Raw genomic sequence first — 57,671 nt, 5'->3', positions numbered from 1 at the left:
TCGCCCTACCTCCCGCCGGTGACCTTCAGCATCCAATTCGAGAGCATTCTCGCGCTCACCTTTTCGGTCAACTGGACGAGGTGGCTGGAGAAGGGCACCGGCGAACACGAATTGGTGCAGTCCGCGCTCAACGCCCTGCTGGCGGACGAGTGGCGCCCCGAATCCAGGGCCCGCCACTTCACCCTCTGACCCATGAGGCCGCAGGAGCAGATCCGAGCGACGTTCGAGCGCGTCGTGTCGGAGGGCTTGAAGGCGGAGTCGGTGGCCGGCGCCTCCGACGAGAGATCGATGCCTGGGCCGCCGCGCAGGGTGTGACCACCGTGCAGGCGGCCGTGCGGGAGACGTTGCGGATCGCCGGGGTGACCCGCGGGGCGTGAAGCATTACCGGTCCAGGCTCCGGCTGATGCGCAAGCAGGGCTCGAAGCTCGTACCGTCGTGGGGCGACTACATCCGGCTCGACGACTGAGGCGGCAGGTCCGGCTCGTTGGTGGACCGGGCGGGCTGCCGCGCAGGGCCGGTGTGGAGGGGATGCCGGCCTCGTTCGCCGTACTGCGCGAGCGCGGCCTGCTGCCGGAGACGTCCCCTACTGGCCGCCGGTCACCTTCAGCGTCCACTTCGAGCGCATTCTCGCGCTCAACGTGGACATCCGCTGGTCGCGGTGGCTGGAGAAGGCACGGGTGAGCACGGGCTCGTCCAGACCGCGTTGGACCTGCTGCTCGCGGACGGGTGGGAGCCGCAGGCCAGGCCACGGCACTTCACCCTCTAGCCGCTAAGCCGCGACCAGGCCCAGGACGTGGGCGCCGGCCGGGGTCAGGCGGGCGGGGACCCAGGTGCCCAGGGGGCCTGTCGCCGTGGGCTCGATGAAGCCGCGGTGGACCAGGGCGCGAGCGGACGGGTGGTCGCAGAAGGGCAGGTTGTCCACGCGCAGGTCTGGTTCCCTGCTGCACGTCAGCTCCACCCGGCGCTCCGCGGTCGCCCTGAGCAGGGCCACCTCGCGGCGGGACAGGTCTGGTCTGGACGGTTCTGGCATGTCGGGCACCTCCACCTCACTAAAACGGGTGTTGCTCAGCTCCCGGTTCATTAAGAGGGACGTGCGGACACCCTGGGTCGTTCCGTTAAAAGGTCAGCCGGCGGCCTTCGTGCCCCTCCGCTCGGCCGCGTCGAGGACCAGCCTCAGCCAGTCGCCGTCGGGCGCGTCGAGGGCCACCCGGCGCAGGCGCAGCCACAGGCCCACGTCGGTCCACTCCTGGAACCGGCGGTGGACGGTGGGCACCGTGACGCCGAAGGTCGCGGGCAGGTGGCGCCACGCGCAACCGCTGGTCAGGACGAAGACGATGGCCGTGAAGATCGCCCGGTCGGACACGCGGCCCCGGCCGCCGCCCTGCCTGCGGACCTTCGCGGGTGGGATGAGGGGCTCGACCGCCGCCCACAGGGACGCGGGCACCAGGCGGGCCGCCAGTTGTTCGATCACGTCCGCGTGCGCGGGCTTGGGCGGCGCCTCGGGCGCTCGGCGGACCCACGGCTCCTGGCGCTGCAGGTCGCCGCGCTGGCGGGCGCGCAGGAGCGTCGCCAGGGCGGCCTCGTCGCGCCGGGGCGCCACCGCCGGGTACGGGTGCTGCTGGACCTGGCGCGCGATCTCGGCGCCCACCGTGCGGCCGAACGCGGGTCGAACGTCGTTGGTCATCGGGTCCTCCGCCGCAGGACTGTCGTGATACCCATCACGCTATGAAGCCCGCCCCGAACGGGTAAGGACCGAGCCGCCGAACGGGGCCAGACAGCGTCGCGCGGACCCCCGGGCGTCGGTCAGCGGCTCCCCAGGCGCGACGAGCGGGTGAGCGGTCGGTTCGGTCGCGTCCCCTTCACGGGGTGAGCCGGGCCGATACCCTCGGAAGGGTGACGCCGCGCCTGCTAGCCACCAGCGACCTGCACGTGACCTACCAGCAGAACCGCGACTTCGTGGCCGAGATCCGCCCGCACTCGCCCGACGACTGGCTGATCGTCGCCGGGGACGTCGCCGAGCGGTTCGACGACGTCGAGTGGGCGCTCGGGCAGCTCCGGGCGCGATTTCACACGGTCGTGTGGTCGCCGGGCAACCACGAGCTGTGGACGACCAAGGACGACCCGGTCCAGTCGCGCGGCGAGGTGCGGTACAAGCAGCTCGTGGAGCTGTGCCGGAGCCTGGACGTGCGGACGCCCGAGGACGAGTTCGCGGTGTTCGAGGGCGGCCCGGACGGGCCGGTGGCGGTGGCGCCGCTGTTCACGCTGTACGACTACACGTTCCGGCCGCCGGGGACGACGGACAAGGAGTCCGCGCTGGCCGTGGCGCAGGAGGCCGGCGTCATCTGCACGGACGAGTACTTCCTGCACCCCGACCCGTACCCCAGCCGCGAGGCGTGGTGCGCGGCGCGCATCGAGGAGTCCGAGCGGCGGCTGGGCGCGATCGACCCGGCGCTGAAGACGGTGCTGATCAACCACTGGCCGCTGGTCCGCGACCCCACGTTCATCCTCCGCTACCCCGAGTTCGCCCTGTGGTGCGGCTCGGAGCGGACCGCCGACTGGCACGTGCGGTTCCGGGCGGCGGTCGCCGTGTACGGGCACCTGCACATCCCGCGGACCATCCGCAAGGACGGCATCCGGTTCGACGAGGTGTCGCTGGGCTACCCGCGCGAGTGGCAGCCGCGCGGCTGGACGAAGGCGCCGCTGCTGGACGTGCTGCGGGAGGACGACGCGCGTCCGGGTGCGCGAGGGGGTGCGCGGTGATCGACGACCTCATGCCCGCCGGGGTGGTGTCGGTGGACACGTTCGAGGACTTCGACGTGGCGCTGTTCCCCGAGGAACAGGAGCACGTCGCCAAGGCCGTGGACAAGCGGCGCCGGGAGTTCACCACCGGGCGGCACTGCGCGCGGCTCGCGCTGGGCCGGCTGGGCTTCCCGCCGGTGCCGCTGCCGCCCGGGGAGAAGCGCGCGCCGGTGTGGCCGGACGGGGTCGTGGGCAGCATCACGCACTGCAAGGGCTACCGGGCGGCGGCGGTCGCGCGGACGTCGGCGATCCGCACCATCGGCATCGACGCCGAGCCCAACGAGCCGAACCCGGACGGGGTCCTGGAGGCGATCGCGCTGCCCGCCGAGCTGCGCATGGTGGCGGCGCTGGGCCGGGCGGGCGACAAGGTGTGCTGGGACCGGCTGCTGTTCAGCGCGAAGGAATCGGTCTACAAGGCGTGGTTCCCGCTGGCGCGGAAGTGGCTGGGGTTCGAGGATGCGGAGGTGACCATCAACCCCGACGACGGCACGTTCACCGCCCGCATCCTCATCGAGCCGCCCGTGGTGGGCGGGGTCGCCCTGGACGGGTTCACGGGCCGCTGGATGGCGCGGGAGGGGTTTGTGGTCACCGCTATCGCGGTACCTGCCTTGACGACCTAGGAGGCGGATCATGGGCGACGAGGTGGCAAGGCACGAGTTCACCCGCGAGGACCGCACGCGGTACCGCACGAAGGTGCGCAGGTGCTTGGACGTCTTCGCCCGGATGCTCCGGGAGTCCAGGTTCGAGTTCGACCGGCCCATGACGGGGCTGGAGATCGAGCTGAACCTGGTCGACGAGGCGGGCGACCCGGCGATGCGCAACGCCGAGGCGTTGGAGGCCATCGCCGACCCGGACTTCGTGACCGAGCTGGGCCAGTGGAACCTGGAGATCAACGTCGCGCCGCGGCAGCTGACGGCGGGCGGGATCACCGAGTTCGAGGAGACCGTGCGGCGGTCGTTGAACGAGGCCGAGCACAAGGCGCGGGGCGTCGACGCGCACATGGTGATGATCGGCATCCTGCCGACGTTGCAGGCCAAGCACCTGGCCCTGGACGCGCTGTCGGGCAACCCGCGGTACGCGCTGCTCAACGAGCAGGTGCTGGCCGCGCGCGGCGAGGACATCCAGATCGCGATCAGCGGGGTCGAGAAGCTCCAGATGACGGCCGACTCGATCGTGCCGGAAGGAGCGTGCACGTCCACGCAGTTCCACCTCCAGGTGTCGCCGGACTCGTTCGCCTCGTACTGGAACGCGGCGCAGGCGATCGCCGGCGTGCAGGTGGCGGTCGGCGCGAACTCGCCGTTCTTGCTGGGCAAGGAGCTGTGGCGGGAGACCCGGATCGCGCTGTTCCAGCAGGCCACCGACACGCGGAGTGATGAGCTGAAGGAACAGGGCGTCCGGCCGCGGGTGTGGTTCGGGGAGCGGTGGATCACGTCGATCTTCGACCTGTTCGAGGAGAACGTCCGGTACTTCCCGGCGCTGCTGCCCATCTGCGACGAGGAGGACCCGTTGCAGGTGCTGGAGCGCGGGGACACGCCGTCCTTGGCCGAGCTGCGCTTGCACAACGGCACCATCTACCGCTGGAACCGCCCGGTCTACGACGTGGTCCGCGACCAGCCGCACCTGCGGGTGGAGAACCGGGTGCTGGCGGCGGGGCCGACCGTGGTGGACATCCTGGCGAACGGGGCGTTCTACTACGGGCTGGTGCGGATGCTCGCGGAGGAGGAACGTCCACTGTGGAGCCAGATGTCCTTCAGCGCGGCGGAGGAGAACTTCGTTTCGGGCGCGAAGATGGGGATCGACGCGCAGGTGTACTGGCCCGGGTTGGGGACGGTGCCGGTGGCGGAGCTGGTGCTGCGGCGGCTGCTGCCGTTGGCGCATGAAGGGCTGGTGAAGCTGAAGGTCGAGCAGGCTGAGCGGGACCGGTTGTTGGGTGTCATCGAGCAGCGGTGCTTGACGGGGGTGAACGGGGCGACTTGGCAGGCCCGGACGTTCCACCGGCACTACGACCACTCGGCGCTGGACCGACCCGAGGCGCTGCGTCGGATGCTGCGGACGTACCGGGACTTGATGCACAGCAACGAGCCAGTCCACACCTGGCCGGTGTCTTGACGCCCTAGGCCATCACCCACGCCCGCAACCGCCTAGCCGCCGGCCGATCGGGGACTTCGTCGAGCACTGCCACAACGTCGTCCCGACGACCACACTTGACCAGGTAGGACGCGGCCCGCAGACCTTCGGCCACCTCCTCACCATGGTGGCGAACCACGTCCAGCCACACGGTCACGGCAGATTCGAGCAGACCCGCGCCGGCCAGTTGCTCGGCCATCTCCATGCGATAGCCGGCCACAAGGTCTCGGGACAGCAACTCGCGCACGATCTCGCCCGCTCGCACGACTCCACCCGCCCTGACCCATGCTCCTACAAAATGAGAGAACCAGAACTGGTCCTCCAGGCCGTTCAAGGTCGCCAGTCGCGCGGCGTTCGTCGCTTCATCCAGTCGCCGAACCGCGATCAGCGCTTCGACGACCCTGACTTGCCGATGGTCTTGGCCGTGCCCGAACCCGCCGAGCACGGCTGCCTCGAGTTCACCCGCTTGCCCGGAGTTCTGCCTGATGAGTCCGGCCGCAAGGTCGGCCAGGAGGTCGGGATCGGTCAGGTGGTCGAGGAGGTTCTTGATCAATTGTTGTGCGAGTTCTTCGTGGTTCGTCCCACTCAACACCGCCGCCGCCGCGGCTTGGTGTTGAGGCTCGCGCGCGCGGGCTACCGCGTAGATCTCGTCCGCGGTCGACGCGTCCTCGGGGTCGAAGATCACCCGGATGGCGTCCTTGAAGTCCCACCGGTCGACAGCCGGATCGACCATTGCAGACCGTGCCAACCGGAACGCGTCCTGCACGTGCTTCGTACCTGACAAGGCCTTGGCGAGCGACACCCGGTGCTCGACGCTCAACCCGGCCTCCGCCAGCCGCAGCAACTCGGTTCCACCGTTGCAGTCGGCAATGACGCTGGTGACCCTGCGGAACTGTGCCGTATTGACGTAGGAGCCTTCCAGCAGATTTCGCGCCAACTGGACGGCAGCCTCCGGTTGGAGCGACTGCTGGAGGGTTTCCGCTGTTCGCACGACGTACCCGGCTGGCTTGGTCGCGACCGCCGCCATGATCGTGGGGACGCCCTCCTCGCCACTCACGGACAAGACGGCCGAAACAGCACGGTCGAACTCCACCTCGGTCGTGCCCTCCGCCGAGAACACCTTCGCCGCCGCCCACAACGACTCGTCACGACATCCGCACCGGCCGGCCAGTTCGGCTAGCGCACCCCAGGTGGGCACGCTCGCACCCGGCAGGTCGGCCACTCGACCCGCCCACGGACCGGCCGGAAGTGGCCGACCGTCCACCGTGGCAGGATCTGCGCGAAGACGCCGAACCAGGTCGCGGAGCAATGCGGTCGCGGCATCTGTGAACCCAGCGTCCACCATGATCGAGACGATGACCAAGGTGATCGCGTAACCCTGCCCGTTGGCCGCGACCAGCCTGGTCAGCAGCCGCTCCGCGCGCTCGACCCCGTCCGGGACGAGGTCCTTCAGCGCCGCGACGCTGCGGTTGAGCATCGCAGGGTTCACCTCGACGGCGAACTCCTCCAACCACCGGGCAGCCACTTCGGGGTCCTCCAACGCCCCCACGACGACGGCGCACTCGACGCGGATCGGCTCGGCCGGATCCGGGTGATCGCGCAGACCGCGCAGCCGGGCCAAGATCGGCGGTGTGAGCACGTACGGCGGCATGGACAACAGCACTTTGCCTGCCTCTTCGACCTCGTCCCACTTGTCGGGCAGGACGCCGTTGGACAGGATCAGAGCCACCAGCCGGTCCACGACAGCGCTGGTCAGGGCGTCGTCGACCTCTACTCCCTCGGCGAGCAGACGACCGGCCAGGAGTACCTCCGGTTTGGTGCCGGCGAGCAGTGCGGACATGACCCGGCCGAGGTCGCGGCGGTCCCTGCCCCACAGGACCAAGGTGAACAGGGCGAACGCGCGACTGCCCTCCGCCACGCCGCGCTTGATCCACTCGTCCAGGTCCGGGAAGTCCGCCGGGATCTCGCCCGCTCGCCGTCGTGCCGCCAGGAACTCGGCGAAAGAGTGATGGCGGAAGCGGATGTCGTCTTCCGTGTGTACAAAGACGCCCGTACCCGCCAGGAGTGCGCGGAGGTCATCTTGCCAGCCGTCCGGGAGATACGGGTGGTGTTCTGTTGCCCATGCGCTGGCCGCCTCGAACAGGGACGATTCCGACTCCAAGCGGTGAACGGCCAACTGTTCGATGATCTCGGTTCGGCGTTGGTGCAGCCACTCGACCAAAGCCTGGCGCTCCGGACGACCACCTGCCGACCGACGTAGTTCGGCTAGGGTGTCGCGTCTGCTGGCGCCGTCTTCCAGCAGGTATTCCATGAACCTGCCGTACAGGTCGATCCGGCTGTTGGGCAGCGGTCGGTTCGGTTCCAATGTCTTGGCGATGGCGGCGATCGTTGCCAGCAGGGGGTTGCGGACCAGTTCACGCAACCTGCCATCGCGGACCTGGCGGACGAATGCCTCGGCTGACGTCATCGCGGTGATCGGGTTCTGCGCCCGGAACCACGCCCTCGCGAACTCCTCCAACTCCACGCGCCCGAACGGTTGGATGGCGTAGATGTCCACGCCCGCCTGCTCCAGCGGCTTCAGCTCATTGCCCGGCAACGGCCGGGTGGTGATGACCAAGCGGTGGTCGGCGCTTCTGCGGACCTGGTGGGCGATCGCGTCGATGACCTGCGCCCTGGTGTCCGGTTCGATGATCTCGTCGAGGCGTCGATGAAGACCAGCCAACGGGCACCCAAAGCGCGGCGCGCCAGCAGGCTTGGCTTTGGGCGTTCGGACAGGAGTCGGCCCAGCGCGTCTTCGGCACCCGACGCCAGCAGATCAGCCCAGGCTTTGTTCTCGGCGAGTGCGCGCGCGGGGACTCGTAGGGGTAGCACCGGCTCGGCTAGCGGGGGTGGGGCGTCTGCCGCGCCTAGCCACAACTCCGAGATTTGTTGGACGTACATGTAGCCGACCGTCGACTTGCCGCTGCCGGGCTCGCCGGTGATCATCAGATGACCGTTGCGGTCCAGGGCGCCGGTGATGGTCAGTGTGCGTTCGGTCGACTCCGCACCGGCCTTGCGTTCGGACTCCGGGGAACGGTCGATCGTCTGCGGGCGCATGGTCTGTTGGACGTACACCTGGGTCAGCTCGGGCTGCTTGACGCCCAACAGCTTGTACGGCAACGACTCCGTCGCACTCCGCTGCGCCTCCAGCAGGTCCCGCAGGGCCGGGGTCAGCTCGGGACGATCGGCCCACGACGTCAACGGCGGGCTCTGGTCGCCGATGTCGCCCAGGTGGAGGTTGTCGATGTGGCCCGCCATCACCACGGGGCCCGAGACGTTCCCGCTGACCTCGTTGCGCACATCGGTCATTGCTGCTTTATACGGGCCACGTTCGAGAGGTATTCCGCAGAAGTGCGGGCCGCCTGCCCGGACCGGTGTCCGGGCAGGCGGGTACCGAGGTCAGCTGGTGGGGAAGTCGTCCGGGGTGCGCATGCGGTCGCGGACCCAGACGCCGGCCGGCTTCAGGACGGTGGTGCCGGTGAAGGAGTTGCCCGCGCAGGTGCCCTGTTTGAACACCGCGCCCGAGCGGAAGTCGTCGGAGAAGTTCCAGTTGGTCCAGCCGATCTTGTTCGCGGCCAGGAAGTCCAGGTACTTCTGGGAGTACGTGAAGTCGTTGGCGCCGTCGCCCGTGTAGGTCTGGGTGCCGAACTCCGTCACGAACAGCGGGATGCGGGTCGCCGCCCGCTGGAGGGCCGCGAAGTACTCGTCCTGGTGCGACGCCGCGTAGAAGTGGAACGTGTACATGAAGTTCGTGGCGTTGATGGGGTTGTTGATGATGTCGGCCTCGGTGCGGCCGTCGGAGATGCCCAGGGAGGCCCAACCGTGGGTGCCGACGAACACCACGCCGTCGGGGTCCTGGGCGCGGATCACCGGGATCATCTGCTCCGCGTAGGACTTGATCCCGGCCCACGACACGCCGTTGGGCTCGTTGGCGATGTCGTAGATGATGTTGGTCTTGTCCCGGTGCCGCTGGGCGATCTCGGTGAAGAACGTCTTGGCCAGGGACAGGTTCGCGTTCGGGTCACCGGGGTCGAGCTGGTGCCAGTCGACCAGGGCGTACAGGCCGCGCTTGGTGGCTTCCTCGATGTACCCGTGGACCATGTCGGTGAACTTGCGCGGGTCGGTCTCGTAGCCGCCTTCCTGCACGTACATGGAGATGCGCAGGATGTCCGCGCCCCAGTCGCCGGCGAGTGCGTCGAGGGACGCGGTCTTGATGCACTGCGAGTACCACTGGATGCCGTGGGTGCTCATGCCCCGCAGCTGGATCGGTTTGCCGTACTGGTTGCACAGCTTGACGCCGCACACGTGGAGTTGGCCGTTGACGTCGGCGGGTCGGCCGGGGGTGCCAGGGGTGCCGGTGTCGACGTCGAGCTTGTCGACGTTCGGGCCGCCGTTGGACGTGGTCGCGGTGGCGCGGACGCGGTTCGTGCCGGCCGCGAGGGTGACGGTGGTGGTTGCGGTGCGCCACGTGCTCCACGCGCCGGTGCCGGGGAACGCGAGGCTGGTCGTGGTGCCGTTGACCTGGATGTTCATCGGACGGTTGGTGCTCGTGCCGTTGGCGTACCGGAAGGTCAGGGTCGCCGGGCCGGCCGCCGCGGCGTTGACGGAGAACTCGACGTAGCTGCCGACCTCGTTGTCGTAGTTGACGAAACCGGAGCCGGTGTAGCCGGCGTGGTTGGACTCGACCAGGCCGTTGGAGATCGTCGCGGACTCGGCCTGGTGGGTCGTGGTCGCCAGGGCCGCGGGGGCGGCCAGGCCGGTCGTCGGCACGGCGAGCAGGGTCGCCGCGACCAAGGGGCTGAGCCATCGGATGGCCACAGGGTGCCTCCCACATCGGGTGAACTGCGGACGGGGACCGGCGGCGGTACAGTTAAGAAACTTTCCTATCTGTTGCGGGGATCACAGCACCCGAGGCACACCTCTGTCAACGATTCACGTGGACGAACGAGGCGGAAGGGGAGGTGGGATCAGCCGACGAAGAGGAGTGGATCAGCCGACGGAGGCGGCGCGCGGGAGGTCGCGGAGGGTGGCGGCCTTCCACTCGGCGACCAGCTCGGGCAGCAGGACGTGCCACGGCAGCGCCGCGAGGACTTCCTTGCGCGCCACCAACACCAGACGGCCCTCGGCGCCGCCGTCCAGCCACACCACCTGCAACGCGGCGGCGCGGGACTCGGCGGCGACCAGGGCCAGGGACGTCTGGCGGGACAGGTCGTGGTGGCCCACGTGACGGGCGGAGGAGGTGGCGCCGGCCAGTTCCGGGTGGCGCGCGGCCAGGGCGCGGACGGCCGCGTGCAAGCGCCACTCCCCCAGGCCGGCGCGGACCTGGACGGTCAGCGACTCGGTGCAGCCAGGCATGACCCACCTCCGCTAGTTAGGCCACCCTAACTTAGCAGGCGGGTTTCCACGGCTCGCTGGAGAATCCGTAGTGCCCGACTGGTGCGACCGAAGTCACTCAGTAGTCGTCGCCGCCGAAGAACTGCTCCTCCAACCGGTCGGCGGTGCCGGCGAGCAGCGTCAGCGGGTCGGTGAACTCGTGGATGTCCAGGTCCACCAGCGGCAACGAGTGCCGCAGCACCACGTGATCGCCCATGATCGCCGCCCCGCACGCGATGCTGGAGTTGCCCACCTCGGTGAGCAGCGCGTGCAGGTCCACCTCGCTCGCCAGGCCGATGGGCGAGGCGATCTGCACCCACTCGTGCAGCTTGTCCAGCACCTCGCGGACCAGGATGATCACCTGCGTCCGCTCGTCGTCCTCGTCGAACTGCTCGAAGTTGAACAGGATGCGGATCTCGTCCTCCTCCTCCGAGATCACGTCGTAGGTGTCGCGGATGTACGCGGCGAGGTCGCCCCAGGAAGCCATGTCCTCACCCTAGAGGCGCGACCGCCCCCCACACCGCATCCGCCACCACATCGCGCGCCTCGGCCAGGTCGAAAGCACCCATGAGGAACCGCCGGGCGCACTCGTGCGCCGGACCCATCATCACGGGGTCCAAGGCCCACAAGGGAAAGCTCCGCACCGAACCGTCCGCCACGCGTTCGGCGAACCACGTGGCCACGGGCGCGAACGTGGCGAGTTTGACCGCCGGGTCGGCGCTGAGCGGCTCGGCGTAGAGGAAACGAGCCCGGCCCGGGTTGGCGGCCACCCAGTCGAGGTAGCGCAGGGCCATGCCGCGCACCACCTCCTCCGCGGCCCCCAACTCGATCGCCGGGGTCATGGCCGCGACGCAGCGGGCGAAGCTCTCCTCGTACAGCACGGCGAACAGCCCGTCCCGGCTGCCGAAGTGGTGGTAGATGCTGCCGTTGGACACCCCGGACCGCGCGGTCAGCGCGCTGATGGTGACCGGGAGGCCTTCGTCCACCAGCGCCAGCGCCGCGTCCACCACCGCCTGCTGACGAGTCGACCGCACGCGGTCTAGAGTAGCGTTCTAGAGCATCGCTCCAGTCGCTGGGAGGTCGCCATGGCCCGTTCCATCCCCGATCTGCTGCGTGAGCGCGTGGCCCTGACGCCGGACGCGGAAGCGTTGCGCCACCGCGTGGACGGCACGTGGACCTCGCTCACCTGGAAAGAGGTCGGCGACCGGGTCCGCGCGCACGCGCTGGGCTTCCGCCAGCTCGGGGTGAAGGACGAGGCCAGGGTCGCGATCATGGCGCAGACCAGCGTCGAGTGGATCATCGCCGACCTCGCCGTGCTGGCCGCCGGCGGTGTCACCACGACGATCTACCCCAGCAGCACCGCCGAGGAGGCCGCGCACATCATCCGCGACTCGGGCAGCGTGCTGGTGGTCGCGGACCCGGACCTGGTCGCCAAGGCCGGTGGCGCCCGGGTGATCACCACCGACGACCTGCCCACCTCGGAACTCGGCGACTACGACGCGATGGTGGACGAGCTGTCCCCCGAACGCCTGGCGACCCTGATCTACACGTCCGGGACGACCGGCATCCCCAAGGGCGTCGAGCTGACCCACGACAACTGGCTCTACACCGCCGAGGCCGTGGTGGAACTGGGCGTGCTCCAGCCCGAGGACCTGCACTTCCTGTGGCTGCCGATGTCCCACGCGTTCGGCAAGGTGCTCCAGATCGCCATGATCGCGACCGGCCTGGCCACCGCCGTGGACGGGTCGGCGGACCGGATCGCGGACAACCTCAAGGAACTGCGCCCCACCATCGTGGCCGGCGCGCCGCGCATCTTCGAGAAGATCCACAGCCGGGTGGTCGCGGCGATGCGCGCCGAGGGCGGCGTGAAGGAGAAGCTGTTCAACTGGGCGCTCCGGGTCGCCGAGCACCCCGAGTGGACGCTGCGCCGCAAGATCGCCGACAAGCTGGTGTTCAGCAAGCTGCGGGAACGGGTCGGCGGGCGGATCAAGTACTTCGTGTCCGGCTCCGCGCCGTTGTCCGCCGAGGTGGGGCGGTTCTTCGGCAACGCCGGGATCACGATCCTGGAGGGCTACGGGCTGACCGAGTCGTCGGCGGCGTCGTTCATCAACCGGCCGGGCGAGCACGTGTTCGGCACGGTCGGGAAACCGTTGCCCGGCACGGAAGTCCGGATCGCCGACGACGGGGAAGTGCTCATCGGCGGGCGCGGGATCATGCGCGGCTACCACAACCTGCCCGACGAGACCGCGGCCACGCTCGACGACGGCTGGCTGCGCACCGGTGACATCGGCGAACTCGACGAAGGCGGCCGGCTGCGCATCACCGACCGCAAGAAGGAGCTGATCAAGACCTCGGCGGGCAAGTACGTGGCCCCGCAGAACGTCGAGGCCAAGCTCAAGGCCGCCAGCCCCTACATCGGGCACGTCCTGGTGCACGGCGACCAGCGCAACTACTGCGTCGCGCTGGTCACCCTCGACCCGGACACCACCCCGCAGGGCCTCGACGCCGAGGCCGAGGTGGCCGGCGCGGTGGAGGCAGCCAACGCCAAGCTCGCCCGGCACGAGACGATCAAGAAGTTCGCCGTGCTGGACAAGGACTTCACCGTCGAGGACGGCACCCTGACCGCGAGCATGAAGATGCGCCGCCGCGAGATCGAGAACCGCTACCGGTCGGTCCTCGACGGCCTGTACGAGGGCTGAGCCGCCGCGATCGCCCACACCGCGACCACCAGCACCGCCACCACCTCGACGAACACCAGCAGCCGCTCGACGTAGCCCAGCGGCAGCACGCGCCACCACGCCGTGCCGACCAGGGCGTTGACCAGGATCGCGTACACGATCGGGGTGAACGCCAACGCCGAGAGCAACCCGAACCGGAACGTCCACCGCGCGTGCCCGCCCCACACGGCGTCCTTGAGCCAGGGGCGGGCCAGCAGCATCGCCGCGATCGGCAGGCTGATGAACGCGACGAGGCTGGCGATCCGGTGGATCGTCCCGCTCGTGCTCGGCCCCTCCGCCCAGTTGTGCTTGGGGAACACCACGACCAGCGCCAGACCGACCGACCAGGCCAGGAAAGCGATTGCGCCCCCTGAAGACCACTTGGTGATCCCCCGCCGGACGAGGACGGCGACGATCGCGACCGTCCCCAGCGCGAGCAGCACCACCGCCGTGTCGAACACCCAGCGGTGCGGGCCGAGCGCGTACTCGGAGATCGTCCGGCGCAGGCCGACGGCCGTGGTGGCGAGCCGGTGCACGTCCAGCGATCCGACCATGAGCACGGTCAGCACGACGGCGAACGCACCGCCGAACGCGACGAAGCGGGCCGGGGAACGGGTTTGCGCGAGTCCATCGGTCAGCACACCGGGCAGAACGGCCCGTGACCGCCCCGTGTTCCGCCGTTCAGGAACCCGACAGCTTCGCGAGATGCGCCTCCCGGGCCCGCACGTGGTCCGCCACCAGGGCCAGCGGGGCGGTGTCTTTGCCGGACGCCTGCTCCACGCGGGCGACCGCCGCCGACTCCTCCAGATGGGCTTTGATCAGCGCTTTCGCGGTCGTGTCGAACTCCGGACCGGTGAGCGGACCCAGCCCCGCGACCTCGGGCGCGGTCACCATGCTGGGCATGTCGTGGCCGCGGTGTTCGTCCAGGTAGGGCAGGCCGTGGTCGCGGAGGATCGCGTGCAGGCGATCGAGTTCGGTGCCGTGGTTCGCGGCGATCTCGCGGGCCAGGGGCGCGAGCGGGGTCTCGCGGGCGGTCACCAGGTCGAGCAGGGGCAGGGCGGACTCGGCTTGCGGGATGGCGAGTTGGACGTAGGCCGCGTCCGTGGGGCCGAGTTGCGCGGTGGGTGCGGCGCTGGCCTTGTCGATGGAGATCACCGTCACCCCGTCGATGCTGAACGTGATGCCGCGGCTGTTCCGGTCGACCCGGAACAGGTGGAAGGCGTTCGCGTAGTCCTGCCCGATGTCCCGCGGCGCGCCGATGCCGCCGCCGGAGTACGCCGGTCCGTGGATGGTCTGGTACGCGGTGTTCGGTTCGCGGCCGAGGTGTTCCATGATGTCGATCTCGCCGCTGGCCGGGCACGCGCCGTCGTCCTGGTAGGAGGAGGCAGTGGCGGGTTGTTGTAGGACAACAGGGTTTCGCCGGTGGTGGGGGTTCCGGCGCGGACCCGGCCGCGATCGCGGCGAGGAGTCTGGTCACGGCTGTGGTCATGGCTTTGCTCACGGTCGGCCGTCCGCGCCGTCGCTGTGGGCCGTTGGTGGTGCGGTTGTTCGAGGATGCGCTTGCCGTAGGCGAGCGCCGCCACCTGGGACGGAACACTCGAGGCTGATCGTCGACCCGCCGAAGAGCACGCGCCACGCAGACGTCGAGTTGGGCCGCGAGGACCTTGGTGACCATGGACTTGCCCGCGCCGGGGTGCCCTAACAGGAGCATCGGCGCCGATGTCGAGTCGGCCGAGGTGAAGCGCGGCGAGCATCAGCTCCAGGTCCTGCGGGGCATGGGCGGCTCCGAGGAAGAGGGCTTCCCACTCTGGACCGAGGGGAAGCCGACCTCGTTGGCGCTCGAAGGTCAAGGGCGGGCGGCGGGTGGGAGGTCCGTCAAAGGGGCGGTGGGCCAGCTCCACGGGTCGTCGCCCAGTTTGACCAGTTCCTCGACCTGGAGCAGGCACCACGGGGAGATCGGGCGCACCCCGGCCAGCACCGCGTGCGAGAAGTCGCCCCACGGCACCCACTCGAACGAGTCCACCTCGTCCTCGTTCAACACCGGGTCCGCGTTGAGCCGCCCGCGGAACACCGGGCACATCTCGTTCTCCACGATCCCGTTCTCCATCACCGCCCGGTACCGGAACGTGGGCAGGACCAAGTCCAGGACAACGCCCGAGACGCCCAGTTCCTCCGACAGCCGGCGGGAGACCGCCGAAGCCGCGTCCTCGCCGGGGGAAGGGTGGCCGCAGCACGAGTTGGTCCACACGCCCGGCCACGTCTTCTTGTGCAGCGCCCGCCTGGTCAGCAGCAGCCGGCCCTCGTCGTCGAACAGGTAGCTGGAGAACGCCAAGTGCAGAGGTGTGTCCGCGTGGTGCACGTCGGCCTTGTCGGCGACTCCGATGCCCGTACCCGACTCGTCCAGAAGCACGACTTGTTCCACGCGGATCACCCTGCCACAGAGTCCCGGGTCACCGCGCGGCGGCAAGGGCCTTCGGGTTGCGGACGAGCTTGCCGGCCGCGGTTCGGGGCAGGGCGCGCAGGACGTGGGTCCGGTGCGGGAGTTTGAAGTCGGCCAGGCGGTCTCGGCACCAGACGACCAGGTCATCCTCGGACAGCTCGTCGCTCTCCGTACCCACGTACGCCTCGACCATCCCGTCGTACACCGCGATCGCCTCCACGACCAACGGGTGTGCACGCAGAGTCGCCTCGACCTCGGTCAGGTCGACCTTCGCACCCTGCACGACCACCAGCGAGTCGGCCCGCCCCAGCAGCCGCAACGCGCCCCGCTCGTCGAACTCGCCCCGGTCCCCCGTCCGCAGCCAACCGTCCACGTACCGGCCGGTGCCGTCGTCGCGCAGGTACGGCGACTCGTCCAGGGCGACCTCCACCAGGCCGTCGCGCACCCGGAGGGTGGTGTCGGTCAACGGCTTGCCGACCGACGGCCGGGTGGCACCCAGGACGTCCAAGGTCAAAGCACCGGTCTCGGTGGTGCCGAAGCACTCCCCCACCGGGAACCCGTACGCCCGCCCGAACGCCTCCGCGACCTCCGCCGGCATCATCTCGCCGCCCGCGAACGCCGCCCGCACGGTCCGCAGCGCCGGCCGGTCGGCCGCCTCGGCCAGCAGGGCGAAGTGGAACGGCAACCCGGTGATGAAGTCCACCTCGTGGACGGCCGCCGCGCGCAGGACGTCGTCGGCCGTCGGGCGGGCGGCGAACACCAGTTCCACGCCCACCGCCAGCGAGTGCAGCAGCCCGCCCATCAGGCCGAAGCTGTGCGCGGTCGCGTTGAGGAGCAGGAGTTTCTCGCCGCGCTGCGTCATGCCCTCCGCCGCGCCGAACCGCATCACCTCGCGGATGATCGACTCCGTGCCGCGGCCGATGACCTTGGGCGTGCCGGTCGACCCGGAGCTGAACTGGACCAGCCGGTGCCGGGTCAGCGCGGGCAGGCCGTCCGCCCGGCGCTCGGTGACCAGCTCGTACCGCTCGCGGAACGCCCCGGCGGCCCGCCCGGTCGCCCGGACGACGAACTGGGGCCGGCTCAGGTCGCGCAGCCCCTCGACCTCGGCGGGCTTGAGGCGGTGGTCGATCGAGATCACCCGCGCGCCCAGGCTCCACAGCGCCAGCACCACCTCCAGTTGGGTGAAGCTGGGCGGCAGCTGGACCGCGACCGTGCTGCCCTCCCCCACCCCCGACGCGGCGAACAGCCCCGCCTCGGCGGCCACGGACTCCCGCAGCCGCCCGTGCGTCACGGTGTGGTCATGGGTGAACGCCGGCACGTCGTCGCCGTGGCGGCGCAGCAGGTCGGTGACGAACTCGCGCATCGGGTCAGGTCTCCTTGCAGAACTCGCCGATGGGGATGCCCACGTGCCGCTGCTCGGTCGCGATGTAGCCGAGCAGCTCGTCGCCGCGCCGCAGCTCGGTGACGTTGCGGACCTTCCCGCCGGGGCCGAGGACCCGGACGTGCCAGTCGTCCTGCACGGTGAGGCTGACCTCGACGCCCTCCGGCGAGTGCGCGGTGATGGTCAGGATGGGGCGGGACTCCAACTTGGCCCGGCCCACGGTGACCTTGCGGGTGCGGCCCTCGGAGTCCACGGCCAGCACGGTGCTGCCGGAGCGCAGCTCGGACAGGTAGTTGGTGCGGTTGTCCGGGCCGAGGACGTAGGAGTGCAGGGCACCCGCGTTGACCCGGAACGGCCGGGTCGGCATGTACGGCAGCGGGTGGGTCTCGCTGCAGCACAGGATGAAGCCCGACGAGTACGAGCCGACCAGGATGCCCTCGTCCTCGCGGAAGTGCGAGCAGGTGTCGACGCACACCCGGTCGCCGAGGCCGTTGTGCGCGATGCCGTCGACGGTGAGCGTGGTCAGGGTCAGCGGCGGGGTCTTGGCCTCCAGCAGGCGGGCCAGGTTGAACACGTCGGCCGCGTCGCGGGGCGCGAGCAGGACGCCGTCCGAGCCGTGCTCCAGCACGTCCAGGACGATCGCGGCCTCCTCCAGGTCGGCGACCTCGGTGATCAGCTTGCCGGGCGCGCCGTCGGCGGCGGCGATGACGATCTCCAGCGGGATCTTCGTCGGGTCGGTGAACGCGACCAGGGTGTGCTCCAGCTTCACCGCCGCGTCGCAGGCGAGCTTGAGCGTCCGGTCGTCGCGGACCTGCACGAACGCGGCGGTCGCGGTCAGCCGGTCCAGCCGGTCCCGGTCGTCCACGACGACGGCGACCAGGTGGGGGCTGTCCACCGGCTCGGGCGAGACCAGCACGCGGGTCACCGTGGGCGGCAGGGTGTCCAGCAGGGCGGGGTCGTCGGAGACGATCCCGGCCAGGCGGGCGTGCAGGGTGGCGTCGACCACGGACTCGCGGTGCGCCTCGGGGACGGTTCGGAGGTCGATCCAGGCGAACTTCACGCCAGACTCCAGGGTTGCGGGCTCGATCAGGACACGGCGCCGGACATGGCCGGCACCAGGCCGGCGGGGTCTTCGGCGTGGATGACGGAGGCGAGTTCGGCGACCAGGGACATCGGCTGCGGCGAGGTGAACACCCGCCGGCCCACCGCCAGTCCCGCGCAGCCCATCGCCATCGACGCGCGCGCGTAGTCCACGAGGCTGCCGCCCGTCGCCGGGCCGGTCACAGCCGGGCCACCGGCCACCGGGCCGGTCACAGCCGGGCCGCCGGCCACCAGCACCGGGATGGGGCAGCTCTCCACGACCTCGGCCATCCGCTCCACCGGCAGGGCGAGGTTCGTCTTCACGATGTCCGCGCCCAGGTCGACGGCGATGTTGACCACGTGCGCGAGCAGGGCGGGGTCGTTGGCGTCGGCGATGCGCGGCCCCCGCGGGTACACCATCGCCACCAGCGGCACGTTCCAGGTGTCGCAGGCGTTCGCGACCACGCCGAAGTCGGCGAGCTGCCGCGGCTCGGTGTCCGACCCGATGTTCACGTGCACGCTGACCGCGTCGGCCCCCAGCCGCAGCGCCTCCTCCACCTCGCCGACGAGCACCTTCGCGTTGGCGTCGGCCATGTGCGCGGTGCCGGCGCTCAGGTGGACGATCAGCGCGCAGCCGCCGAGCAGCATCGGGTCGATGGTCCTTATCCGTCCTTTGTGGACGATGATGGCGTCGGCGCCGCCGACGACGACCGAGGAGATCAGGTCGGGCCACCGGTCGCGCGGCACCACCGGACCATCCGAGACGCTGTGGTCGAGCGGGACGAAGAGGTACCTGTCGTCACGCGGACGGGAAAGGCGTCGCAGCCGCAACGCTTTCCTCATGTCGCTCACACCTCCCCAGGATCGGCGATAGCCACGCTGAAGAGTGGTCGAACCCCGACTGTTGCGGGGAGTTGGCAGCTGGCGATAACTCGTCAGTTATGCACCTGTTGGAGCAACGCTGTGCGACGATTCCTCCACGCTGCGTTGAATTGCGCCGCCTCCGGCGTCGCGGGCGAGGCCGCCTGGGAAGTCGGCTCGTCGCGTCGCGTTTTCCGCCGATCGGACAGCGTGATCGGCGAAAACGCGACGCGACAAGCCGACGCGGCCACGCTGCGTCAACCTGTCACACTCGCACGGTCGGTGCTGGACGTGATCCGGTTGCCCTAGGCTGCGGCAGTGCACATGGAGCTGAGACACCTCCACGTTGTGCTGACCGTGGCGGAGGCGGGCAGCATCAGCCGGGCCGCCTCCTCGCTGAAGATCGCGCAAGCCGGGCTGACCGCGCAGCTGCGGCGCATCGAACGCGGCTTCGGGGGTCCGCTCTTCCTGCGGCGCAGCGACGGCGTGGAGTTGACCGAACTCGGCCGGCACGTCGTGCTGAGATCCCGTGACCTGGTGGAACGGTTCGACGACCTGATGGTGACGGCACGGCGGCTGGCCGCGCAGAACGGCGGCGCCGGCATCCGGCTGGGCGGTGTGGCGGGCGCGCCGACGCCGTTGCTGGTGGACGTGGTGCGGGACATGCTGCCCAGCCAGCCCAGGACAACCCACGTGGAACGCAGCTGCGACGCGGTGTTGGACCTGGTGCGGTCGGGCAAGCTGGACGTGGCGCTGGTGGTGGAGTTCCCCCAGAGTCCACTGCGGATTCCCGAAGAGGTCGCCTGCCGTTCGCTGGTGACCGAGCCCATGTTGGTGGGAATCGCGGCGGGGCACCGGTTGTCCGGGCGCAGCGAGATTCGGCTGTCCGAACTGGCCGATGAGGACTGGGCCGTGCCGGACGAGAACTACGGCGGCGGACGGGTGAACCTGCACCTGGCCTGCGAGGCGGCCGGGTTCACGCCGCGTTGCGTGCACTTCGGCGTCGACCCGGTGTCCGCGGCGGAACTCGTGCGGTCGGGACACACCGTCGCGTTCTTCTTCCCCACCGGGCGGGAATTGCCCGGGGTGGTGCTCAAGCCGGTCGTGGGCAGCCCGGTGCACCGCCGCGTGCTGCTGGTGTGGCAACGCGACGGTGCGGCGGCGGAGTACGTGGACGAGCTGCACGGCCGGGTGCTGCGGGCGTACCAGGAACGGGTGCGGGGGCCTCGTCCGGCCGCACTGGCCGCGGCGGCCAGTTAGGCGCAGGAACAGGAAGCCACGCCCTGGTAGGCGAACACCACCGGGCCGCCGATGACCTCACCGATGGTCGACAGTCCACTCTGGACCAATCGGGGTGGGATCAGTCTGCGTGGGATCAGTCTGCGTGGGATCAGTCTGCGTGGCGGAGGACGCTTTCCACCTCGGTGCGGAACGCGTCCACGCCGTCCTGGCCCTCGGGTGCGCCGTGGGCTTGGAGGAGGTGCAGCAGCGCGACCCCGCTGGCCGACCGGCGGGCCTGGGCGCGGAACGAGAACGCGGCCTCGTAGACGGTGACCGCCGTGGCCAGTGCGGCGGTGACGGTGGCCAGGAAGCCCCACATCGCCCGCCGACCCGGGTCGGCCACCGCGACCGCGCCGAGGGTTGCGGCGGCTGTGTAGAGCAGGACGGTGCCGGCGGTGGTCCAGCGGAGGGCGCGGGAGTAGCGGGTGCGGGCGTGCTCGAAGGCGGCGAGGCGGTCGCCGACGCGGTGGCGCAGGTAGGCGCGCAGGAACTGCTCGCGGTGGTCGGCCAGGACGGCCGGGGTCAGGACGAGCGGTTCCTTGGGCCGGGGCGCGGGGCGCGGCGCCGGTGTCGGGCCGGGCGTGGGGGCCGGCGTCGGGCCGGGCGTAGGGGCTGGCGTCGGGGCCGGCGTAGGGCCGGACGCGGGGGCGGGGGCCGGCGCGGGGCGTGGCTCGGGCGACGGCTCCGGCGCGGACGTGCGGCGGGGCTTGGGCGATGGCTTGGGCGCGGTCACCTGTTCGGAGACGTCCGAGGGTGCCTCGGGCGTCGCCGTGTCGACAGCGCCGGTCGTGGGCTCGGCGGCCGGCTCGGGCTTGGGGTCTTCGTCGGTCGTCATGCGTTGCTCACCGGTTCGTGGCGGTGGCGGGCCACCTCGGTCGCCAGCTCGCGGGCGCGCTCGTCGCGTTCCGCGTCGGTGGCGGCCGGTGGCGCGGCCAGGTGGTCGAAGTACAGCGCCCGCAACTGCTCGGCCCGGGCGCGCGCCTCGGGGTTCTCGCCGCCCCGGGCCAACACGGTCAGCACGGCGGCGCCCGCGCCCGCCACCGCGACCAGCACACCCGGCCACGGCACGTCCCGCAGCCAGACCTGCAACGCCCCGAACGACACGGTCGCGAACCCGGCCGTCAGCGCCAGCACCACCAGCAGCCGGGCACGTTCCCGCTCGCGCAGCGCCGCGGTCTCCTGCTCGTGCAGCACGGGCGCGACGACCTGGTTGGCGTCGTGGATCGCGTCCGCCAGCAACGGGTAGTCCAGCACGTACCCGGGGTCCACCACGGGCCGCTGCGCGGGCTCGCGGAACCGCAACCGGGGGAACACGCGCACCGGCTGCACGGGCGTCGAGAACTCGCGGGACCCCAGCACGCGGTGCAGCACGGCCACGATCCGGTCCGGGCCCTCGTCCAAGTGGACGACCGCGACCTGTCCGCTGCGGGTCAGCACCGCCAGGTCGTCGTCACCCAGCGCGCCGCGCGCGATGTCGTCGGCCAGCCCGCCGGTCCCGGCGAGCACCAGCAGCGGCCGGTCCCGGCCCAGGTGCTCGACCAGCGCCGCGCGCGCCGCGTCGTCGCCGCCGACCAGCACGGCCAGGGCGGGCCGCCGGCTCGCGACCGCGTCCACCGTCCGGACCAGCGCGGGCACCTCCTCGCCCCACTGCGAGCCGGGCACCAGCACGACCGCGTCGTGGTTCGCGTTGAGACGCGCCTCACCCGGCCCGGGCTCGGCGTCCTCCGCCGCGACCCGCCCGGACGGCGCGACACCGACCAACCGGGGCCAACGGCCGTCCAGGGCCTCGGCGGCCAGGCCGGTGAGGTGCGGGACACCCGCGTCGGCGCCCGCGGTGATCACGACCGCGTCCCGCTGCACGGCCGTGACCAGCACGGACCGCAGCACTGGCAGGAGCGCGGCGGCCAGGTCGGTGTCGAGGTCGCCGGAGGGACCGAGCAGCAGCACGACCGGTCGGCCGCGCGGCAGACCGAGTGCCCGCGCCCGGATGTCGGCGTCGGGGTGGGCCAGTCGGCGCACCCGCGGACCCGCTGTGGACATGCCGGGCACCCTAGCGCCGCCTCACGTGGATTTCACCCGTCAGAGGAACGAATCTTTTTCACGGGTACCCTTTCCCCGTGCAGATCGACCCCGCCGAGATGGAAATCGCCCTGCGGGTCCTCGCCCAGGTGGATGAACTGGACACCGAGCACCCGGACGCGGTGGTCATCAGGCGGGCGACCGCGGGCATCTGGAAGAGCCTTCGGAAGCGCCGCAAAGCCGCCAAGCGCGCGGCCGTCACGCTGGCCGACCGGGCCGTGATCGAGGCCACCGCCACCGGCTCGCCCACCCGCATCGACGACGAGACCCGCGGCATCCTGCTCAAGGAACCCGAGCCCGGCACGGTCGTCGGCACCCTCCAGCGCGCCCGGTCCTGCTACACGTGCAAGAACCGGTACACCGAGGTCGACGCGTTCTACCACCAGCTGTGCCCGCCGTGCGCCGCGCTCAACCGCGGCCGCCGCGACGCCCGCGCCGACCTGACCGGGAAGCGCGCATTGCTCACCGGCGGTCGGGCGAAGATCGGCATGTACATCGCTTTGCGCCTGCTGCGTGACGGCGCGCACACCACCATCACCACCCGGTTCCCGCACGACGCCGTCCGCCGGTTCGCCTCGATGGAGGACAGCGGGGACTGGCTGCACCGGCTGCGCGTGGTCGGCATCGACCTGCGCGACCCGAGCCAGGTGGTGCGGCTGGCCGACACCGTCGCCGCCGACGGCCCGCTGGACATCCTGATCAACAACGCCGCGCAGACCGTGCGTCGGTCCCGGGACGCGTACGCGCCGTTGGTGGCCGCCGAGTCCGCGCCGCTGCCGTCGGGTCCGCTGCCGGAGCTGATCTCGTTCGGGCACACGTCGTCCGCGCACCCGGTGGCGTTGACGGGTTCGCTGGCCGAGACCATGCCCGAGGTGACCGCGCTGGCGTTGACGGCGGGGTCCACGGCGATCGACGCCGGTGGCCTGGTGCCGGACGTCCACCACTCCAACAGCTGGGTGCAGCGGGTGGAGGAGGTCGACCCGGTGGAGCTGCTGGAAGTCCAGCTGTGCAACAGCACGGCCCCGTTCATCCTGATCTCGCGCCTGCGCGCCGCGATGGCCGCTTCACCCGCCCGGCGCAAGTACGTGGTGAACGTGTCGGCGATGGAAGGCCAGTTCTCCCGCGCGTACAAGGGTCCGGGCCACCCGCACACCAACATGGCGAAGGCCGCGCTGAACATGCTGACCCGGACCAGCGCCCAGGAGATGCTGGAGACTGACGGCATCCTGATGACTGCGGTGGACACCGGCTGGATCACCGACGAGCGCCCGCACCCGACGAAGTTGCGGCTGGCGGCGGAGGGATTCCACGCGCCGTTGGACTTGGTCGACGGCGCGGCCCGGGTGTACGACCCGATCGTGCGGGGTGAGCAGGGCGAAGACCTGTACGGCTGCTTCCTGAAGGACTACGCCCCCGCTCCGTGGTGACTGCGGGTGGCGCTGCGCGCGAAGCGCGGGGTTGTTGGCTTTGCGCCGAAGGCGCTCGCGGTCAGCGCGACGCGCGAAGCGCGGGGTTGTTGGCTTTGCGGCTTTGCGGCTTCTGCGCCGAAGGCGCTCGCGCGAAGCGCGGGGTTGTTGGCTTTGCGGCTTTTGCGGGGACGGCCTGGGTGGGGTGGGTGGGTGGAACGCTCACCGGCACACGGCCATGTGGGCTGCGGGGTCACCAGCGCAAAGGGGCTGTGTCACTTGAGCCTCCACCCGCCCACCCCCTCCCAGGCCACCCAGCAAAAGCCCCAAAGCCCCCGGCTCCGCCGGAAAAACCCCGGCTCCGCCGGACCGGCTCCGCCGGAAAAAGCACGGCTCCGCCGGACCGGCTTCGCCGGAAAAGCACGGCTGCGCCGGAAAAGCCCTCCGGCTGCGCCGGGAAGCCCCGCTGCGCCGGAAAAGCCCTCCGGCTGCGTCGGGAAGCCCCGCTCCGCCGGCAAGCCACCGGCTGGGCTGGACAGCGCCCGACTGCGCCGGAAGCCCCACCTCGCCGTCACCCGTCCGTGCGCAAGTGCGACGGCACGTCTCCGACTACGCACCCGCTCCGTGGTGACCACCCACCGCCGAACTCGAAGAAGTAGCAACGGGTATCGGCCAATCGGGTAGGGACCGCACGCAACCCGGCCCGGTGTGCCACTCTCCGTCGGTAGGCTGGAGCGGTCGCCGGGGCGTGGGGGTGGGCATGGGTCGCGGGCGGGCGGTGGGTGTCGCCGTCCTGTTGCGTGCCGGCGGAGGCGTGCGATGACGCGGCCGATGAACCCGTTCCCCCTGCCCGGCTGGGAGCGCACGCCGATGCGACCCCTCCGACCCTGGGAACGCACCGCACACCGCGACTACTACGTCGACGTCGACGGCGCCGAAGCCGCGTTCCAGCAGTTCCAACAGGAGATCGGCGACCTGTCCGGCGTGCTGGAGGACGGCCGCCTGGTCCTGGTGACCGGCGAATCCGGGTGCGGCAAGACCGCGCTGGTCAACCGGTGCGCCGACTGGACCGCCGTGGAACTGGCCAAACGGGGCCGGAAAGGCCTGGTCGTCGACCTCACCGGCTGCCTGCCCGAGGACGAGGAGCTGTCCATCCAGCAGCGCCTCGAACAGGTCTGCGACCAGCTCTTCGACCGGCTCGTCGACACCCGGGCACTGCGCCCCGAAGAGGTCGAGGCCACCCGCGGCGACCGGGACAACCCGCAGCGCGTCTTCCCCCGCCTGGCCCACCTGCTGCGCGACGACGTGGTCCTGCTCGTCCTCTTGCCCTCGCCCAACGAACTGCTGGACGAAGTGGTCCGGTACGCCAAGCAGTTGAGCAGCCCTCGCGTCCTGTTCTTCGCCGAATCCGCGTTCTTCCGCGCCGACGACATCGCCGAGCTGGTGCGCCGGCTGGAGGCGTGGGTCCCGCCGGTCACCCTGCAGGTCGGCAAGCTCGACTCCGGCGACCAGCTCCGGTTCGCCAAGGACCGGCTCCTGCGTCACACCGACGCCGGAACCTACCCGCAACTGAGTGATCAGGCGGTCGAATTGCTGAGCAAGATCTGCCAATCCGTCGCCATGCTCCAGCGGATCCTCCACGGAACGTACGAGCGGAAGCTCACTTCCGGACTAAGCTACACCGATACCGATCTGGTGACGGTGGACGACATCAGGGCGTACCTGAACGGACTGGGGATGCAGCCATGAGCGGCAGCGACGAACTCCCGCCCGCGCGGAAGAACCCCTTCTCGCCGATGGCGGTCGCCCTGATCATCGACGACTTCCAGGAGGACTTCGACTCGGTCGACGTCACCATCGCCACCGACGCGACCCGGCAGGCCGTCGCCCACCTCGACGCCTACCTCGACGGACCACCGGGCGCGGGCACCGTGTTCGCCGTGCTGGGCGACTACGGCACCGGCAAGACCCACCTCGCCGTGCGCCTGGTCCGGCACGCCCGCCGCGCCCTGGACGACCCGACCCGCGCCCTCTACCTGGAGGCGACCGCGGACAGCTTCATCGAGCTGTACCGCCGGTTCATGCAGCGGCTGGGCCGCGAGGGCGTGCGGGCGCAGGTCAGCGACTACTACGCGGACATCGTCGCGGACTCCTTGCAGAGCACCGGGTTGACCGCCGACACCCTGGACTGGCTGGGCAGCCGCCAGTTGGAGCCGCAGGAGGTCGTGGAGCGGCTGGGCCTGATGGAGAGCGCGCTGCTGCGCAAGGTCCAGGACACGCTGCGCCACGTCACCAACAACAAGGACTTCGGCACCGCGCTGACCCTGTTGCTGCGCCCCGGTTTCGAGCACGCGGTGTGGTCGTGGCTGCTCGGTGGCGCGCCGGACCAGGTGCTGGTGGAGCGCGGCATCACCACGCCGATCGACACCGAGGTCGCGGCGCTGGAGGCGATGGGCGTGTTCGCCCTGCTGTTCGGCGGCCGGCAGCGGCGGTTCGTGCTCGCGCTGGACGAGCTGGACAAGATCTTCTCGGCGGACAAGCAGCCGCAGGCGCAGACGATGGCCGCGTTCCAGACCCTGTTGCAGGTGTTCGCCAAGGCGGGCGCGTGCCTGGTGCTGTGCGGGCTGCCGGAGTTCAAGGCCGTCCTGCCGCCCGCGGTGCGCCAGCGCATCCCTTACACCGTCACGATGTCCGGGCTCAGCCACGCCCAGGTCCGCGAGTTCATCGTGCGCGCGCAGGAAGCCCAGACCGGCCGGACGAACCTGACCCCGTTCACCCCGGAAACCGTCCGCTACCTGCGTGACGTGGCCGGCGGCAACACCCGCAACGTGGTCCGCCTGTGCCACCGGGTGTTCCGGCTGGTGGACGACAAGGCGAGGGCGACCGGCGACCCCGACGTCACCGCCACCGACGACATGGTCCGCCAGGCTGCCCGCGAACTGTTCGGATCCCTGAGCGCCGACGACCTCGACGGCGCCGTCCGACGGCTGCTCGACGCCAACGGCTGGGAGTACTGGCACAACCACCTGCTGGGCACCGGCGAGGAGTCCAAGGCCGAGTTCTGGGTGACCTTCCCCGACCGCGACGCCGGTTGCGCGGTGCTGCTGGAGGGTTCCCTGCTGGACAACGACGACGTCACGCGCGTGATGCGCCGGGTGTCCGCGGTCCGCGAAGCCCAACCGGACGCCCAGGTCGTCGTGCTGGTCAACGGCGTCCTCACCGACGGCGTGGCCATCCAGCTGCGCGAACCGCTGGGCCGCGACCCGTTGGTGTTCTCCGAGCGCTCGTTCGCCGAGGACTTCAAGGCCCTGGTCGGCGCCACCGGCTTCCCCCCGGAGCAGGACCCGGTTTCCGCGCTGCGCCAGCGCATGGACCAGCTCTCCCGCCAGCAGGCCGGGATCTACGGCTTCATCGAACAGCTCGCCGAGCACGTGGACGGCGTGCGCACGTCCTCCGACCGCCAGTTCGGCGCGATCGGTCGCCAGCTCAACCTCCTGGTCGGCAGCTCCGCCCGAACCGCTCCGGACACCAGGCTGCCGGGCGAGGTGGAACGGCTCTTCCGCGACGCCGTGGACGCCTTGGAAGGTTTGGTGCAGGTCGACCTGATGCTGAGCGAGGCGTTCGACTTCGCCCCCGCCCGGACCCAGGAAGCCGTGCACCGGCGCCTGCGGACGCCGGAGTTCACCGACGCGGCGGCGAAGGCGATCCTGATCCAGAAAACGGTTCTCGCGTTCCGCACGGCATTGGCCGAGTGGTACCGGACGCAGGCGGACACGCCGGACCCGGAAGACCGCCTCGAACAGCTGTGCGGGATCTACGACGACATCGTGGAATTCCTGCCGTTGTTCGACCTCGACCCGCTTTTCGTCCTCCCGCCGTGGACGGCCCGGGGCGGCGGATTGGTCGCGGACGTCAACCAGACCACCCGGCGAACCCGGCTGCACGACGCCCTGCGGAATTTCAGCCCCCGCGTCCGCCGCGCGGTGGTCAAGGGACTGCACGAAAACCACTAATACTGCGGAACCCGGTTGGGCTGGAAAGGCGGGACCGGAACCGCCTTCGGCACCGCCGGCTGGACGCGGTCGTAAATGCCGTTGGTCAAGGCGTGCAACAGGTTGACCACCACGACCGCGGGCGCCACCACCGCGATCGCGCCCGGGAAACCCGGCTCCAGCAACAACGCCAGGATGATCGCCGTCAACCCGTTCTGCTGCCCCAGGGACAACCGCATCCGGTCGCCGCGCCACCGCTTCGGCAACGTCAGCACCCACGCCACCACGCCCTGCGCGAAGAACGCCGCCGCGCCCAGCACCGCCCCGACACCGGCCAGCGCCCACGAGAACTCGAACGCCAGCACCAACCCGACCGCGAAGGTCGCCGCGAACATCCCCGCCTCCGCCAGCCCGTCGACCCACTTCCCCAGGTCCGGCCGGAAGAACAACCCGATCAACGCCAGCGCCAGCAGCAGCGAGAACGTCACCGCCACGTACCCGATCGCCACGACCACCATCGCCGACAAGGCGTGCAGCACCACCCGCGACCAGCGCCCGGTCACCGCCACCCCGTGCCGCCGCACCAGCCGCCACACCAGGAAGCCGCCGCCGGCCAGCGCGAGGTTCAGGGCGAAGTTCGCGGTGAACGCCCCGAAGCCGCCGACCGCGCCGCCCCGCAGGGCGAACGACGTGATGTAGACGGTCAGCAGCACGGTGATCGGGTCGTCGAACGACGCCCACGCCGCCAGCAGCGCCTTCGCCGAATCGGACATCCGGGACTTGGCGCGCACGGCCGCGACCGACAAAGGATCGATCTGGGCAACGGCGACCGCGAACACCAAGTGCTCGGGCTGCCGGTACACCAGGAACATCACGCCGAAGATCAGCGCGACTTTCGCGAGCACACCCAGCGTGACCGCGATAACCACGGTGCGCAACTGCTTGCGGAATTCCTCGATCACGATGCCGCTGGTGCTCGCGTACAGCCCGAAACCCAGCAGTGCCGTGATGAACAGCCCGTATGCCGAGGATTCGTCGACTTCGCGGAGTTCGCCGCGCCACGCGACGAACCACCCCACGCCAAGGGCGGCTAACAGCGCGGCCGAACGCAGCGCGGGCGTCACCATTTCACCGTAGGCAACGAAAACAACCTGTTCAAGACCCGAATGGAGTGAGCGATGCGGCCAATGCGGACAGCCGGTCGTCGGCGTTGCTCACCCGCGCCTGGTCGATGGTCACGCCCGCCAGGTACTCGCCGGGACCCAGCCGGTAGTAGTAGACCGCGCCCATCTCGACGTCCAGCACGGCCCGCGCGAGCAGGCCGCCGACGACCGGCCGCAGGGCCCGGTTGAGCTTGGTGACGACCCCGCCCAGTTCCCGGAGGAACCCCAGGTAGAAGCGGCGGCGGGCCTCGACCGTGATCTGCTTGAAGAACGGGGCCAGGGACGGGTCGCCCAGGTGGTCGACCATGGTCAGGATCTCGCCGCGGGCCACGTGCGCCACCACGTGCAGGTCCTCGGCACGAGCCGCCTCCGTGCACTCCGCCAACCGGCCGCCGGCGGCCGACACGAACGGGTCACGCGGGCCGGCGCCGGGCAGGGGAACCGGATCCTCCGCCGTCTCCCAGCCACCGGGGTTGAGGGAGCCCAGGCTCAGTTCGGCGCGCAGCGAGGTGGCCAGCTCGGCGACCGCGCGGTCCGCCTCGTCCACCGCCGGGTGGCCGAACAGCGGGCCGGCACCGGCGTGGTCCAGCACCAGACCGACGACGTGTTCGGTGGGCACGACGGAGTCGCAGAACAGCGCGCCCTCCTCGGTGTGCAGGACGAGCCGGATCAACCGGCCGGTGCGCGCCTCCTGCAACGTCCGCCCCAGCGCGGACACCTGGAAGGTCAGGTGCCGGCCCAGGCGCTTCAGCTCCTCACGCCGGCTGCCGCCGGGCAGGGCGCCGGGCGCGGGCGGCGGGTCGCCCAGCGCGTCCACGCCGAAGTCGAACACGCCGCTGCTGTAGTGCGCGAGGTAGTGCAGCGCGGGGCTCTTGAGGATGGCCGTGCGGCAGGCGTGCCGGGTGGTGTCGAACTCGGGGCCCAGGTGCTCGGCCTCCTCCTCGTACAGCTCCACGCTTCCTCCGGGGCGGTCAGGTGTGCGGGATGTCGACATCGCACTCCAGCCAGTCCTCGGCGGCGGGGCCGAGGCTCAGGTTGTGCGCGGCGGCGGCGGTGTACGGGTGGTCCGGGCCGAGGAACTCGACGCAGTCGGCGTGCGCGACGGCGATCAGCTCGGCCGCCGCGTCCGCGTCCCCCGCCGACGCCCGAACACGGGCCTCGTCGACGGCCGCGGCCAACGTCCACGGGTGGGTGTCGCCCAGCCGGGCGCGCAGCACGGCCGCCGCCGCCTCGACGTTGGCCACCGCGCCGGGGTGGTCGCCCGCCGCCCGCAGCGCGAGCCCCAAACCCAGCCGGCACAGCGCGTGGAACGGGTGCTGCTCGCGGACGCCTTCCAGCGCCGCGAACCCGTCCAGCGCGGTGCGGGCCAACTCCACCGCGAGGTCCGGGTCGCCGCCGACGCGGCGGTGGTCGTTGGCGAAGCTGAGCCGGCAGCCCAGGGTGAACGGGTGGTCCGACCCGACCAGTTCACGGAAGTCCCGCAACGCCTTGCCGGTGCGCTCCTTGGCCGCCCGCGTCCGGCCGGCCAGCCGCAGCGCCACGGCGTACTGCCAGTGCACCCGCACCTGCACCAGGTTCAGCTCCGGCCGCAGGCTCTGCAGCTTCTGGGACGCTTTCAGCAGCGCTTCCAGCGCCTCCGGGTAGCGGCCCAGTTCCCTTTGGTAGAGCCCGATCTGGGCGAGCGTGCTCCAGGTGAACTCGTCGCGTTCGCCGAACAGCCGCCGCCGGCGGCGGAAGTTGTCCTCCTCCAGCGCCAGCGCGCCCACCACGTCCCCGGACAGGAACATCGACAGCGCCAGGTTGTGCGCGGCGCGGCGGGTGTCCGGGTGGTCCTCGCCGACGACCGTCCGCAGGCCCTCCCAGGTGGCCTGGTCCTCGGCCAGCGCCTCGGCGAACAGGCCCAGGCCGCGCAGGTCGCCGCCCCGGCCGCGGGCGGTGATCAGCGGTTGCTGGTGCAGCAGGTCCAGGGCGCGGCGCTGCTGGGCCAGGGCGAGGTCGTCCAGGCGCAGCGCCTCGGCGGGTTCGCCGAGCACCCGGTGCACGTTGGCCAGTTGGGCGGCCAGGCGGTTGCGCAGCGGGTCGTCCGCGCCGAACCTGCGGGTCCACGACTCCAGCAGCGCCCGGCCGGGTTCCAGCGCGGCCTTCCGCACGCCCGCGCCGCCGTCGGTGTACAGGAACCGCACCTGGTTGACCAGCCAGCGGCGCACCTTCGGGTCGTTGCTGTGCACCGCGCCGGACGGGAACACGTGCTGCTGCAACTCCTGGAACCGGTCCGCGCGGCTGGGCGACTTCTCCTCCACCTCGGTGGGCGCGAACGCGGCCAGGGCGGCGAGCACGTCCGCCTGCCGGGCTTCGCGTTCGGCGGGCGGCATCCCGTCGCGCAAAGCCCGCTGCACCACCCGGTGCAGCCGCAGCGTGTACTGGTCGCCCCAGTCGACGCGGTACAGGCCGTGCCGCGCCCCGGTCCACAGGACCCGGTCGATCTCGCCGGCGTCCAGCTCCAACGGTGCGGCGTCGAGGCCGCCGGCGGCGACCACGCGGTCCAGGAACGCGGGCGAGCGCACCAGACCGAGCGCCACGCCCTGCGGCGACAGGAACGAGCACAGCCGTGCCACCAGCACCGCGACCCGGCCGATCCCGGTCTCCCGCAACGACCCGGTGACCACGTCGACCACCCGGCCGACGCCGTCGCGGTCGGACTGGGCGAGCCGCTCGAAGAACGTCCGGGTCGCCCACGCCGCCGCGTCCGCGTCCGACGAGCCCGCGCCGCGCTCGACCCCGGTCGTCTCGGCCAGCCACGCGGCGGCCAGGTCCAGCGCGAGCGGCAGCCGGTCCAGGTGGGCGGCGACCCGCTCGGCGTCCTCCACCACCAGGCCCGGCACCCGGCACAGCAGCAGCTCGACGGCGTCCTCGCGGGTCATCCGGACCAGCTCGATGGCCGGCGCGGCGGCCATGCCCGAGGTGATCAGCACGTGGCCGGTGGCGCCGGGCGGCAGCAGGTCCGCGATCGCGTCGAGGTCGTCTGCGTTGTCGTAGACCAGCAGGAACCGGGCGTAGGACGGGTCGGTGGCCAGCCGGTCCAGCGCGGTCAGCGAGCCGAAGTCGGTGGAGCCGGGCAGCCGCAGCGCCGCGGCCAGGTCGGCCAGGCCCACCTGCACGGACTGCCGGTCCTGCGCGGAGAGCCACCACACGGCGTCGTAGTCGGCGGAGAAGCGGTAGGCGTACTCCAGCGCGAGTTCGCTCTTGCCGACGCCGGGCACGCCGTTGAGCGTGACGACCGCGCGTTCGGCGCCCGCGTCGGCGAACTCGTCGCGCAACGCCTCGATGTCCTCGTCCCGGCCGACGAACGCGCGGTGCCGGGGCGGCAGGTGGAACACCGCGGGGTCCGCGCCGGGCACGCGCATGGCGGCGTCGTGCGCGGTTCCGGGGCGGTCGATGAGGCCGAAGTGCCCGAGCAGCTTGGCGGACAACGTCTCCGGCGGGTGCCGGTGCACGGACAGGCCTTCGCTGTCGTCGTCCTCGGCGAGCAGGAGGCGCAGCAGGGTCACCGGCCGGTCGGGCAGTTCGACGTCGTCCAGGTGCGGCGAGACGAGCACGACCACGCCGGGCGGGACGTCGTCGTCCCACCACTCCCGAGCCTCGGAGTAGGGGCGGACCTGCGCGCCGGCGCGTTCGAGCTGGCCGCGCACCCAGTCCGCCCACGCCCGGTCGCGCGGGGCGTAGGCGATCGCGACCCGGTCCGGTTCGGCGGTCGAGGTCAGGCCGAACACGCGGCGGTAGCGGGCGCGCAACACCGGGGAGACCGGCCGGGCCGCGGTGACCGCGCCGCCGCTGACGGCGGTGGCCAGGCGGCCGTACTGGGCTTCCAGCGCCCCGCCGCCGCCCGGTTCCTCGGCCAGGATGGCCAGCAGCGGGTCGAAGGCGTCGAAGGGCCGGTACGGGATCTCCACCGTGCCGCCGTCCGGGACGCGTTTCGCCTGCCCGGCCAGCAGTTCGGCGAAGGCGGCGTGGATCTGCGAGCGGATGCGCTGGGCGCGGGACTGCTCGGAGTCGTCGAACAGGGTGGCCACCGGGACCACGTCGATGCGGATCGGCGCGCGCTTGCGGACCTTCGTGGCGAGGTCGGCGGCGTCCGCGATGGCCCGGGGGCGGGGCCGGAAGCACACGACGGCCAGTTCGCACAGCGTGGCGACGAGGGTCAGCGACTCGTCCGCGACACCGGTCGGCGCGTCGATCAGGACCTGGTCGTAGTCGGACTCGGCGAGGCGCGCGCGTAACTCCGCGATCGCGCCCGCGTCGCCGTGGCCGCCGCGACCGGGTTCACCGCCGAAGGGCGCCACGACGTCGATGTGGCCACGGTCGTCGGGGGCGGGCAGCGCGAACCGCTCCACCACCGGCGGCGGGTCCTCCTCGCGCGCCGGGTCGGCGTGGTAGGCGGCCAGCAGCGCGCGGCCCAGCGCGTCCGGCAAAGCCCTGCGGGACACCAGGAACGGTTCCAGGTACTCGCGCACGTGCGGCACCTCGGAACCCCAGTCCACGACCAGGACCCGTTGTCCCGCACCGGACAGCACCCAGGCCAGGTTCGCCACGGCGCTGGTGCGCCCGGTGCCGCCGGTCGCGGACAGGAACGCCGTCACACCGGTGTGGCCGTGGCCGGCAGGGCTGCTCATCGACTGCTCCAGATCGGCGGGACGGGAAAGCGTTGGCTACAGGGAACTCTCGAACGCGGCGAACCGGTCGGGCAACTCGGCGTTCTCGGCGAGGATGCGGTTCAGGGCGGCGCGCAACGCGGCGTCGGGCAACTCCGCCAAGCGCGCGAGGTCGATCCCGGTGACGTCGAGGAGTTCGGACTCCAGGACGGGTTCCTCGGCCATCTCCCACCCCCTCACCGCAATGTTGCGGGTTTGCTGCGCGTCCCTTGATCCCATCGTAGTGCGCGACAACGAAGAATGCGGGGAATCCTCCGATCGGCGGAAGTGGGCCCCGGCGCGATGTGTTTGGTTGGTTGTTCGGGCGCCGATGGATCGGGGGGGCGCATGGAAACGCGGCCGTTCCGCCAGTTCGTCGTGAAGGTGCACAGCCGCTGCAACCTCGCGTGCGACTACTGCTACGTCTACGAACTCGCCGACCAGGGCTGGCGTTCCCGACCGCGCGCGATGTCGGCGGAAGTGGTGGCGCACACGGCCGAACGGGTGGCGCGGCACGTGCGGGCGCACGGGTTGTCCGAGGTGGAAGTCGTGCTGCACGGCGGAGAACCGCTGTTGGCGGGGCGTGCGGCGTTGGTCGGGTTGGTGGAGCGCTTCCGCGCGGTGGTGCCGGTGCCGGTGCGGTTCTCCGTGCAGACCAACGGGACCCTGCTGGACCGGGACTTCCTGCGGCTGTTCGCGGAACTCGACGTGGGTGTCGGGGTGAGCGTGGACGGCGGTCGGGAAGCGCACGACCGGCACCGCGTGCGGCCGGGCGGAACGGGGAGTTGGGCGGCGGCGCGGGACGCTTTGCGGTTGCTGGCCGACGAGTTCCGCGCGGTGTACCGGGGGGTGCTGTGTGTGGTCGACGTGAACAACGACCCGCACGAGGTCTACCGGTCGCTGCTCGATTTTTCCCCGCCGGTCGTGGATTTTCTGCTGCCGCACGGGAACTGGACGGTTCCGCCGCCGCGGCGGGTCGCCGGGTCGCCGGTGACGCCTTACGCGGAATGGCTGATCCCGTTGTTCGACCGGTGGTACGACGAACCGGTGACCCGGGTGCGGCTGTTCGAGGAACTGCTGAACGTCGTGCTGGGCGGGCGGTCCCGGTTGGAGGGCGTGGGGTTGACGCCGACCGCGCAGGTGGTGGTGGAGACCGATGGCGCGATCTCGGCGTCGGACATCCTGGCGTCGTCCGAGCCCGCTGCCGCGAGCACGGGCCTGCACGTGTCCCGCGACGACTTCGACCGCGCGCTCGCGCTGCCCGAGGTGGTGGCGTCGGCGTCCGGCCGGGCGGGCCTGTCCGCCACGTGCCGCGCGTGTTCGATCGTGGCGGCCTGCGGCGGCGGTCTGCGCGCCCACCGGTTCCGCGCCGGGTCGGGGTTCGACCACCCGTCGGTGTACTGCCCGGACCTGTTCTGCCTGATCACCCACGTCCGGGACCGGGCGGCGACCGACCTGGCGGCGCTGGCGTGACGGTGCCGCCGTGGCGGCTGTCCGCCGCCGCCTTCACCGCACTGGCCCGCGGCGAGGGCGGCCCGGCGGTGGTCCGCGACCTGCGCCTGGCCCGCCGCAGCCGGACGTCGTTGCTGATCAGGCTCATCGCCACCGCTCCCGAGGCGCGCCCCGCCTACCGCCTGCTGGTAGACGCCGACCGTGCCGCCCCCACCGAGGTGGCCACTGTCTTGGACCACCCGTCCGTCGGCGCGTGGGCCATCCGCACCGCCCTGGCCGTCCGCTCCGGTGCCCCGGCCCGCCCGGCCGAGCTGTCCTTCACGGCCGCCGCAGCGGCCCTGCGCGCCGGCCTCCCGGTGACTCTGGATTTCCCCCCGGTGGACGTCTTCGCCCTACCCACGTTGGGCGTGGCCGACCCGATCACCCTGACCCACACCCCCTTGCCCGAGATCACCCTCGGCCCGCGCACCGTCCAGATCGACACCTGGGCCGGGGGCGGCGTCCCTCCGGAACTCCCGATCGCCCCTGCTGTCGACATCGACGAGTGGCGCCGCTCACTGTCGGCGGCCTGGCGCATCCTGTCCACCGACCACCCTTCGTTGGCCGCCGAGGTGGCCGAACTCCTGACCGTGGTCACGCCGATGCCCCCGTCCGCGACCGGGACCACCAGCGCGACGGTCGCGGATGCGTTCGGCTGCTTCTTCCTGTCCCCGTCACCGGACCCGGAGGCGCTGGCGGTGACCCTCGTCCACGAGGCGCAGCACACGAAGCTGGTGGCCCTGATGGACCTGTTCCCCCTGCTGGTCCCCGACCGCCGAGAGATCTTCTACGCCCCGTGGCGCGAGGACCCCAGACCTTTGGCCGGCCTCCTGCACGGCACTTACGCGCACTTGGGCGTGGCACGGTTCTGGCGCACCCGCCCGGGTTTGGCCGCCCAAACCGAGTACGCCCGCTGGCGCCAAGCCGCCCTGACCGCCACCGAAACCCTCCTGACCAGCGGCAAGCTGACCAAGACAGGAACCCGCTTCGTCACCGAGATGGCAGCCGTCCTCCGCGCCTGGTGCGCCGAACCCGTCCACCCGGAAGCCAAAGCCAGAGCAGCCGCCCAAGCCACCGCCCACCACACCCGCTGGACCACCCGCCAACCAAGCTGACCCACCCACGACACCCACCCAGACGACCGCCGCCCCCACCACAAGACCGCCGCCCGCACACCAGACCGCCGCCCACCCACGAGCCGCCACCGCCGCCCGCACCACCAGACCGCCGCCGACCCGCGAGATCGCCGCCCGCGCCGTGCAGGCGCCGCCCGCAGCCCACGGAATTGTCGGTGGGTCGTGAGACGATCGAGACGGGGGCCGGAGGCCACACCTGCGCGACTCGCCGAGCACGGTCCCCGCCCGAACCCCCCACCCCGGCGATACTGCCCGCCATGCTCAACGCCGACGGCCGACTGGTGCACTCCCCGGCCGACCTGGTGGACCTGCTGGAGTGCGAGCACCGCAGCCGCCTCACCCTGGCCCTCGCCCGCGACGTCCCCGGCGCCCCCGCTCCCGACCCGCAGCGCGACCTCCTCGCCGCCAAGCACGGCCTCGCCCACGAACTCGCCGTCCTCACCCGCCTCAAAGCCGCGCACGACGTGGTGGAGATCCCCCAACCCGCGCCGACCCACGAAGCCCTCCAAGCCGCCGCCCAGGCCACCCAAGAAGCCCTCGACGCCCAAGCCCAAGTCGTCTACCAGGCTGTTTTCTACGCCGACGGCTTCCACGGCCGCGCCGACTTCCTGGTCCGCACCGACCACGGCTACGAGCCCCACGACGCCAAGCTCGCCCGCCACCCCTCCCCGGCGAACATCGTCCAGCTCACCGCCTACGCCGACGCCCTCAAGCACCACGCCGGCCCCCGCATGCACCTCGTCCTCGGCGACGGCACCACCCGCACCTACCGCGTCGCCGACTTCCTCCCCCTCGTCCACAGCCTCAAAGCCCGCCTCACCGAGCGCCTCGAAGAAACCACCACCCTCCCCGACCGCCTCTGGGACGACGAACGCCCGGCCTGCGCCACCTGCCGCTTCGCCCGCCACTGCGCCACCGGCCGGGAACGCGACCGCGACCTGTCCCTGGTCGCCGGCATCCGCACCGACCAGCGCCGCAAGCTCCAGGCCGCCGGCCTCGGCACGATCGACGCCCTCGCCAACGCCACCCGCGAGGACCGCCCGGCCACCATGTCCACCGCCACCTTCACCGGCCTGCGCGCCCAGGCCGCCCTCCAGGTCATCCAGGACGACTCGCGCACCGCCGACGACCCGGTCGGCAAGGTCGCCTACGAGGTCGTCGCCCCGGAGGCGCTGGCCGAGCTCCCGCCGCCGAGCCCCGGCGACCTGTTCTTCGACATGGAGGGCGACCCGTTCGCGCTCAACGGCGAGGGCCTGGAGTACCTGTTCGGCGTGGTCACCCCGGAGGAGGAGTTCACCCCCTTCTGGGCGCACACCCGACCGCAGGAGAAGGCCGCGTTCGAACGTTTCGTCGACTTCGCCACCGCTCGCCTCGCGCAGCACCCGGACGCGCACATCTACCACTACGCCCCCTACGAGACCAGCGCCCTCAAACGCCTCGCCGCCCTCCACGGCACACGTGAGGAAGCCGTGGACCACCTCCTGCGCTCACGCGCCCTGGTCGACCTCTACGCCGTGGTGCGCAAGGCCCTGCGCGTCTCCCAACGCTCGTACTCGATCAAGTACCTCGAACCCCTCTACATGGACACCGTCCGCGACGGCGACGTCACCACCGCCGTGTCCAGCATCGAGGCCTACGAGGAGTACCTGACCCTCAACGAGCGCGACGACATCGCCCAGGCCGAGGAAGTCCTCAACGGCATCGCCGACTACAACGCCTACGACTGCGTCTCCACCCGCCGCCTCTACAACTTCCTCCTGGAGATCCGCGCCGAGGCCGGCATCGAGCCGCACGTGCCCGAACAGTCCTTTGTGGACGAGATCGAGGACGAAATGGCCGCGCAGCGCCGAGCCGAACGCGCCGCCCGCCTGGCCGCCGTCGTCGACCCCCTCCTGGAGGGCCTGCCGGACAACCCCGCCGACGCCACCGACGACGAACGCGCCCGCGCCCTGCTCGCCGCCGCCGTCGGCTACCACCGCCGCGAGACCAACCCGGCGTGGTGGGACTTCTTCCGCCAGGTCGCCGCCCCGCTGCCGGAGTTGGAGTCCGACAACGCCTGCACCGTCCCGGTTTCGGTCCGGGCGGAGGACTGGCAGATGCCCTCCGGCCGGGTGCGCAAGGCCAAACGCGAACTGACCCTCCGCTGCGACCCGGACCGCCCGCACCCGTTCGCCAAGGGCGACCAGGTCCGCCTGCTCTACCCGGGCACCCCGAACCGCACCCGGGACGCCGTGGTGCTGGCCGAATCCGCCGAGGACATCGTGCTCCTGGAGAGCACCGCCCCGGACGAGACCGACACCGACCGCCCGATCGCCGTGCTCCCCGGCAGCCCGGTCCGCCCGTCCCCCAAGGACGAGGCCGTCTACGACCTGGCCCGCGCGGTCGTGGACCACCTCCCGACCCTGCCGCCGCACCCGGGCGTCGACCTCGTCCGCCGCACGCCGCCCCGCCTGCGCAACGCGGGCACCTTGCCGCACACCGAGGACGTGATCACCGACGTGATCGCGGCCGTCGACGCCCTGGACGGCTCGACCCTGGCCGTGCAGGGACCGCCCGGCGCCGGCAAGACCTACCTCGCCGGCCGCCTGATCGCACACCTCATCCGCTCCGGCCGTTCCGTCGGCGTGACGTCGAACAGCCACAAGGCGGTGGAGAACGTCCTCGGCGCCGCCCTGTCCGCCGGGCGTGAGCTGGGTGTCCCGATCCCGACGGCCAAACGCCCCAAGGGCACTCCGGCCAAGGACTGCCTGTGGGAGCAGCCGAAGGACAACCCGTCGCTGGTCCGGTGGCGCACCGACCAGGGCGGGGGTCACCTGGTCGGCGGCACGGCGTGGACGTTCGCCAACGCCACCCTGCGCGAGCAGCCGTTCGACGTCCTGATCGTGGACGAGGCGGGCCAGTTCGCCCTGGCCGACGCCCTGGCGGTCTCGACGTGCGCCCGCAACCTGGTCCTGTTGGGCGACCCGCAGCAACTCCCCCAGGTCGTGCAGGGCACCCACCCAGCCGGTGCCGACGCATCGGCCCTGGGCCACCTGATCGGCGACGCCGACGTCATCCCGCCCACCCTGGGCTACTTCCTCGACCAAACACGGCGGATGCACCCGGACGTCTGCACCCCCGTGTCCAACCTGTCCTACGCCGGCCTCCTCCACTCCCACCCCACCGCCGCCGACCGCGCGATCGCCGACCTGGTCTCGGGCGTCTACCTCCACGAGGTGGACCACCGCCACAACACCACCAGCTCGATCGAAGAGGCGAAAGCGGTCGTCCACATTGTCCAGTCCCTGATGGGTCGCATGTGGACAGAGGGACAGAACTCCCGCCCTCTAGACGATTCCGACATCCTCGTCGTGGCCCCGTACAACATGCAGGTCCGCATGGTCCGACGAGAGTTGGAAAAGCACGGCTACCCCGAGGTCCGCGTAGGCACCGTGGACAAGTTCCAAGGCCAAGAGGCCCCGGTCGTCATCACCACCATGACCTCCTCCGCCGCAGTCGACCTGCCCCGCGGCTTGGACTTCCTGCTCTCCCGCAACCGGATCAACGTCGCGCTCTCCCGTGCCCAGGCGGCGGCGATCGTCGTGTGCTCGCCGCGCCTGGTCGAGGCCGACATCCGGGGCGTGGACCAGTTGCGCCTGGTGTCGGGGATGATCGGCCTCATGGCGGACGCCCGCCCGTGGCCCATCGACGGCATCTATGCCCAACCGCTATGACGCCATCCGATCATCAGCTCTTAATGTGAACAAGCGCGAGAACCTTCCCTGCACCGCGCGGGCGGCTACACGGCCACCGACACCCTCGACGTGTACGCGAAGACCTGACCGGCCTCGCGGTGCCGGACCGCACTCCCACCACCGCGAGCCACCCCGTCCCGAGGCGAGCACACCACGGCGGCCGGGCAAGCCGACGGACGGAACCCGAGGGCCGGACAAGCCTCCCGCTTGTCCGGCCCTCGGCCGCACACGCAGGGCACCCTGTCCCGGGGTCCCAGGTGAAACCTGGAGCGATGGACACCCACCGCCACGCGACCAGCCCTCCGTGCCACGCGACCAGCCCGCCATGCCACGCGACCAACCCGCCATGCCCCGCGGGCAGCCCGCCATGCCCCGCGACCAGCCCGCCATGCCCCGCGGGCAGCCCGCCATGCCCCGCGACCAGCCCGCCATGCCCCGCGGGCAGCCCGCCATGCCTTGCGGGCAGTTGCCGTGCGGGCAGTCCGCCGGGGGGGCACACCTCAACTTGGGCTTCTTGCTTGTGTCATCCCCGTATGGCCCGCCCGAAGGGCTACCACAGATTTCCCGGGTGCAGCCGAAATTTTTTGTGAGGAACGAGCAAAAAATTTTAGCGGCACCCGTGAAATCTGTGGTCGGCTTTGCCGGGTCATGCGGGGATGGCACAAGCAAGAAGCCCCCGCAGTTGTAGTTGTGTCATCCTTGGCGGCTCGCCCGCCGGCGAGGCTCTTTAATCTTTAGAGCCGCGCTTACGCTCTCAAATCCACGCTTCGCGCGTGTAGACGCAACGCGCTCCGCGCTGCTGGAGGATGAACGCGCTTCGCGCTCTTGAACAGCGCTGACGCGCCCTCAAGCTCGAACGCGCTGCGCGCTCTCAAGATCAGAAGCGCCTCGCCGGCGGGCAGACCACCGATGGGGGAGGGAAGGGCGTCGGTTCCCCCACCGCATGGCCTGGCAAAGCCAACCACAGATTCCCCGGGTGCCGCTGAAAACTTTTGCTCGTTCCTCGCAAAACTTTTTGGCTGCACCCGGGGAATCTGTGGTAGCCCTTCGGGCAGGCCATACGGTGGGGGAACCGAAGCCCCGCAGTGGCTGGGAGCAGCCCGCCGCGCGGAGCGCGGCGAAAAGCAGCCGCTGCGCGGCAAAAAGCGTTCGACCGCTGGTCGCGGTCCCGCCGACCGTGCACAGGCCGGTTCAGCCGGTGCTCAGCTCTTCGGCAACCCCGGCGGGTTGATCTCCGACACCGGCACGGCCTCGTTCGTCAACCCCCACCGCTCCAGCACCTCGCCGTACTTCCCACTGGCGATCAGGTGGTTCAGCGCCTCGGCCACCGGCTCGCCCAAGCCGCTCCCCTTCTTCGTCGTAGAACAGCTCCCCGATCGCCACCACCGACACGATCGACGTGCCCTTGAACAGGCTGATGACCTCGTTGGCCGCGTTCGGCAGGATCGACCGCATGGCCTGCGGCAGCACGATCCGCCGGAACTGCCGGGACTTGGGTATCCCCAGCGCCGCCGCCGCATCCAACTGTCCGTCGTCGACCGAGATGATCCCGGACCGAACGATCTCCGCCGCGTAAGCCGCCTGGTGCAGCCCCAGCCCCAGCACCGCCGCGCCCATCGGGCTGATCAGGTCCTTGGTGTCGACCCCGAAGAACGCCGGTCCGAACGGGATCCCGAAGTGCAGCTCCGCGTACAGGTAGGAGATGTTGAACCAGAACAACAACTGCACGATCAACGGGATCGACCGGAACGCCCAGACGTAGGCCCACGACACCCCGGACAGGAACCTGCTGCGGGACAACCGCATCAGCGCCGGCACGACGCCCAGCGCGAACCCGATCGCGGTGCCGCACAGGGTCAGCTCCAGCGTCACCAGCACCGCTCGCAGGATCGACCGGGCGGTGAAGTACTGGGCGAACGTCGGCCAGTCCCACCCGGGGTTGGTGGCCAGGCCGTGGACGAACTGCGCCAGCAGCACGAAGACGACCACCACGCCGACCCACCGCCAGGGGTGGCGGGTCGGCACGACTTTCAGGGTCGACAGGTCGTCGTCGGGTTCACGCAGGCGTGGTTGTGCGGACACGCTCATGGAGGGTCCTTCAGGGAGGGGTGCGGCGGAGGCGGAGCGGTTCCGACCAGGACCGGAACCACTTGATCGGCGACGAGCAAAGCCACTTCGCCGGCTCGCGAACAAGAGTGACCACCTGCTGAAACCACGATCGGTCAGCGGTTGACAAGCCCGCAAGTCACCCGAATTGAGCAACGCAGTCCGTGAACAGGAGGTGTCATCGGCCCGTATAGGGGTATGCGCTTCCCGCCGTACCAACAGGAGTGACCATGCTCGCTCGGACCCTCCGGGCCCCGCTCTGCGTCACCGCGGCCGTGCTCACCGCGGTCCTCGCCCCCACCCCCGCCTATGCGCACATCCCGACCCTCAAAGCCACATGCGCCGACGGTCAGGCGGTCCTCACCGTGGATCTCCGCTACTACAACAACGAGAGACCCAACCGCCTGCACGTCACCGACAACACAACAACCTTGGACAGCCGCACCTTCGGCACCTACTTCCGCCGCACCTACCAGCGACCAGGCACCGAACCCCACACCTTCACCGTCACCGTAGAAGCCTGGGACGACCGCTACTGGACCAGAGGCTGGTCCTTCACCAAAACCCTGACCACCCCCCTCTGCGCCCCACCACCTCCACCACCCCCTCCTCCCCCCACCACAACCCCTCCACCCCGACCTCCCAAAACAACAAACCCCCCAACGACAACCACAACCACCACCACTACAACTACAACAACGACCACCACCACGACGACGACCACCACCACCGCCCTCACGCTGGACTGGCCCACCACCCGCCCGAAACCGGCAGTGATCCACGCGTCCACCGACCTCCCCGACACCGGCGCAAACGTCACCGCACCCCTGGTCCTGGGCCTGGTCCTGCTCACCGGCGGCACCACAGTCCTCATCCTGTTGCGCCGCAAGGCGAACCGCTAAGGCAGCACCTGGATCTTCCGCCCCTGGCCCGCCTGGAACCGGGCCAGGGCGGCGCCGTAGTCGGCCAGTGGTTCGCGGTGGCTGATGAAGATCTCCGGGTCCAGCACCCCGGTCGCGAACAGGTCCGCCGCGCGTTCGAACGAGTGCAGCACGGCCATCGACCCGGTGATGGTGATCTCCTGGTTGTAGATCCGGTACGGGTCGATGGTCACCCGGGTCGCGTAGTCCGACACGCCGAACTGGAGGAACGTCCCGCCCTTCCCCACCCGCTCCAGCCCGTCCTGGATCGCCGCCGCGTTGCCGGTCGCGTCGATCACCACGTCCCAGCCCTCACGGTCGAACTCCGCCGCGGACGAGGCAACACCCGTGCAGCCCAACAACTCCGCCGTGGCCAACCGTTCCGGGTTCAGGTCCACCACCTCGACCGACGCCGCCCCGGTCAGCTTCGCCAGCTCCAACATCATCAACCCCATGGTGCCCGACCCGTAGATCAGCACCCGCGAAGCCATCTGCGCCCGCAGCACGTCGTACCCCCGCACCGCGCACGACAACGGCTCGATCAACGCCGCGTCCTCGACGCGCACGTGGTCCGGCAGCTTCACGCAGTTCGCCACCGGCGCCACCGCGTACTCCGCCGCACCCCCGCCCGTGGTGACACCGATCGCCGCCCACCGGGCGCACAGGTTGTTCCGCCCCGCCCGGCAATAACGGCACTCGTGGCAGTACAGCGACGGGTCGACCGCGACCCGGTCCCCCACCCGCAGCTCGGTCACCGCCGACCCGACCTCGCACACCACGCCGGCGAACTCGTGCCCCGGGACCACCGGCAACGTCGGCGCGAACTCGCCTTGCAGGATGTGCAGGTCCGTGCCGCACAACCCGCACGCGGCGACGTCGACGACCACCTCGCGCGGCCCGGGAGCCGGGTCCGGCACCTCGGCGACCTCCACCACGCCGACGGCGCTGATCACGGCTGCTTTCACTTCACGGCTCCCAACGACAGGCCCTGGACCAGCTTGTCCTGGGCGGCGAACCCGGCGAGAAGCACCGGCAGCGACACGACCACCGCCGCCGCGCACACCTTGGCCAGGAACAACCCCTGGCTGGTGACGAACCCGGTCAGGTAGACCGGTGCGGTGCCCGCCACGACCCCGGTCAGCACCCGGGCGAACAGCAGCTCGTTCCAGCTGAAGATGAAGCAGATCAGCGAGGTGGCGGCGATCCCGGGCATGGCGACCGGCGCGACCACCCGCCGCAACGTGGTCACCAGCCCGGCCCCGTCCAACGCGGCGGCTTCGAGGATCTCCACCGGCACCTCGGCCAGGAACGACCGCATCAGCCACACCGCGATCGGCAGGTTCATCGACGTGTAGAGCACGACCAGGAACGAGATGTTGTCCAGCAGCCCGGTGTACTGGGCCACCAGGTAGATCGGCAGCAGCCCGGCGACGACCGGCAGCATCTTGGTGGACAGGAAGAAGAACAGCACGTCCGACCACTTGTCGACCTTCTTGATCGACAACGCGTACGCGGCCGGGATCGCCAACAACAGCACCAGGACCGTCGAGCCGACCGACGCGCTCAGCGAGTTGATCAACGAAGGCCACGGGCCGGAGCCGAAGAACTCCCGGTACCCGTCCAACGTCAGCGGCGCGGCGACCGACGGCGGGTTGGTGGCCGCGTCGGGCTCGCTGTGCAGCGAGGTCAGCACCATCCACGCGACCGGCGCGAAGAACACCAGCGCGGAGAACCAGGCGAGCACGCCCCAGATCCGCTTCACCCCCGCACCTCCTCTCGCAGCAACGACGACACGACCCGCAGCGCGAACGTGGCGATGACGATCGACCCGACCACCACGACCACCCCCGCCGCGGACGCCTGCCCGTAGTCGTGGGCCTGGTAGAAGGTCTGGTAGATCGTGTACGGCAGGTTCGCCGTCCCCAGCCCACCCGAGGTGATCGTGAAGACGGCGTCGAAGTTCTGCACGATGTAGATCGACCCGAGCAGCGCGCCCAACTCCAGGTACTGGCGCAGGTGCGGCAGGGTCAGGTAGCGGAACACCTGCCACGGCGTGGCCCCGTCGATCCGCGCGGCCTCGACCGCGTCGGCCGGGCGGCTTTGCAGGCCCGCCAACAGGATCAGCATCATGAACGGCGTCCACTGCCACACCAGCGCGGCCTCCACGGCGATCAGCGGCATCCCGCTGATCCACTCCGGCTGCGGCGCGTCCGCACCGAACAGCCACGACAGGACCCCGTTGAACAGGCCGTAGTCGGGGTTGTAGAGGGCGTGCTTCCACAGCAGGGCCGCCGCGACCGGCACCACCAGGAACGGCGCGATGAGCATGGTGCGCACCACCCCGCGCCCGAAGAACTTCCGGTCCAGCAACAAGGCCAGCACCAGCCCGAGCAGCAGGCTCACCAGCACCACCGACGCGGTCAGCACGACCGTGGTCCAGATGGCGCTGCGCAGGTCCGGGTCGGTGAACACCGCGACGTAGTTGTCGAGCCCGGCGAACCCGCGGTTGGTCGGGTCCAGCGAGTTCCACCGCATCAGCGAGATGACCAGCGTGGCCGCGAACGGCAACTGGGTCACGACGATGGTGAACAGCAGAGCCGGGAGGAGCGGGGCGCGCCGGCCCCAGCGCGCCGCCGCCCCGACGCGGCCCGACCGCACCGGCGGCACGGGCCCCGTCGTCTCCACCACGGGCTCTTTCACCGCGGTCACCACGTGCTCCGCGACCCGATCGGGGTGGGGTTCACCATCACTGCCCCCGGTACTTCTTCGCCACGGTCTCGGCCAGCGCCTGGCTCTCCTCCAGCGCGGCGTCCACGCTGGTCGCCCCGGCGATCGCGGCGCTGATCTTCTGCGACACCCGGGTGCCCAGGTCGGTGAACTCGGGGATGCCGACGAACTGGATGCCCGCCACCGGCCGCGGCTGGACACCCGGGTCGGTCGGCTTCGCGCCCGCGATCGCCGCCTCCGCCTGCTTGGCGAACGACCCCGACGCCGCCAGGTACTCCGGCCGCTGGTAGGTCGAGGACCGCTTGCCGTCCGGCACGCGCGACCAGCCCAGTGTCTTTCCCACCAGTTCCTCGTAACCCTTGCCGGAGGCCCAGGAGATGAACTTCCAGGCGTTGTCGGCCTTCTTGCTGGCCTTCTGGACGCCGAACGCCCACGTGTACAGCCACGCCGAGGACTCCGTCTTGACCACCGGGGCCTGCGCGAACCCGAGCTTGCCCTTGACCGGAGAGTCGTCGGCTTCCAGCAACCCCGCCGCGACCGTGGCGTCGTACCACATCGCGACCTTGCCCTGGGTCATGTCGTTCAGGCACTCGGCGAACCCGGCCTGCGCCGCGCCCGCCTCACCGTGCGACCGGACCAGGTCGACGTAGAACCTGGTGGCTTCCTTGAACTCCGGCGAGTTGACCTGCGCCTGCCAGTCCTTGGTGAACCACGTGCCGCCGAACGTGTTGACCACCGTGGTCAACGGCGCCATCAACTGGCCCCAGCCCGGTTGGCCGCGCAGGCAGATGCCCTTCATCCCGGGCGACGAACCGTCCACTTGGGACGCGATGTCCGCGACCTGCTGCCACGTCGGCTTGTCCGGCATCTTGAGGTTCTTGGCGTCCAGAACGTCCTTGCGGTACATCAAGAACGACGACTCGCCGTAGAACGGCTCGGCGTACACCTTGCCGTCCGCGGCCGTCAGCGAGTCGCGGATCGGCTTGAGGATGTCGTCCTGGTCGAACCCGGAGTCCTTGGCGAAGTAGTCGTCCAACGGCGTCAGCCAGCCGTTCTTGGCGTAGATCGGCGTCTCGTAGTTGCTGATGGTGGCCACGTCGTACTGGCCGGCCTGGCTGGAGAAGTCCTGGCTGATCTTGTCGCGGACGTCGTTCTCCGGCAGCACCGTGAAGTTGACCTTGATGCCGGTGTCCTTGGTGAAGTGGTCGGCGGTCAACTCCTCCAGGTCCTGCATCTGGGGGTTGTTCACCATGAGCACGTTGATGGAGTTGTCGCTGCCGCCACCCCCGCCGCCCGCGCCCGCACACGCGGTCGCCGTGAGGAGTACCGCGGCGGTCAGGCCGCCGTATCGCAGTGACTTCATCGTCTTGCCTTTCTCGCCGCGTGCGCCGACCAGGCCCCTCCCTGAAGGGGCCTCGGCGGTGGGGACGGGGTGTTGTGTGCCTACGCCCGGACGACTTTGGGCCCGAGCAGCGAATAGCGGTGGGCCTCCCCCGAGGGCAGGCCGGAGTCGGTGACGACCGCCTCCAGGTCCCGCACGGCGGCGAACCGGTGGAAGCTCGCCACCCCGAACTTCGTGTGCACACCGACGAACACCTTGCGGCGCGCGGCGGCCAGCGCCTGCGCCTTGACCGCGCCGACCGCGGGATCGGGCGTGGTCAGCCCGTGCTCGCGGGAGATGCCGTTCGCGCCGATGTAGGCGAGGTCGATCACCATCTCGGACAGCATCCGCGTGGCCCAGTGGTCGACGGTGGCCAGCGTCCTCCCCCGGACGCGCCCGCCGAGCAGCAGCACCGTCACCGACGGCACCTCCGACAGCACGGCGGCGGTGGGCAGCGACGCGGTGATGACGGTCAGCGGCCTGCCGGTGGGCAGCGCCTCGGCGACGAGCTGCGGGGTGTACCCCTCGTCGACGAACACCGTCTCCGCGTCCCCGAGCCGGTCGGCGGCGGCCCGCGCGATCCGGCGCTTCTCGGGCACCATCGAGGCGGACCGGAACTTGAGCCCGGTCTCGAAGCCCGCGCTCTCCACCGGGAACGCGCCGCCGTGGGTGCGGCGCACCAGCCCATGCTCGTCGAGCAGCCGCAGGTCCCGCCGCACGGTCTCCTGGGCCACGGCCAGCTCCGCCGCGATCTCGGCGACGTCCACCCGCCCCTCGGCCCGAGCCCGGGCGAGGATGCGCCGCTTGCGTTCGTCGGCCCGCACCACGCACCTCCTCTGCCCACTCGGACCCCGGCTGCCCGTTCGGGCGTGCCCAAAAGGTGTAACACCGTCGCAACTGTGTGGCCAGCGCCACACAGCCACGAACGATGCCCGGTTCCTGCCCGCTCCGCCCGCCCGAACCCACACCGGCGACCGGATCCGTGCCCGTTTTCGAGTGCCCGATTGCCCGATTGGGCTTCCAGATAACACGAGACCGGCGCTCCCCCGTGGGGAAGCGCCGGTCTCGTGGGTCGTCAGGCTGCCAGGGGCGGGTAGTCGGTGTAACCCCGCTCGTCACCGCCGAAGAACGTCGTGTGGTCCGGCGTGTTGTACGGCCCGTTCGCCGCGATCCGGGCGGGCAGGTCCGGGTTGGCCAGGAACATCGCGCCGAACGCGATCGCGTCCGCCGTGCCGTCGGCGATCAGCTCCAGGTCGGACGGTTCCGTCACGCCCTCGTGGTTGCGCGGGTTCAAGATCAGGGTCGAGCTGAAGCGCTTGCGCAGGGCCAGGGTCAGGTCGCGGTCCCACTCGGAGATGTGCAGGTAGCCCAGGCCCAGCGGGTCGAGGGCGTCCACCAGCGCCGGGTACACCTCGTGGTGGTCGGTCTCCTTGATGTCGTTGTACCGGTTGCCGGGCGACACCCGCAGCCCAACCCGCTCCGCCCCGATGGCCTCCGCGACCGCCCGCACCACGGCGACCGGGAAGCGCAGCCGGTTCTCCACCGACCCGCCCCACTCGTCGGTCCGCTGGTTGGTGTTCGGCGCGAGGAACTGGTGGATCAGGTACCCGTTGGCACCGTGCAGCTCGATGCCGTCGAAGCCGGCCCGCACCGCGTTGGTGGCGGCCTGGGCGAAGTCGGCGATCGTGGCCTCGATCTCGGCCGGCGACAGCTCGCGCGGCACCACGTTCTCCAGCATCGCGGTGCCGGTGAACGTGCTCCCGGCCGCGCGCACGGGCGAGGCACCGACCGGGTGCAGGTCGCCGGGCAGCAGGTCCGGGTGGCCGATGCGGCCGGTGTGCATGAGCTGGGCGAAGATCACGCCACCCGCCGCGTGGACGGCGTCGGTGACCCTCTGCCACCCGGCCACCTGCTCCTCGCTGTGCAGGCCGGGCGTGTCGACGTACCCCTGGCCGACCGGGGACGGCTGGATGCCCTCGGTGATGATCAGCCCGGCGGAGGCGCGCTGCGCGTAGTACTCGGCCATCGCGGGCGTCGGGACGGTGCCGTAGGCGCGGCTGCGCGTCATCGGCGACATCACGATCCGGTTGGCCAGGCGGGTGCCGGCGAGGTCCAGGGCCTCGAACGGACTGGTCATCACAACCTCCAGGAGTTGGTTACCTGTCCGAACAGGTACCTGCCCCCGGATGTTCCGCGAGTGACCACGATCACGCTGGTAGGGCACTACCATGGGCACCATGGCTGACCAGACAGCGAACCCGACCAGCCTGCCGGTTCCGGCCACCGCCCGCACCGGCCCGGTCAGCCACGCGATCTTCCGCCTGGCCCGCCTGCACCGGATGGTCGCGGGTCAAATCCTGCGCAAAGCGGGCCTGCACCCGGGCCAGGAGCTGGTGATGATGCACCTGTGGGACTGCGGCCCGGCGCGGCAGGCCGAACTGGTGGGCGTGCTCGACTCGGACTCGGCGACCATGACCCGGACCGTCCAGCGCCTGGAGAAGGCGGGCTTCGTCCGCCGGGTCCCGGACCCGTCGGACCGGCGGGCGTCGATCATCGAACCCACGGTCGCCAGCCAGGCGCTGCACCGCGAGGTCGAGCGGCTGTGGGGTGAATTGGAAGAGGCCACCACCAAGGGCTGCGACGACGCCGAACGCGCCGAACTCCTGCGCCTGATGAGCAAGCTGGAGTGCAACCTGGTCGAACGGGCCTTCGGTCCAACCCACCCCCGGACCGACTAGGCCACGCGGAGCCACACGGCGGTGTCCGGCGGCAAAGCACCGTCCACCAACGGTCCGCTGGACAGCAACACCTCCTCGTGAGCGGGCAGTTCCACTGGCTCCGCCGACAGGTTCAGCACGCACGCGAACCCGGGGTCCCGCCGGAACGCCAACACGTCCGGCCCGAGGTCCAGCCACCCCAGGCCGCCGTCACCCAGGGCATCCTCCGCCCGGCGCAGCCGCAACACGGCCTTGTACAGCGACAACATCGAATCCGGGTCTCCGCCCTGCGCGGCCACCGACAACCCCACCCAGTGCGCCGGCCGGGGTAGCCACGACGGACCGTCGTCACCCCACGGGATCGGCACGCGGCACCCGTCCCGCCCCCGGTCGGTGTGCCCCGACCGCACCCACACCGGGTCTTCCCGCAGCTCATCGGGCAGGTCGTCGACTTCGTCGAGGCCCAGTTCCTCGCCTTGGTAGATGTACACGCAACCGGGTAGTGCCGTGGTCAGCAGGGCCGCCGCGCGCGCCCGCTTCGTGCCCAATTCCAGGTCTGTCGGGGTCAGGTGCTGGCGCCGGCCGAAGTCGAACGACGTGTCCCCACGCCCGAACCGGGTCACGTGCCGGGTCACGTCGTGGTTGGACAACACCCAGGTCGGCGGCGCGCCGACCGGGGCGTGGGCGGACAGGGTGGCGTCCACGACCCGGCGCAGCTCGGCGGCGTCCCAGGGGCAGCACAGGAAGTCGAAGTTGAACGCCGAGTGCAGCTCGTCCGGGCGCAGGTACCGGGCGAAGCGCTCGGGGTCGGGCAGCCACATCTCGCCGACGAACACCCGCTCGTCGGGGTACTCGTCGAGCACCGCGCGCCACGACCGGTAGATCTCGTGCACGCCGTCCTGGTCGGAGTACGGGCTTTCCGCGTCCGGCCGGGTGAAGTCCTTGACCAGGCCGTCCGCCACGTCGATGCGGAAGCCGTCCACGCCCCGGTCCAGCCAGAACCGCAGCACGTCCGCGAACTCCGCCCGGACCTCCGGGTTGTCCCAGTTCAGGTCGGGCTGGTGGGGGCTGTACAGGTGCAGGTACCAGGCGCCGTCCGGGGTGCGGCTCCACGCGGGGCCGCCGAAGCGGGACTGCCAGTCGTTGGGCGGCTCGTCGCCCTCGTGGAACCAGAACCGGTCCCGGCCGACGCCGTTCAGCGCCTCCTGGAACCAGGGATGCCTGTCCGAACAGTGGTTCGGCACGATGTCGATGATGATCTTCAGACCGAGGGCGTGCGCCTCGCCGATCAGCTTCTCCGCCTCCACCAGCGTGCCGAACACCGCCGCGATGTCCCGGTAGTCGGCGACGTCGTAGCCGCCGTCCGCCAGCGGGGACGGGTACCAGGGGCTGAGCCACAGCGCGTCCACCCCGAGGTCGGCGAGGTAGGGCAGCCGCTGCCGCAGGCCCGCGAGGTCGCCGACGCCGTCGCCGTTGCCGTCGGCGAAGCTGCGCGGGTACACCTGGTAGATGGCCGCGCTGCGCCACCAGTTCATGTGGGATCCTTCCCTGACGTAGGGGTCAGCCTTTGACGCCACCGGCGGTCAGACCCGCCAGGACGTGGCGTTGGAACACCAGGAACAGCCCGACCACCGGCGCGCCGGCCAGCACGAGGCCGGCGAGCATGAGGTTGACCGGTGTGTCGGGGGCGAAGCGCTGCAACGCCACGCTCAGCGTCTGCCGCGCGGGGTCGGAGAACACCAGCAGTGGCCAGATGAAGTCCTTCCACGCGGCCACCACGGCGAAGATGGACACCACGGCCAGGATCGGCCGGGACAGCGGCAACACGATGCGCCACAACAGGGTCAGCTGCCCGGCGCCGTCGATCTTGGCCGCTTCCAGCACTTCCACCGGGAGCTGGTCGAAGAACCGCTTGAGCAGGAACACGGTGAACGCGTTGGCCGCGCCCAGCAGCCACAGCGCCACCGGGTTGTCGAGCAGGCCGAGGTCGGCGATGGTCAGGTAGGTCGGGACCAGCAGGACGGCCGCCGGCATCATCAGGGTCAGCAGCATCATGCCGAGGATCCCCTTGCCCAGAACCGGTTTCAGCCGGGACAACGCGTAGGCCGCGGGCACGTCGACCGCGAGTTGGACCGCCCACGTGCCGACCGCGACGACGATCGTGTTGAGGAAGTAGCGGCCCAGGTCCATCAGCCGCCAGGCCTCGACGTAGGTTTCCGGTTGCCACGTCAGCGGCAGCACGGTGGGTGGGACGCGGGCGAGTTCCACGGCCGGTTTCATCGCCGAGACCACGACCCACACCAGCGGCAGCACGAACACGGCCGTGACGACGATCGTCGTGATCGTCAATGCGATGGCGTAGCCGGTGCGCGAACGTCCTGGTGCGACAAGGGTTCTCACGCGTCGACCCTCCTCGTGACGCGCAGGTAGAGCGCGGTGAACGCGCCGAGGACCAGCAGCAGCAACAGGCTCAGCGCGCTGGCGGTGCCGAAGTCGTTGTAGTAGAAGGCGTACCGGTAGAGCAGGAGCAGCACGGTGACCGTGGAGTCCTGCGGCCCGCCGCCGGTCATCACGTACGGTTCGGTGAAGACCTGCATGGTGGCCACGATCTGCAGCAGCAGCAGCACCAGCAGCACGAACCGGGTTTGGGGGACGGTGACGTGCCACAGCCTGCGCAGCACGCCCGCGCCGTCCAGTTCCGCCGCCTCGTACAGCTCGCCCGGGATGGATTGCAGTGCGGCGAGGTAGACCAGCGTCGCCGTGCCGAGGTTGGCCCACGTGGCGACCAGGACCAGGGACAGCATGGAGGTGGACGTGTCGTCCAGCCAGCCCAGGCCAGGCAGGCCGAGCCCGCGCAACGCGGTGTTGAGCAGGCCCGGACCCGGGTCGTACAGCCACTTCCAGACCAGCGCCGCGACCACCGGGGGCAGCATCACCGGCAGGTAGACGACCAGCCGGAAGTACGCCTTGAAGTGCCGCAACTCGTTGAGCACCACCGCCAGCAGGAACGGCACCGCGAAGCCGAAGACCAGTGCCAGGACGGTGAACAGCAGGGTGTTGCGCCACGCCACGGCGAACAACGGGTCGGCGAACAGGCGCTCGAAGTTCTCCCAGCCGACCCAGGCCGGTGCGGCGACGAAGTCCACCTGCTGGAAGCCCAGCACGACCCCGCGGGCGATGGGGTACCAGGAGAACACCGCGAAGCACAGCAGGGCGGCGGACAGGAACCCGTACGCGGTCAGGTTCTCCGCGACGCGGCGGCGCATCACTTGACCTGCGCCAGGACCGGGTTCACCTTGGCTTCCGCGTCCGCGAGGAGCGTCGCCGGGTCGGCGTCGCGGTCGGTGAGGACGGCCTGCACCACGTTGTCGAGGATCGCGTAGACCTGCTGGGCGTTGGGCGGTTCGATCAGCCCGGTGGGCGTGGCGTCCACATAGGACTTGAAGTTCTGCACCGGCACGGTGGCGTTGGCGACCTTCAGCTCGTTCTGCTTGGCCTTGACGTCCCCCGTCCAGATGTCGGCGACGGGCGGGACCGGAAGCCCGATCGGCTGCCCCTGTTCCTTGTACCGCTTGAGGTTCTTGTCGAACCGGTCGGGGTTGAGGTACTTCCACCCGATCCACTTCAGGCCGGCTTTGATCTTCTCGGGCGTGGCCTTGGGGTTGAGCATGTACCCTTCGCCGCCGATCAGGGTGCCCTTGCCGTCCGGGATGCCGGTGAGGCCGTAGTTGGCGTAGTCGCCCTTGAACTGGTTGACGATCGTGGGGACGTTGTCGGGGGCGGCCAGGTACATGCCGAGTTGGCCCGCGCCCATCATCTGCTGGACGTCCTCGATGACCAGGAGCTGCTTCTCGCCCATGGTGCCGTCGCGCCAGCGCATGTCCTTGAGGTGCTGGAGGACTTGGCGGCCTTTGTCGTCGTTGAAGTCCGCGACCCACTTGTCGCCGTCCTGGCGGGCGATCTTGCCGCCGACGGAGTACATCCACGCGGTGAAGTGCCAGCCGCCCTGGTTGTTCTTGCTGTACTCGGCGAAGCCGACCTTGTTGCCGCCGAGGGCGGTGATCTTCTTTGCGGCTTCCTTGACCTCGTCCCAGGTTTTGGGCGGGCTGTCGGGGTCCAACCCGGCTTGTTGGAACAGTTGCCGGTTGTAGAGCAGCCCCATCGAGTAGTTGGCCGTCGGGACGCCGTACACCTTGCCGTCCTTGGCGAACACGTCCCGAAGTTCCTGTCGGATCTCCGTGTAGTGCGGGAGATCTTTCACGTACTCGGTGATGTCAGCGGCCTGCCGGCGGGCGATGAGCTGGGCGGGGTCGGTGAAGTAGGCGTAGAAGACGTCTTCCAGCTGGCCGCCGGCGAGCTTGGCGGAGAACGTCTTCGGGTCCATGAAGCCTTCGTGCGGCTGGATGTCGATGTCGGGGTTCGCGGCCTCGAACTCGGCCACGTCCTCGTCGAAGACCTTGCGCTCGAACGCCTGGGTCCGCGGCGGCTGGCCGTTGACCGACAGGACGACCTTGCCCGCGCTCCCGGTGTCGGCGGCGGACGAGCAGGCGGTGAGCGCGAGGCTGCCGACCAGCAGCAACCCCGCCACTCTGCGGAGCCGGAATGAGGTCATGGGGTCGGACCCTCCTCGTGTGGTGTGGCGCACACGGTAGGTCCAGTCCACATCTCACCGCAAGATGTCTACGATTTCTCGCAACTTGCCGACACCATGCCGCAAACGGACCCGCCACCTCCTGACAGCTCCAAACACCCTCTTGCACCCCCCACACACACCACCCCACACACGCCTCCACGACCATGCACGGCCATGCACCGGCCCCACGCCGGCGCCACCATCGCCCCGCCCACGCCACCATCGCCCCGCCCACGCCACCATCGCCCCGCCCACGACGCACCCACCCCGCCCCCTAACCGACTCCACGCCGACGCCCAACGCCCACTCCACGCCGACGCCCCATGCCGACTCCACGCCCACGTCCCGACGAACCCACGCCCACGTCCCGACGAGCCCATGCCCACGTCCCGACGAGCCCATGCCCACGTCCCGACGAGCCCATGCCCACGCGCCGACGAATCCCGCCCGCCGCGATTTGTCGGTCCCCCATGAGACAATCGAGACGGGGGCCAGCGGCCGCCCGCAGCGTCGGAACGCACCACAAACCCGCACGTCAGCGGCGTGTCGGATGTGCTGGGCGCGATCAAGCTAGCCAGCGAGGCGCACCGAAAGCGGTCGGGTCGGCGGCGCACCGGACGCAGTCAAGCCGGCGAGGCGCGATGCGGGTCGGGTCGGCGGCGCACCAGGCGCAGTCAAATTTGCGAGACGCGCCCGACGCGGTCGGGACAGCGGCGCACCAGTCGCGGCCAAGCCAGCTCCGGCGACGTGCACCAGGCGCAGCCAAGCCGGCCCCGGCGAGGCGCACGAGGCGCCGCCAAGCGAGCCGGCGAAGCGCACACCAGGCACGGCCGAGCCAGCCGGCGAAGCGCGCCGGAAGCGGTCGGGTCAGCGACGCGGGAAAGGAGTCGGCTCAGCGACTCGCCGACAGTGGCCAGGTCAGCGAGGTGCGGGCGCCGTCGACGACCGGACCACCAGCTCCGGCTCGAACAGCAATTCCTCCGTCGCCACCGACGTCCCCGCGATCTGGTTCGCCAACAGCTCCACCGCCGCCCGCCCCATCGCCTCGATCGGCTGCCGCACGGTCGTCAGCGGCGGCTCCGTGCAAGTCATGAACGCGGAATCGTCATACCCGACCACCGACACGTCGTGCGGCACGCGCAAGCCTTGCCGCCGCACCGCCCGGATCGCCCCCAGCGCCAACGGGTCGCTCGCGCACACGATCGCCGTCACTCCCCGCTGCAGCAGCCGGGTCGCCGCCGCCTGCCCGCCCTCCAGCGAGAACATGGCGTGCTCCTCCACCAACTCCAGCCGAGCCGCCTCCGCGCACAACATCAACGCCGCCAGCTTGCGCCGCGACGGCATGTGGTCGGTCGGCCCCAACACCGCCCCGATCCGCTGGTGCCCCAACGCCACCAGGTGCCCGAACGCCTGCTCCACCGCCACCGCGTCATCACACGAAACGCGTGGAAACCCGAGGTCATCGACGGCCGCGTTCACCAACACCGCGGGCAGCTTGCGCCGGATCATCTGGTGGTAGTGCTCGTGCGACGCATCCGCCTGCGCGTACTGCCCACCCGCGAACACCACCCCGGACACGTGCTGCTCGAACAGCAACTCCAGGTAGTCCGCCTCCGACACGCCCCCGGCCGTCCGCGTGCACAGCACCGGCGTGAACCCGCGCTGCGCCAAGGCGTTGCCGACGACATCGGCGAACGCGGGGAAGATCGGGTTCTGCAACTCCGGCAGCACCAGGCCGACCAGCCGAGCGCGTTCGCCGCGCAACTGCGTCGGCCGCTCGTACCCGAGCACGTCCAGCGCGGTGAGCACCGCGGACCTGGTCGCGTCGGACACGCCGGGCTTCCCGTTGAGCACGCGGCTCACCGTCGCCTCGCTCACGCCGACCTTCGCGGCCACTTCAGCCAACCGCCGTTGCGTCATGGAGCAACTATACGGCAGGACTTGCGCGAATCTTGCGTGGACTTGCACTGCTTTGCAAGTTCGACGGCGGCGGACAGCACGTGACCAGGCGCGACCACCCGGTCCACCAGCCCCGTGCGCAACGCCTCGGCCGCGTCGACCCGCCGCGCCACCACCACACCCGTGCCGGTCACCCGGACCAGATCACCGTCATCGGCCAACACCCGCCGGTCGCACGCGTCCGCCAACGCAGCCAGATCACCCGACACGCTCCGCCCGATCGCCGCCACCACCGGCACCGGCAACTCCGCCAACGCCGTGCGCAAAGCACGCAACTCCCGAACGTGCTCCCGCCGCGCCGCCGCCGACACCCCGATCACACCCCGCACCGACGCCGGCGACGCCTTGCGCGACCCCGCGTGCAGCACGAGCCCGCGGACGCCGGTCAACGTCGGCAGCAAAGCGCGCAGCCGGGCGGGCGGGTCCTGGTCGAGCCGGACGACCGCGACGCCGTCCGCGAGTTCCACTGTGGCGGGCATGAGGTTGCCCATCGTGGCGGAGTTTTCGCCCGGTTGTCATGTTGCTGACCACTATCAGGTGATGGTTGAGGTACAACATGGCGGTGAAGCGTCTTGTGTGGTCCGCCTTGGTTCTCGCGACGACGGCCGCGTGTGCGACGCCGGTCGCCGGCAAGCCGGTGGCGGGCCAGGTGACCACCGCGCAGGCCGACGCCGAGGTCGTGCGGTGGATGAACAACTTCTGCGGCGTCGCGAACTACCTCGGTGCCTCCGGCGGCTTCACCCTCGGGACGCCGCCGACCGACCCGGCGGAGGCGAAGAAGTCCCTCAGCACCTCGCTCGGCCGCGTGGTCGACGTGCTGAACGTGGCGGTCCACGACCTCGATGAGCTGACACCCGCCCCGGTGGCCGCTGCCGACACGGCGGTGGAGGTCATCCTCGAACCGCTGTCGAAGGCGCGGGACAAGTTCGTGCTCGCCAAGTCCACGGTGGACGAGGCGCCCGAGTTGACCTTGGACATCTTCGGCGCGGTCAACCAGCACCTGACCGAGGCCGTGACGATGATGAACGACGGCGTGGAACAGGTCGGGCTGGTGTCCCTTCCGGACGACTTCCGCGAGGCCGCCGACCAGGCCGAGAACTGCACCAAGTAGGCCGGGAGTCGCGCCAAGTCGACTGAGAACTGCACCAGCTAACAGCGGGGGCGGCGGCCTCCGGCCCCCGCTTCCATGATCTCACGCCCCACCGACAATCCCAGCCGTACGCCCGGGCGAGCAGCAGCCGAACCTGGCGCTCGCAACCCCCGCCCAACACCCGCCGAGCCGCAGCCAAACCGAGCGTCCGCAACCACAGCCCCACCCGCGGGCAACCGCCCCACCCACAGCCGCCCCACCCACAGCCGCCCCACCCACAGCCGCCCCACCCACAGCCGCCCCACCCACAGCCGCCCCACCCACAGCCGCCCCACCCACAGCCGCCCCACC

General features: G+C 70.7%; 47 protein-coding genes and 2 pseudogenes (1 of these 49 running past the window's edge). 16 read left to right on the top strand and 33 right to left on the bottom strand.

The window, feature by feature from the left end; genetic code table 11:
• On the top strand, positions 1-189 hold the 3' portion of the coding sequence (locus tag RIN75_RS35380; protein ID WP_309116447.1) for a hypothetical protein. The gene continues 546 nt to the left of window position 1, outside the view; the window shows 189 of its 735 coding nt (coding positions 547-735); its start codon lies off the left edge, out of view; its stop codon occupies positions 187-189.
• Positions 190-583: 394 nt separating this feature from the next.
• Here RIN75_RS35380 and RIN75_RS35375 read toward each other — a convergent pair whose 3' ends face one another.
• The 3 genes and pseudogenes from RIN75_RS35375 to RIN75_RS35365 all read right to left on the bottom strand — a co-directional run.
• Positions 584-754: a hypothetical protein gene (locus RIN75_RS35375; RefSeq protein ID WP_309116446.1), complete on the bottom strand. Its 171-nt coding sequence runs from the start codon at positions 752-754 to the stop codon at positions 584-586.
• A gap of 15 nt (positions 755-769) precedes the next feature.
• Entirely contained in the window at positions 770-1,030 is a 261-nt protein-coding gene (locus RIN75_RS35370; RefSeq protein WP_309116445.1) for a hypothetical protein, read from the bottom strand.
• 105 nt (positions 1,031-1,135) lie between these two features.
• Positions 1,136-1,471: pseudogene (locus RIN75_RS35365) on the bottom strand (transposase); the annotation flags it as partial.
• Between the two features lie 422 nt (positions 1,472-1,893).
• Here RIN75_RS35365 and RIN75_RS35360 point away from each other — a divergent pair.
• The 3 genes from RIN75_RS35360 to RIN75_RS35350 are packed head-to-tail and all read left to right on the top strand — an operon-like array spanning position 1,894 to position 4,908.
• A complete protein-coding gene (locus RIN75_RS35360; protein ID WP_309116444.1) occupies positions 1,894-2,760 on the top strand; it encodes a metallophosphoesterase in 867 nt (288 codons plus the stop codon).
• Positions 2,757-3,419, top strand: coding sequence for a 4'-phosphopantetheinyl transferase superfamily protein (locus tag RIN75_RS35355; RefSeq protein WP_309116443.1), 663 nt, complete (start codon positions 2,757-2,759; stop codon positions 3,417-3,419). Before RIN75_RS35360 ends, RIN75_RS35355 begins: the two co-directional genes overlap by 4 nt.
• 10 nt (positions 3,420-3,429) lie before the next feature.
• Positions 3,430-4,908, top strand: coding sequence for a glutamate-cysteine ligase family protein (locus tag RIN75_RS35350; RefSeq protein ID WP_309116442.1), 1,479 nt, complete (start codon positions 3,430-3,432; stop codon positions 4,906-4,908).
• A 4-nt stretch (positions 4,909-4,912) separates the two neighbouring features.
• Here RIN75_RS35350 and RIN75_RS35345 read toward each other — a convergent pair whose 3' ends face one another.
• The 5 genes from RIN75_RS35345 to RIN75_RS35325 form a co-directional block, all read right to left on the bottom strand.
• Positions 4,913-7,648, bottom strand: a complete 2,736-nt coding sequence (locus RIN75_RS35345; RefSeq protein ID WP_309116441.1) for a hypothetical protein — start codon at positions 7,646-7,648, stop codon at positions 4,913-4,915.
• Positions 7,649-8,364: 716 nt separating this feature from the next.
• Complete coding sequence (locus tag RIN75_RS35340; RefSeq protein WP_309116440.1) at positions 8,365-9,783, bottom strand: cellulase family glycosylhydrolase; 1,419 nt, start codon at positions 9,781-9,783, stop codon at positions 8,365-8,367.
• Positions 9,784-9,954: 171 nt separating this feature from the next.
• Positions 9,955-10,320, bottom strand: a complete 366-nt coding sequence (locus RIN75_RS35335; RefSeq protein ID WP_309116439.1) for a hypothetical protein — start codon at positions 10,318-10,320, stop codon at positions 9,955-9,957.
• 97 nt (positions 10,321-10,417) lie between these two features.
• Positions 10,418-10,825 (bottom strand): hypothetical protein, encoded by a 408-nt coding sequence (locus RIN75_RS35330; RefSeq protein WP_309116438.1) that lies wholly within the window; start codon positions 10,823-10,825, stop codon positions 10,418-10,420.
• 4 nt (positions 10,826-10,829) lie between these two features.
• A complete protein-coding gene (locus tag RIN75_RS35325) occupies positions 10,830-11,372 on the bottom strand; it encodes a TetR/AcrR family transcriptional regulator (RefSeq protein WP_309116437.1) in 543 nt (180 codons plus the stop codon).
• A gap of 51 nt (positions 11,373-11,423) precedes the next feature.
• Here RIN75_RS35325 and RIN75_RS35320 point away from each other — a divergent pair, with 51 nt between their 5' ends.
• Positions 11,424-13,037: an AMP-dependent synthetase/ligase gene (locus RIN75_RS35320; RefSeq protein ID WP_309116436.1), complete on the top strand. Its 1,614-nt coding sequence runs from the start codon at positions 11,424-11,426 to the stop codon at positions 13,035-13,037.
• Here the strand turns inward: RIN75_RS35320 and RIN75_RS35315 are convergent.
• The 6 genes and pseudogenes from RIN75_RS35315 to RIN75_RS35285 all read right to left on the bottom strand — a co-directional run bounded on the left by RIN75_RS35315 (position 13,001) and on the right by RIN75_RS35285 (position 18,799).
• Positions 13,001-13,696: a DUF998 domain-containing protein gene (locus RIN75_RS35315; RefSeq protein ID WP_309116435.1), complete on the bottom strand. Its 696-nt coding sequence runs from the start codon at positions 13,694-13,696 to the stop codon at positions 13,001-13,003. The genes RIN75_RS35320 and RIN75_RS35315 overlap by 37 nt on opposite strands.
• Before the next feature lie 40 nt (positions 13,697-13,736).
• Positions 13,737-14,408: pseudogene (locus RIN75_RS44275) on the bottom strand (family 16 glycosylhydrolase); the annotation flags it as partial.
• Between the two features lie 493 nt (positions 14,409-14,901).
• Positions 14,902-15,477: an isopentenyl-diphosphate Delta-isomerase gene (gene idi / locus RIN75_RS35300; protein WP_309116434.1), complete on the bottom strand. Its 576-nt coding sequence runs from the start codon at positions 15,475-15,477 to the stop codon at positions 14,902-14,904.
• 28 nt (positions 15,478-15,505) lie between these two features.
• Entirely contained in the window at positions 15,506-16,858 is a 1,353-nt protein-coding gene (locus RIN75_RS35295; RefSeq protein ID WP_309116433.1) for an AMP-binding protein, read from the bottom strand.
• Positions 16,859-16,862: 4 nt separating this feature from the next.
• Complete coding sequence (locus RIN75_RS35290; RefSeq protein WP_309116432.1) at positions 16,863-17,936, bottom strand: 3-dehydroquinate synthase II; 1,074 nt, start codon at positions 17,934-17,936, stop codon at positions 16,863-16,865.
• Between the two features lie 26 nt (positions 17,937-17,962).
• Positions 17,963-18,799, bottom strand: a complete 837-nt coding sequence (locus RIN75_RS35285) for a 2-amino-3,7-dideoxy-D-threo-hept-6-ulosonate synthase (RefSeq protein ID WP_309116431.1) — start codon at positions 18,797-18,799, stop codon at positions 17,963-17,965.
• Positions 18,800-18,919: 120 nt separating this feature from the next.
• Here RIN75_RS35285 and RIN75_RS35280 point away from each other — a divergent pair, with 120 nt between their 5' ends.
• Together RIN75_RS35280 and RIN75_RS35275 are read left to right on the top strand one after the other, a co-directional pair.
• Positions 18,920-19,126 carry a hypothetical protein gene (locus RIN75_RS35280; protein ID WP_309116430.1) on the top strand — a complete coding sequence of 69 codons (207 nt, stop codon included), beginning with the start codon at positions 18,920-18,922 and terminating at the stop codon, positions 19,124-19,126.
• 15 nt (positions 19,127-19,141) lie between these two features.
• On the top strand, positions 19,142-20,077 hold the full coding sequence (locus RIN75_RS35275) for a LysR family transcriptional regulator (protein WP_309116429.1): 936 nt from the start codon (positions 19,142-19,144) through the stop codon (positions 20,075-20,077).
• Positions 20,078-20,207: 130 nt separating this feature from the next.
• Here RIN75_RS35275 and RIN75_RS35270 read toward each other — a convergent pair whose 3' ends face one another.
• Entirely contained in the window at positions 20,208-20,933 is a 726-nt protein-coding gene (locus tag RIN75_RS35270) for a hypothetical protein (protein WP_309116428.1), read from the bottom strand.
• Positions 20,930-22,138 (bottom strand): hypothetical protein, encoded by a 1,209-nt coding sequence (locus RIN75_RS35265; RefSeq protein WP_309116427.1) that lies wholly within the window; start codon positions 22,136-22,138, stop codon positions 20,930-20,932. Before RIN75_RS35265 ends, RIN75_RS35270 begins: the two co-directional genes overlap by 4 nt.
• 77 nt (positions 22,139-22,215) lie before the next feature.
• On the opposite strand from RIN75_RS35265, the gene RIN75_RS35260 reads away from it, so the two are divergent.
• From RIN75_RS35260 to RIN75_RS35250, 3 genes are all read left to right on the top strand, one after another.
• Complete coding sequence (locus tag RIN75_RS35260; RefSeq protein WP_309116426.1) at positions 22,216-23,604, top strand: SDR family NAD(P)-dependent oxidoreductase; 1,389 nt, start codon at positions 22,216-22,218, stop codon at positions 23,602-23,604.
• A 798-nt stretch (positions 23,605-24,402) separates the two neighbouring features.
• Entirely contained in the window at positions 24,403-25,332 is a 930-nt protein-coding gene (locus tag RIN75_RS35255; protein WP_309116425.1) for an ATP-binding protein, read from the top strand.
• Entirely contained in the window at positions 25,329-27,596 is a 2,268-nt protein-coding gene (locus tag RIN75_RS35250) for a hypothetical protein (protein ID WP_309116424.1), read from the top strand. The genes RIN75_RS35255 and RIN75_RS35250 overlap by 4 nt, the downstream gene beginning before the upstream one ends.
• On the opposite strand, the gene RIN75_RS35245 is transcribed toward RIN75_RS35250, so the two are convergent.
• Genes RIN75_RS35245 through fxsA form a run of 4 tightly spaced genes read right to left on the bottom strand, consistent with a single transcriptional unit; the run spans position 27,593 to position 33,612 of the window.
• Positions 27,593-28,699 (bottom strand): hypothetical protein, encoded by a 1,107-nt coding sequence (locus RIN75_RS35245; RefSeq protein WP_309116423.1) that lies wholly within the window; start codon positions 28,697-28,699, stop codon positions 27,593-27,595. The two genes, RIN75_RS35250 and RIN75_RS35245, sit on opposite strands and share 4 nt — an antisense overlap.
• A 31-nt stretch (positions 28,700-28,730) precedes the next feature.
• On the bottom strand, positions 28,731-29,693 hold the full coding sequence (locus RIN75_RS35240) for a hypothetical protein (RefSeq protein ID WP_309116422.1): 963 nt from the start codon (positions 29,691-29,693) through the stop codon (positions 28,731-28,733).
• Between the two features lie 16 nt (positions 29,694-29,709).
• A complete protein-coding gene (gene fxsT / locus RIN75_RS35235) occupies positions 29,710-33,408 on the bottom strand; it encodes an FxSxx-COOH system tetratricopeptide repeat protein (protein WP_309116421.1) in 3,699 nt (1,232 codons plus the stop codon).
• Between the two features lie 36 nt (positions 33,409-33,444).
• Complete coding sequence (gene fxsA, locus RIN75_RS35230; RefSeq protein WP_309116420.1) at positions 33,445-33,612, bottom strand: FxSxx-COOH cyclophane-containing RiPP peptide; 168 nt, start codon at positions 33,610-33,612, stop codon at positions 33,445-33,447.
• 162 nt (positions 33,613-33,774) lie between these two features.
• Here fxsA and RIN75_RS35225 point away from each other — a divergent pair, with 162 nt between their 5' ends.
• From RIN75_RS35225 to RIN75_RS35215, 3 genes are all read left to right on the top strand, one after another.
• On the top strand, positions 33,775-34,899 hold the full coding sequence (locus RIN75_RS35225) for an FxsB family cyclophane-forming radical SAM/SPASM peptide maturase (RefSeq protein WP_375296064.1): 1,125 nt from the start codon (positions 33,775-33,777) through the stop codon (positions 34,897-34,899).
• On the top strand, positions 34,896-36,032 hold the full coding sequence (locus tag RIN75_RS35220; protein WP_309116418.1) for an HEXXH motif domain-containing protein: 1,137 nt from the start codon (positions 34,896-34,898) through the stop codon (positions 36,030-36,032). The genes RIN75_RS35225 and RIN75_RS35220 overlap by 4 nt, the downstream gene beginning before the upstream one ends.
• 278 nt (positions 36,033-36,310) lie before the next feature.
• Positions 36,311-39,766 carry a TM0106 family RecB-like putative nuclease gene (locus tag RIN75_RS35215; RefSeq protein WP_309116417.1) on the top strand — a complete coding sequence of 1,152 codons (3,456 nt, stop codon included), beginning with the start codon at positions 36,311-36,313 and terminating at the stop codon, positions 39,764-39,766.
• A 1,212-nt stretch (positions 39,767-40,978) separates the two neighbouring features.
• On the opposite strand, the gene RIN75_RS35210 is transcribed toward RIN75_RS35215, so the two are convergent.
• Positions 40,979-41,875 carry an amino acid ABC transporter permease gene (locus RIN75_RS35210; RefSeq protein ID WP_309116416.1) on the bottom strand — a complete coding sequence of 299 codons (897 nt, stop codon included), beginning with the start codon at positions 41,873-41,875 and terminating at the stop codon, positions 40,979-40,981.
• Positions 41,876-42,123: 248 nt separating this feature from the next.
• Here RIN75_RS35210 and RIN75_RS35205 point away from each other — a divergent pair, with 248 nt between their 5' ends.
• Positions 42,124-42,795: an LPXTG cell wall anchor domain-containing protein gene (locus RIN75_RS35205; RefSeq protein WP_309116415.1), complete on the top strand. Its 672-nt coding sequence runs from the start codon at positions 42,124-42,126 to the stop codon at positions 42,793-42,795.
• Here the strand turns inward: RIN75_RS35205 and RIN75_RS35200 are convergent.
• From RIN75_RS35200 to RIN75_RS35175, 6 genes are all read right to left on the bottom strand, one after another.
• Entirely contained in the window at positions 42,792-43,778 is a 987-nt protein-coding gene (locus RIN75_RS35200) for a zinc-dependent alcohol dehydrogenase family protein (protein WP_309116414.1), read from the bottom strand. The two genes, RIN75_RS35205 and RIN75_RS35200, sit on opposite strands and share 4 nt — an antisense overlap.
• Positions 43,775-44,575: a carbohydrate ABC transporter permease gene (locus tag RIN75_RS35195; protein ID WP_309116413.1), complete on the bottom strand. Its 801-nt coding sequence runs from the start codon at positions 44,573-44,575 to the stop codon at positions 43,775-43,777. The genes RIN75_RS35200 and RIN75_RS35195 overlap by 4 nt, the downstream gene beginning before the upstream one ends.
• A complete protein-coding gene (locus RIN75_RS35190) occupies positions 44,572-45,522 on the bottom strand; it encodes a carbohydrate ABC transporter permease (RefSeq protein ID WP_375296063.1) in 951 nt (316 codons plus the stop codon). Before RIN75_RS35190 ends, RIN75_RS35195 begins: the two co-directional genes overlap by 4 nt.
• 37 nt (positions 45,523-45,559) lie before the next feature.
• Positions 45,560-46,903, bottom strand: a complete 1,344-nt coding sequence (locus tag RIN75_RS35185; RefSeq protein WP_309116411.1) for a sugar ABC transporter substrate-binding protein — start codon at positions 46,901-46,903, stop codon at positions 45,560-45,562.
• A gap of 80 nt (positions 46,904-46,983) precedes the next feature.
• A complete protein-coding gene (locus RIN75_RS35180; RefSeq protein WP_309116410.1) occupies positions 46,984-47,745 on the bottom strand; it encodes a DeoR/GlpR family DNA-binding transcription regulator in 762 nt (253 codons plus the stop codon).
• Positions 47,746-47,996: 251 nt separating this feature from the next.
• Positions 47,997-49,058, bottom strand: coding sequence for an alkene reductase (locus RIN75_RS35175; RefSeq protein WP_309116409.1), 1,062 nt, complete (start codon positions 49,056-49,058; stop codon positions 47,997-47,999).
• 100 nt (positions 49,059-49,158) lie between these two features.
• Here RIN75_RS35175 and RIN75_RS35170 point away from each other — a divergent pair, with 100 nt between their 5' ends.
• The gene (locus RIN75_RS35170) at positions 49,159-49,659 is read left to right on the top strand and encodes a MarR family winged helix-turn-helix transcriptional regulator (protein ID WP_309116408.1); all 501 of its coding nucleotides are present in this window, start codon (positions 49,159-49,161) and stop codon (positions 49,657-49,659) included.
• On the opposite strand, the gene RIN75_RS35165 is transcribed toward RIN75_RS35170, so the two are convergent.
• From RIN75_RS35165 to RIN75_RS35140, 6 genes are all read right to left on the bottom strand, one after another.
• On the bottom strand, positions 49,656-51,173 hold the full coding sequence (locus RIN75_RS35165) for a glycoside hydrolase family 13 protein (protein WP_309116407.1): 1,518 nt from the start codon (positions 51,171-51,173) through the stop codon (positions 49,656-49,658). The two genes, RIN75_RS35170 and RIN75_RS35165, sit on opposite strands and share 4 nt — an antisense overlap.
• A gap of 25 nt (positions 51,174-51,198) precedes the next feature.
• Complete coding sequence (locus tag RIN75_RS35160; protein ID WP_309116406.1) at positions 51,199-52,038, bottom strand: carbohydrate ABC transporter permease; 840 nt, start codon at positions 52,036-52,038, stop codon at positions 51,199-51,201.
• On the bottom strand, positions 52,035-52,904 hold the full coding sequence (locus tag RIN75_RS35155; RefSeq protein ID WP_309116405.1) for a sugar ABC transporter permease: 870 nt from the start codon (positions 52,902-52,904) through the stop codon (positions 52,035-52,037). The genes RIN75_RS35160 and RIN75_RS35155 overlap by 4 nt, the downstream gene beginning before the upstream one ends.
• Positions 52,904-54,250, bottom strand: coding sequence for a sugar ABC transporter substrate-binding protein (locus RIN75_RS35150; protein WP_309116404.1), 1,347 nt, complete (start codon positions 54,248-54,250; stop codon positions 52,904-52,906). The genes RIN75_RS35155 and RIN75_RS35150 overlap by 1 nt, the downstream gene beginning before the upstream one ends.
• 939 nt (positions 54,251-55,189) lie before the next feature.
• The gene (locus RIN75_RS35145) at positions 55,190-56,191 is read right to left on the bottom strand and encodes a LacI family DNA-binding transcriptional regulator (RefSeq protein ID WP_309116403.1); all 1,002 of its coding nucleotides are present in this window, start codon (positions 56,189-56,191) and stop codon (positions 55,190-55,192) included.
• The gene (locus RIN75_RS35140; protein WP_309116402.1) at positions 56,188-56,709 is read right to left on the bottom strand and encodes a hypothetical protein; all 522 of its coding nucleotides are present in this window, start codon (positions 56,707-56,709) and stop codon (positions 56,188-56,190) included. The genes RIN75_RS35145 and RIN75_RS35140 overlap by 4 nt, the downstream gene beginning before the upstream one ends.
• A gap of 83 nt (positions 56,710-56,792) precedes the next feature.
• On the opposite strand from RIN75_RS35140, the gene RIN75_RS35135 reads away from it, so the two are divergent.
• Positions 56,793-57,341 carry a hypothetical protein gene (locus RIN75_RS35135; RefSeq protein ID WP_309116401.1) on the top strand — a complete coding sequence of 183 codons (549 nt, stop codon included), beginning with the start codon at positions 56,793-56,795 and terminating at the stop codon, positions 57,339-57,341.
• Positions 57,342-57,671: the final 330 nt, after the last annotated feature.

Source organism: Saccharothrix sp. (assembly GCF_031180885.1).
In the GTDB taxonomy this organism is placed as follows: Bacteria; Actinomycetota; Actinomycetes; order Mycobacteriales; family Pseudonocardiaceae; genus Actinosynnema.
The sequence above is the reverse complement of the archived record's forward strand: the minus strand, read 5'-3'. Positions and strand labels throughout refer to the sequence as shown.

Bases quoted from the DNA above. Each gene is read 5' to 3' on its own strand.
- RIN75_RS35265 (WP_309116427.1), bottom strand. From the start codon at position 22,138: ATGTCCACAGCGGGTCCGCGGGTGCGCCGACTGGCCCACCCCGACGCC.
- RIN75_RS35275 (WP_309116429.1), top strand. From the start codon at position 19,142: ATGGAGCTGAGACACCTCCACGTTGTGCTGACCGTGGCGGAGGCGGGC.
- fxsA (WP_309116420.1), bottom strand. From the start codon at position 33,612: ATGGCCGAGGAACCCGTCCTGGAGTCCGAACTCCTCGACGTCACCGGG.
- RIN75_RS35150 (WP_309116404.1), bottom strand. From the start codon at position 54,250: ATGACCTCATTCCGGCTCCGCAGAGTGGCGGGGTTGCTGCTGGTCGGC.
- RIN75_RS35350 (WP_309116442.1), top strand. From the start codon at position 3,430: ATGGGCGACGAGGTGGCAAGGCACGAGTTCACCCGCGAGGACCGCACG.
- RIN75_RS35335 (WP_309116439.1), bottom strand. From the start codon at position 10,320: ATGCCTGGCTGCACCGAGTCGCTGACCGTCCAGGTCCGCGCCGGCCTG.
- RIN75_RS35145 (WP_309116403.1), bottom strand. From the start codon at position 56,191: ATGACGCAACGGCGGTTGGCTGAAGTGGCCGCGAAGGTCGGCGTGAGC.
- RIN75_RS35295 (WP_309116433.1), bottom strand. From the start codon at position 16,858: ATGCGCGAGTTCGTCACCGACCTGCTGCGCCGCCACGGCGACGACGTG.
- RIN75_RS35330 (WP_309116438.1), bottom strand. From the start codon at position 10,825: ATGGCTTCCTGGGGCGACCTCGCCGCGTACATCCGCGACACCTACGAC.
- RIN75_RS35270 (WP_309116428.1), bottom strand. From the start codon at position 20,933: ATGACGACCGACGAAGACCCCAAGCCCGAGCCGGCCGCCGAGCCCACG.
- RIN75_RS35205 (WP_309116415.1), top strand. From the start codon at position 42,124: ATGCTCGCTCGGACCCTCCGGGCCCCGCTCTGCGTCACCGCGGCCGTG.
- RIN75_RS35155 (WP_309116405.1), bottom strand. From the start codon at position 52,904: ATGCGCCGCCGCGTCGCGGAGAACCTGACCGCGTACGGGTTCCTGTCC.
- RIN75_RS35255 (WP_309116425.1), top strand. From the start codon at position 24,403: ATGACGCGGCCGATGAACCCGTTCCCCCTGCCCGGCTGGGAGCGCACG.
- RIN75_RS35165 (WP_309116407.1), bottom strand. From the start codon at position 51,173: ATGAACTGGTGGCGCAGCGCGGCCATCTACCAGGTGTACCCGCGCAGC.
- RIN75_RS35210 (WP_309116416.1), bottom strand. From the start codon at position 41,875: ATGAGCGTGTCCGCACAACCACGCCTGCGTGAACCCGACGACGACCTG.
- fxsT (WP_309116421.1), bottom strand. From the start codon at position 33,408: ATGAGCAGCCCTGCCGGCCACGGCCACACCGGTGTGACGGCGTTCCTG.
- RIN75_RS35250 (WP_309116424.1), top strand. From the start codon at position 25,329: ATGAGCGGCAGCGACGAACTCCCGCCCGCGCGGAAGAACCCCTTCTCG.
- RIN75_RS35140 (WP_309116402.1), bottom strand. From the start codon at position 56,709: ATGCCCGCCACAGTGGAACTCGCGGACGGCGTCGCGGTCGTCCGGCTC.
- RIN75_RS35370 (WP_309116445.1), bottom strand. From the start codon at position 1,030: ATGCCAGAACCGTCCAGACCAGACCTGTCCCGCCGCGAGGTGGCCCTG.
- RIN75_RS35285 (WP_309116431.1), bottom strand. From the start codon at position 18,799: ATGAGGAAAGCGTTGCGGCTGCGACGCCTTTCCCGTCCGCGTGACGAC.
- RIN75_RS35225 (WP_375296064.1), top strand. From the start codon at position 33,775: ATGGAAACGCGGCCGTTCCGCCAGTTCGTCGTGAAGGTGCACAGCCGC.
- RIN75_RS35175 (WP_309116409.1), bottom strand. From the start codon at position 49,058: ATGACCAGTCCGTTCGAGGCCCTGGACCTCGCCGGCACCCGCCTGGCC.
- RIN75_RS35320 (WP_309116436.1), top strand. From the start codon at position 11,424: ATGGCCCGTTCCATCCCCGATCTGCTGCGTGAGCGCGTGGCCCTGACG.
- RIN75_RS35185 (WP_309116411.1), bottom strand. From the start codon at position 46,903: ATGAAGTCACTGCGATACGGCGGCCTGACCGCCGCGGTACTCCTCACG.
- RIN75_RS35215 (WP_309116417.1), top strand. From the start codon at position 36,311: ATGCTCAACGCCGACGGCCGACTGGTGCACTCCCCGGCCGACCTGGTG.
- RIN75_RS35170 (WP_309116408.1), top strand. From the start codon at position 49,159: ATGGCTGACCAGACAGCGAACCCGACCAGCCTGCCGGTTCCGGCCACC.